The following is a 57,671-nucleotide window of genomic DNA, read 5'->3' as shown; positions in this document are numbered from 1 at the left end:
ATATACCGAACAACGCAAGGATGCCGACGGCACGACGCGCACGCTGCTGCGCGCCGGCCCGTTCGCCGACCGCGCGGCCGCCACGGAGGCGATCGCGAAGGTGCGCGGCGCGGGTCTGACGGCCGGTTCGAACGCGAACGCGGAATAAGCCGCCGATGTTCACGGCATTCGACTACGCTGTAATGGCGGTGATCGGTTTGTCCGCGCTGCGCGGTGCGTGGCGGGGATTCATCGGCGAAATTTTTGGCCTGATCGGCTGGATTGCGGCGTTTATCGTGGCGTGCCGCTACGTGGACCGCGTGGTGCCCTGGATTCCGGCGCATTTGCCGGGTCAGGCGCTCACCCAATGGCTGATCGCCTTCGCGCTGATCGTGATCGGCGTGGTGCTCGTGGCCGGCGTGGCGAACGCGCTGCTCGGCCGGTTGGTGCAGGTGAGCGGATTGTCCGGCGTGGACCGTTCGCTCGGGTTGTTGTTCGGCCTCGCGCGAGGCGTCGTGCTGGTGCTGATTCTCGTCGTCCTTGGCGGACTGACCGAGCTGCCCCAGCAGGACTTCTGGCGCAACGCGCTGCTGCGGCCTTATGCCGTGCAGGGCGTGCACGAACTGAAACCCATGTTGCCCGATACGCTCGCGGCCTACGTTCACGTCTGATCATCAGCTGATCGGTTGTGACAGGGCCCGGGATTGTCAGGCGGCGCTGCCTCGCGGCACTCCGGCCGGACTCGACCGGCCGCCGCGATCCGACTGTTCGCGAGCTGTTACCGATTTCGCTTTTTTGAAGGACCTGCCATGTGCGGCATCGTAGGCGTAGTTTCCCGCTCTCCCGTCAACCAGCTCCTCTATGACGCGCTGCTGCTCCTGCAGCATCGCGGTCAGGACGCGGCCGGCATTGCCACCGCGAACGGCAGCACGTTCCACCTCCATAAGGCCAACGGCATGGTGCGCGACGTGTTCCGCACGCGCAACATGCGTAGCCTGCCCGGCACCTGCGGCATCGGCCAGGTGCGTTACCCGACGGCCGGCTCGGCGTCGAGCGAAGAAGAGGCCCAGCCGTTCTACGTGAACGCGCCGTTCGGCCTGATCCTCGCCCACAACGGCAATCTCACCAACTGGCAACAGTTGAAGGAAGAGATGTTCCGCGTGGACCGCCGCCACGTGAACACGAACTCCGACACCGAAGTGATGCTCAACGTGCTCGCGCACGAAGTGCAGCTCGCGACCACCGGTCTGCAACTCGACCCGGCCGCGCTCTTCAAGGCGGTCTCGGGCGTGCATCGCCGCGTGCGCGGCTCGTACGCGATCGTTTCGCTGATCGCGGGCTACGGCCTGCTGGCGTTCCGCGACCCGTTCGGCATCCGTCCGCTGTGCATCGGCAAGATCGAAACGCCGGAAGGCACGGAATGGATGGTGGCGTCGGAGTCGGTGGCGCTCGAAGGCATCGGTTTCGAGTTCGTGCGCGACGTGGAGCCGGGCGAAGCGGTGTTCATCGATTTCGACGGCAACCTGCATTCGCAGCAATGCGCCGAGAAGCCGAAGCTCAACCCCTGCATCTTCGAACTCGTGTACCTCGCGCGTCCGGACTCGGTGCTCGACGGCGTGCCGGTCTACAACGCGCGTCTGCGCATGGGCGACTATCTCGCGGAGAAGATCCAGCGCGAACTGCCCGACGTGAAGATCGACGTCGTGATGCCGATTCCCGATTCGTCGCGCCCCGCCGCGATGCAGGTGGCGAACAAGCTCGGCGTGGAATACCGCGAAGGCTTCTTCAAGAACCGCTACGTGGGCCGCACCTTCATCATGCCGGGCCAGGCGATGCGCAAGAAGTCGGTGCGCCAGAAGCTCAACGCGATGGGCATCGAGTTCAAGGGCAAGAATGTCCTGATCATCGACGACTCGATCGTGCGCGGCACGACCTCGCAGGAAATCGTGCAGATGGCGCGCGATGCGGGCGCGACCAAGGTGATCTTCGCCTCGGCGGCGCCGCCGGTGAAATTCCCGAACGTCTACGGCATCGACATGCCCACGCGCGGCGAGCTGGTCGCGCATGGCCGCACGGACGAAGAAGTGGCGCGCATCATCGGCGCGGATTACCTCGTGTATCAGGACGTGGAATCGCTCAAGCAGGCCGTGCGCGACATCAATCCCGAGATCGAGGAATTCGAGGCATCGTGCTTCGACGGCGAGTACATCACCGGCGACATCACGAGCGCCTATCTCGACAAAATCGAAACGGCGCGCCTCGCGCCGCAGGCGCAATCCGACCGCGACGCCGCGAGCGACGCGCAGGACGGCGGCTCGCGCTCGCAATTGCATCTGCAACTGTCGGTCGAATGAGTTGCGCGACGGGAAACGCCTGTGCGTTTCCCGTGTTAGCATGTGGGCTTGCGTCGATTTGATCTCAGCTTGCGGACGCGGGGCAACCCAAAACAGCTAAAGCGAACGGTGCAGCATTGGCCGCCGCTCATTTGCTACAGCGCCCCCGAATTCCCGAAAAGCCCGCTTCTGCCGACGCAAAGCGGGCTTTTTTGCGTTTGCGCGCGCCGCGCGCAGACCTGAAACACGGTTCTGGCTACGGAAAACACGAACATGGACGACAACCTCAACTTCGACACGCTGGCAGTTCGCTCGGGCACGCTGCGCAGCGAGTTCAACGAACATTCGGAAGCGCTCTACCTCACGTCGAGCTTCTGTTTCGGCAGCGCCGCCGAGGCCGCCGAGCGCTTCAAGAACTCGGAAACGGGTTACACCTACGCGCGCTTCACGAACCCGACCGTCACCATGTTCCAGGACCGCCTGGCCGCACTCGAAGGCGGCGAGGCCTGCATGGCCACGGCTTCGGGCATGGCCGCGATCATGTCGGTGGTGATGTCCGCGCTGCAGCAGGGCGATCACATCGTCAGTTCGCAGAGCATTTTCGGCTCGACGCTCGGCATGTTCTCGCAGATCTTCAGCAAGTTCGGCATCACGACCACCTTCGTCGATCCGACCGATCTCGACGCGTGGAAGAACGCCGTGCGTCCCGAAACGAAGATGTTCTTCCTCGAAACGCCGTCGAATCCGCTGACCGAAGTCGCCGACATCACGGCCGTCAGCAAGATCGCGAAGGAAGCGGGCGCGCTGTTCGTCGTCGACAACTGTTTCTGCAGCCCCGCGCTGCAACAGCCGCTCAAACTCGGCGCCGACGTGGTGATGCACTCGGCCACCAAGTTCCTCGACGGTCAGGGTCGCGTGCTCGGCGGCGCGCTGGTGGGCTCGAAGCAGTTCATCATGGAGAAGGTGTTCCCGTTCGTGCGCAGCGCGGGCCCGACGCTTTCCGCGTTCAACGCGTGGGTGCTGCTCAAGGGCATGGAAACGCTCTCGCTGCGCGTGGAAAAGCAGTCGGCCAACGCGCTCGAAATCGCGCGCTGGCTGGAGGCGCATCCGTCGGTCAAGCGCGTCTACTATCCGGGCCTCGCCTCGCATCCGCAGCATGAACTGGCGATGCGCCAGCAGAAAGCGGGCGGCGCGATCGTCTCGTTCGAAGTGAAGGGCGACACGCCTGAGGAACAGCGCGCGAACGCATGGCGCGTGATCGACAACACCAGGGTGTGCTCGATCACCGGCAATCTCGGCGATACGCGCACGACCATCACGCATCCGGCGACCACCACGCACGGCCGCATCTCGCCGGAAGCGCGCGCGGCGGCGGGCATCACCGAAGGGCTGATCCGTCTGGCCGTGGGCCTCGAAGATCCGCAGGACGTGCGCGGCGATCTCGCGCGCGGCCTCGGGCAGTGAGCGCGTCATGAGCGTCATCCGCGCGTTGTTCGTGTATCCCGTGAAGTCGTGCGGCGCGATCGCGCTCGATCAAGCGCAGCTCGAAACGCAGGGCCTCGCGTGGGACCGTCACTGGATGGTCGTCGACGCGAACGGGCGCTTCGTTTCGCAGCGCGAATACGCGTCGATGGCGCGCATCGTGCCGGTGTTCGCGCAGGACGGCGTGCAGCTCTCGATGGACGGCGTGAGCGGCGGCCTGCACTTGCCGTTCGCGCCGCGCGGCGACGAGGCGCGTGTGCAGGCGACGGTCTGGGGCGACACCTTCGAGGCGCTCGACGAAGGCGACGAAGCCGCGCAATGGTTCACGCGCGCGCTCGGCGTGCCGGTGCGGCTCGTGCGTTTCGCGCACGACGTCACGCGTCTCGCGAGCAAGAAGTGGACGCTCGACCAGGACGCGCCCACGCAGTTCGCCGACGGCTTTCCGATTCTCGTGACGAGCGAGTCGTCGCTGGCGGAACTCAACGCGCGGCTCGCGGCCAAGGGCGCGCCCGCGCTGCCGATGAGCCGCTTTCGTCCGAACATCGTGGTCGACGGCGGCGAGGCGTTCGACGAGGACTTCATCGACACGCTGTCGATCGAAGACGAAGACGGCGGCGAAGCCGTGGTGCTGCGTTTCGTGAAGCCGTGCGCACGCTGCCCGATCACGACGATCGATCAGCTAAGCGGCGAGCGCGATGCGCAATGGCCCGCCGAGCCGCTCGACACCTTGCAGACCTTCCGCGCGGATGCGCGCGTGGACGGCGGTCTCACGTTCGGCCAGAACGCGACGGTGCTGGCGGGCGCGGGCAAACGTCTCGCGGTGGGCGCGCAGGCGCAGTGGGAATATCGCTTCGAGTGACGGGGTTGCCGTGGGTGAAGCGCGCGCGGCTCAATGCGGCAGCGCGCGCCACTGTCCGGGCGCGAGCCCGAAGCGCCGCGTGAACGCGTGCGTGAAGGCGCTCTGATCGCCGAAACCCACTTCGAGCGCGATGTCGGTCAGCGAATGGCGCGGATCGGCGAGCAGCGTGACGGCCGTATCCAGACGCAGCCGTTGCAGATAGCGATGCGGCGTCTCGCCAAATGCTTCGATAAACAACTGATGAAAGCGCCGCATGCCGAAGCCGCAATGCGCGGCGAGATCGGCGATACGCAGCGGCTGCGCGAGATGCGCGCGCAACCAGCGGTCGATGCGCGCGAAGTCGAGGCCTGCGGCGGCGTCGAATGCGCTATTGCCGGCGATGCCGGTTTGCGAGAGCACCGCGGCGCACAGGCGCGCCGACGCGTCCCAGTGAAAGCGCCGCGCGCGCAAGTCGTCGCCGGACGATGACGATCCGGAAACCGGTGGCGTATCCAGCGAGACCGACGACGACGCCGACAGATAACTCGCGCCCGCCAGCACCGCGCGCTGCGCGATCTGGCGCACCAGCGCCGCGAGCGCGGGATCGATGCGCACGGCGCGCGCCGTGTCGAACAGACGCTCGGGCACCGCGAGCGAGGCCGCGGGCAAATCGAGCACGAGCTGGCGGTTTTCGCCGATGCCCGCATAGTCGTGCCGCGCGCCGGCCGGAATCAGCCACGCGGAGCACGGGTCGATGCGCTCGCCCACGCCGCCCACCGTCATCTCCATCGAACCGTCGAGACCGAGCACGATCTGGTGAAAGTCGTGCAGATCGGTTTCCTCGATGGCCCCGTACCGGCGCAGCTCGACGCCGGGCGCGGTAACGGGCGAATGATGATGCGGATTCATGGTGGCGAAAACGGTGGGCGCGCGAAGCCGACGTGCTTAGACGTCGAGCAGTTCCACTTCGAACACGAGCGTGGCGTTCGGCGGAATCACGCCGCCCGCGCCGCGCACGCCGTAGCCGAGTTGCGGCGGGATCGTGAGCTTGCGCACGCCGCCGACCTTCATGCCCTGGACGCCTTCGTCCCAGCCCTTGATGACCATGCCGCCGCCCAGCACGAAGGCGAACGGGTCGTTGCGGTCCTTGCTCGAATCGAACTTCTGGCCGTCCGTCAGCCAGCCGGTGTAGTGCACGCTGACGGTCTGGCCGGCGGTGGCTTCTGCGCCGGTGCCTTCGGTCAGGTCCTCGTACTTGAGGCCGGATGCGGTGGTCACGATAGACATGAAAGACTCCTGAATCGGAAAGGGTAAAAACGGTATTGTAGGCGGTTTGCAGGTTGCGCAGAGGGGGCGGGCGATAGCGACGGGCAACGTCGCGAGCCGCGCCGCGAGTCGCGTTGCAAGCCGCACAGCGATCATGCCGCTTCGGGCATGGCGCATGCGCGGCTTCCGGCGCGCCGCTGCCTGCCTATAATGGGGCCTGGCCGTACCGGAAGGGGACGGCCCGCCCGCAGCGGGCGATAGAAGAGGAATCCGATGGCGTCGACTTCACAAACCCGTACTGAACGCACGGCACGTCTGTGCGCCGAAGCCGCGCGCTTCATGCGCGACCACGTGCTCTCGCGTGTGTCGCACGATTTGCGCAGCCCACTGAACGCAATTCATAGCTGGGCCTACGTGCTCGAACGCAAGATCGACACGGCCGACGCCGCCGCGCAGCGCGCGCTGTCAGGCATCCGCACGGGCGTCGAGCAGCAGGTGCATCTGCTCGAAACGCTCGTCGATACGACCCGCGCCGAAACGCGCAAGCTCGCGATCGAACGCGGGCCGTTCGCGCTCGATGCGCTCGTCGACGAAGCCGCCAACGACGCGCGCGCTGCGCTCGGCGACGCGCGCGGCGTGAGCTACACGGTGCACGGCGCGGCCGTCGATCCGGCGGCGGCGAGCGTCGAAGCCGACCGCGAGCGCCTCGCCCAGTCGCTCTGGCTGATGCTGGTGTTCGCGGCGGAAACCAGCGAGCCGGGCGCGCAGATCGCGCTGAATGTGAGCGCGACGGCCACCTCGGCGCAGTTCGAGGTCAAGTGGACGGCCAGCCCGCAGACGCTCCTCGACGGCGCGCTGCCGCACGTGCTCGAATCCTTCGCGCTCGCGCAGGCGGCCGAGCCGCAGGAGGCCGGGCGCGCCGCGTGGGTGCTCTCGCTGTGCCAGCGCGTGGCCGAGGCGCATGGCGGCCGTTTCGACGCGCAGCCGCTCGTGGCGGGCGAGGCTGCCACGCTCACGCTCAGCGTGTCGGCGACCGGCGGCTGAACGGCGGCTGAACGGCGCGCCGGAATCGAGCAGCCGACACCCGGGCCGCCTGTGCGGCCCGCTTCGCGTCATACGCAACGGCATGTGAGCTGACGCAATCCCACCCGGCGTCGCGCCGATCGAAACGCCCGACTTAGCCTTACAGGCCGCTTGCACCCCTTATACTGATCGCTTCGTTTTCCGGAGCCCTATCTCTTGATGCAGGTTATCGCCCTGATCGGCGCGCTGTTCCTCGTTGCCCTCAACGGTTTCTTCGTCGCGGCCGAATTCGGTCTGGTCAAGCTGCGCGCCACGCGCGTGCAGTCCCTCGCGACGCAACACGGCATGCGCGGACGGCTGCTCGCCAAGGTCCACGGCCAGCTCGACGCCTATCTGTCCGCGTGCCAGCTCGGCATCACGCTCGCCTCGCTCGGCCTCGGCTGGATCGGCGAGCCCGCATTCGCGCAGCTGCTGGAGCCGGTGTTCGACATCGTCGGCATCCGCTCGCCCGAACTGATTCACGGCATCTCGCTGGTGTTCGCCTTCACGGTGATCTCGTTTCTGCACATCGTGGTGGGCGAGCTGGCGCCGAAGTCGCTCGCCATCCGCCAGGCGGAAAAGATCTCGCTGTGGTGCGCGGCGCCGCTCTATGGCTTCTACTGGACGATGTATCCCGCGATCTGGGCGCTCAATTCGAGCGCGAGCGCCGTGCTGCGCCTCGCGGGCCTGTCGTCGGAACACGGCACCGAAGCGCACTATTCGACCGACGAACTCAAGCTGATCCTGCGCAGCCGCCGCACCGCCGCGCAAGCCGAAGCCGACGCGCACGCGAACGCGAACGGTCAAGCAAGCGGCCACGCGAACGGTCACGCCCAAGGCCGCGAAGCGGCCACGGGGCAAGCCCAGATGCGCTCGCCGCGCCGCTCGCAGGCGTCGCTCGCGCAGGCCGCGAACAACTGGAGCGCCGACGAGTGGAACGCGCTCGCGCATTCGCTCGACTTCTCGCGTCTCACGGTTTCCGACCTCATGCGTCCGACGCACGAAATGGTGGGCCTGCGCCGCGACGTGCCGCTCAAGGACAACATGCAGATCGTGGCGCGCCATCGCTTCAGCCGCTATCCGCTGTTCGAGGACGGCAGCGGCGAAGAAGTCGTCGGCCTGATTCACCTGAAGGATCTGCTGCTCGCGCGCGAGGCCGGCCACGCGCTCGACGACCTCGGCAAGTTCGTGCGCCCCGTGCAGTACGTGAAGCCCGAAACGCCCGCGCTCGCGCTGTTCCGCCGCTTTCGCAAGGGCGCGCCGCATTTCGCGCTGGTGGGCCGCAAGGGCCAGCGGCCGAACGGCTTTCTCACGCTCGACAATCTGCTGGGCGCGCTGGTGGGCCAGATTCACGACGAATTCCATCAGGCCGATACCGACTGGACCCGCATGGACGACGGCACGCTGATGGGCCGCGGCAGCCTGCCGGTGGTGTCGCTCGAACAGGCGCTCGGCATCGATATCGACGAAGGCCGCGCGGAATCAGTGGGCGGCCTCGTGATTCACGCGCTCAACGACTTGCCGACCGAAGGTCAGCGCGTGTCGTTCGATCGCTTCGACATCGTCGTGAAGAAAATGAAGGGACCGCGCATCGTGCTCGTGCGCGTGTATCCGAAGGATCTCGAAGACGAGGGCGGTTGAGCGCATCCTCAAGCGTCCTCGCGCGCGAGATTCGACAGCACGGCGACCGGCAACGCGGCGAGCGCGTCGCGCAGATACAGCAGCGGTTCCTGAGCATCGTGCGTGATCGTGTGACTCGCGTCGCTGAGCCAGTCGTGCAGCGCCGTGGCCGTGCAGGTTTTCGGCAACACCACGGCCGTGTCTTCCCAGCGTTCGGGCGCGACGCGCGGCGTGTCGTCGTCGAGCAGCGCCGCCGCGTGGCGCGTGCCGATCACGACGGCCCACGCATCGCCGTGGCGGCGCGCGAACGCAATCGCATGCGCAGCCTGCGCGCCGCGCACTTCCAGCGGCACATACTCCCCTTCCCGCAGCAATCCCGGCGCGCGAGCGCGCAGCGCGAGCACGCGCCGGATCGTCGCCTGCTTCACGTGCGCGTCGCGCCACTGCGCGAGCTTCGCGGCGGGCGTGTCGTGGTCGAGCGCCGCGGCGCGCCGCGCGTAATCGACGGGTCGCCGATTGTCGGGATCGACGAGACTGAAGTCCCAGAACTCGGTGCCCTGATACAGATCGGGCACGCCCGGCGACGTGAGCCGCAGCACCGTCTGCAAGAGCGTATTCACGGCCCCGGCCGGCGCGACGCGCGCGACGAACGCCGCGAGCGCATGCAGAAAACCTTCGCGACGCTGCGGCGCGAGAATATCGAATAAAAACGCCTGGCAATCCGATTCATAGGCTTCGTCGGGCACGAGCCAGTTGGTGCGCAGCTTCGCTTCGCGCAGCGCTTTCAGCTGCCATTGCGCGACGCGTTCGGCGAGCGCGCGCACGCCCGTTTCGTCGCCGGGATCGAGATCGGGCGGCCAGCAGCCGACCAGCGTCTGATACAGCATCGCTTCCGCCGTGGGGCCGGGCGACCATTGCGCGGGCGGCGCGGCGTCGTTGCGTCGCTGCGGCTGATTGAGCGTCGACCACGCGCGCAAGGTCGCGTTCCATTCCGGCGCGATCTCGCTGAGCACGGCGAGACGCGCGCGCACGTCCTCGCCGCGCTTGTGATCGTGCGTGGCCGTGGCGAGCAGCGCGTAGGGCACGCGGCGCTGACGTTGCTGATTGGCCGCGTGGAAGTCGGCGGCGCTCATCGCGAAGTCGTCGGGATCGGCGCCCACTTCGTTGCGCGAAAGCAGCCGTCCGTAGCGATACAGCGCGGTGTCCTCCGTGGCCTTGGCCGCGAGCGGCGCGCTCAGTTGCGAGAACAGCGCAAGCGCGGTGCGCTGGGCGATCAGCGCATGACTGAGCGGCGCGGGCGCGCTGCTTTGCGCGGCGTTTCTCGGCGAGTTGCGTGCGGCGTTTTTCGCGCCGGACGCATGCTGCTGCGCGTGGCTGTTGGCGCCGCCTGAACCGTTGGGCCGTGCGGGTTTGTTGCCGTTGCCATTCGCGCTATCGGGCGCGCGCGCACCGAGCCACGCGTCGACCTGATCGAGCGCGAGACGGCTCGCGCGCGGCAGCGCCTCGCGCGCCGCCTCCAGCGCCACGTTGAAATAGCGGTTGTCGGTCGCGCCGCGCAAACCGTTGACCGGATAGATGCGATACACCGGGAAATGCATCGCAAGCTGTGCGGCGACGCGATGCACGGTGGCATACGTGAAGTCGCGCGTGCCCGGCTGCTCGCGCGCGATGCGATGCAGCGCGCGTGCCGCGTGATCGAGTTCGGCGGCGAGATACGCGGTGAGGATTTCGCGGCGCGCGTCGAGCGCCACGCGCGCGAACGGCGCGCCGTCGCCCGAGATCGCGGCCCAGCTCTCGGCGAGCGGCGCGGCGCCCGCCGGATCGTGCAGCAGCGCGCCTACGTCGTTCATGAAGTCGTAACCGGTCGTGCCTTGCACGGGCCAGTCTTCGCGCAGCGCCTCGCCGCGCGCGAGAATTTTCTCGACGACGATATACGGCACCGTCGCGCGCAACGACGCGAGCCGCTGGCGTAGCCGCTCGCAATACTCGCGCGGATCGGCGAGCCCGTCGATATGGTCGATGCGCAGGCCGTCGATCACGCCGTCCGCATACAGACGGAACACGAGCTTGTGCACGGCTTCGAACACGTCGTGCCGCTCGACGCGCACGCCCGCGAGCGCGGTCACGTCGAAAAAGCGCCGCCAGTTCACTTCGTCGGTGGCGGTGCGCCACCACGCGAGGCGAAAGTGCTGGCGCTCCAGCAGCCGATGCAGCCTGTCGCGCGGGACCGGATCGGCGCTTGCATAGGATTCCAGAGCAAATTCGATCGGGTCGGTGCCTTCGCGTTCGACGAACGCGCGCAGCGCGTCGCGCGCGGCGCTCGCGCGGGTCTGGTCCTCGGGCTGCGTGGTCAAACCCTGGAACGCGCTCGCGAGCGTGGCGAGATCGGCGCGATCCGCCGATTGCAGGATCGCGGCGTAATCGGTCGGGCAGATCGGGCAGACGTGCGGGCCGTACTGCACGTAAAAGCGCGCGTGGGCCGCGTCGAATTTCAGTTCGATGCGGCCCGCCGCGAGTTCCTCGCCGTACTGCGCGCCGAGAAACGGCATCAGCACCTTGCCGCGCAGCGCGGGGTCGGGCGAGTGCCAGTCCACATCGAAATGCCGGGCGTAGGCGCTGTGCCGTCCCCATTCGAGGATGTCGAGCCACCACGCGTTGTGCGCGCCGCCCACGCCCATGTGGTTCGGCACGAAATCGACGATCAGGCCCATGCCGCGCGCGTGCGCCGCCTCCGCGAGACGACGCAGCGCCGCTTCGCCGCCAAGTTCCGCGCTGACCGCCTGATAGTCGACCGTGTCGTAGCCGTGCATCGAGCCGGGCTGCGCGGTCGTGACGGGCGACAGGTAGAGATGGCTCACGCCGAGCGCGGCGACATAGTCGAGTTGCGCGAGCGCGTCGTCGAAGGTGAAGCCGTGATGAAGCTGCAGGCGCAGCGTCGCGCGGGGAAGTGTCATGGCGTGGGCGGACCGGAGGGCGTGGCGCTGAGGGTGTCGGTTGAAGCGGTTTGCGATGCGTCTGGCGATGAATCCGCGGATTCATGCGCCGATTCATGCGCGGATACAGGCGCCGTCTCGCGCGCGTGCACGATGGTGCTCACGCGTTGCGCGACGGCGGCGTCGGCGTAAAGCGTATCGACGGGCAAGGGCAAACGCTGACGCCAGTTCGGATGCTCGTCGATCGAGCCCGGCAGATTCGGCTGATCGACGAGACCGAGCAGATCTTCGAGCGGACAGGTGACGAGCGGACTCGCGCTCGCCGCCACGTAGCCGAGCGCGCCGGCGACCGGCAGCGCGTCGAGCGGCGCATCGGACGGCGGCGCGGCGGCCTCGCGCGGCGCGAAACCGGTGTCCTGCAGCGCGTGCCAGAGTGCGTCGCGATCGGCGGCGCGCTGTGCGTGTTCGAGCGCGACGGGATCGCGCCCGTCCGCGCGCGGCAAGGTCTGGCCGATGCGGTTGCGCCAGTCGATATCGGCGCCGCGCCACCAGCCCGCGACGGTCGGCAGATCGTGCGTGGTGGTGGTCGCCACGCCGTGCGGATCGTAGCGCGCGGGCGCGAGAAAGCCGCCGCCGTCGCGCTCGAACCACAGCACGCGAATGCCGTAGAGCGCATGCGACGCGAGCCGTTCGCGCAACCCAGGCGGCACGGTGCCGAGATCCTCGCCGATCACGATCGCGCGATGCCGCCACGATTCGAGCGCGATCAGGCGCACGAGATCGTCGAACGGATAGCGCAGATACGCGCCGTGTTTCGCGCTCTCGCCTTCGGGCACGAGCCACAGGCGGCGCAAGCCGAGAATGTGGTCGATGCGCACGCCGCCCGCATGCGCGAACGCGGCGCGCAGCATGTCGATGAAGGCGCGAAAGCCGGTGTTGTGCATCGCGCGGGGCGAGAACGTCGTGAGTCCCCAGCTTTGTCCGGCCTGATTGAAGATGTCGGGCGGCGCGCCGACCGAGACGCGTTGCAGCATGTCCTGCGGCAGCGACCACGCATGCGAGCCCGCACCGTCGCAACCGACGGCGAGATCGGCGACGAGGCCGATCGACATCCCCGCTTCGCGCGCCTCGCGTTGCGCGCGCGCGAGCCCTTCGGCGGCGAGCCATTGCAGGAAGCGATGAAAGTCCACTTCGCGGCGATGCTCGGTCGCGAAGGTCGCGACCGCCGCGCTGCGCGGATCGCGCAGCGTCTCGGGCCAGTCGCGCCAGTGGCGCAGACCTTCGGGGCCGCTGAGCATCGCGGCTTGCAGCGCCTCGAAGCGCGCGTGATCGTCGAGCGCCTGGCCGCCGCGCGCGCAGAACGCGTCGAACGCGGCGGCGCGCGGCGAGCCGCTGTTGCGCTCGTCGGCGTCGAAACGGTCGAAGAGCGCGCGCAACATCTTGAGCTTGAGCGGCTGGGCGCGCGGCCAGTCGATCTGCGGCAGCGCTTCGAGTTCGCGCCACGCGTCCTCCGCGTGCGCGGCGACGATGGCGTCGTGCGCCGCCTGCGCGCCGAACACGGCCGCCGGATCGATATGCGCGACATTGAGCCAGAGCCGCGACGACGGCGCATACGGACTGAAATGCCCAGGCTCGGCGCTGAACATCGCGTGCGTGGGACTGACCGCGACCGCCTGCGCGCCGCGCTGCGCGCTCTGCGTCGCGAGCGTCGCGAGCGCGCTGAAGTCGCCGATGCCGCCATCGCCATGACGGCGCAGTCCATACAGTTGCGCGGCGACGCCCCACAGCGGCGGCACGCGCGCGCCCGCGCCGCGATGCGCGCGCCACGCGTCGCCGACACGCCAGCAATGCGGCGGCGCGACCGCAATCGTCAGGCGATGATCGTTGACCGTGAGCGTGTGATAGCCGGGCTCGGAGAGCGGCGCGAGCAGCGCGGGCTCGCCCTTGGGCATCGTGAAGCGGCCTTCGATATGCTCGCCGTTTTCCAGATCGATCCGATAGTGGCTGCCCGAACGCACCGCCGAGGGCGGCAACTCGATCGCGCTTTCGTACTCGGCGGTGATGAGCGGCGGCAGACGGCGCGTCGATTGCTCGGCGTTCAGCAGCGAGGTGCTGTGGCGCAACTGCGTGGCGTTCGCGCAGGGCAGGCCCGCGCATTCGAGCAAGGCGGCGAGCGTGCTGTCGGGCACGCGCTGCATGACGCCGTGGGCGTCGGACCATTCGACCTCGAAGCCCGCGCGGCGGGCGAGGGCTTCCAGCGTGTCGCTGCGGCGCGCGGTGCTCATGCGTGCGGCTCCTCGCGGCGGACTTCGCGTGCATCGTGATGCAGCGCGTAATCGGGCACGTCGCCGGTCAGCCAGGCCACGCACGCGCGCTCGGGCAGCACGCCGTTGTCGGTGAGATCGCGTGCGCGCGGCGGCGTTTCGAACACGACCATGCCTTCGGGCGCGCGTTCGAGGCGCACGCATTCGTGGCCGAGATTCAACGCGATCGTGTAGATCTCGCCGTCGTCGAGACGCCAGCGCGCGATCAGCGCCGCGCGGCGCGGCGTGTTGCCGTCGCCGCCGCCGTCATGGCGATCGTCGGCGAGCACGGTGGCGCCGAGCGCGCGCGCGTGACGCAGACGCGGCATCAGCAAACGCGCGCGCACCGCGAGCGCCGACTTGTAGAAGTGCATCCAGTCGAGCCGGTCGCCGTCGAGCGGCGCATTGGACGACTGCTCGGGCGACTGTACGGGCGGCGACGAGTTCTCGAACGTGCGCACGTCGTTCGGATCGGGGATCTGCTCGCGGCGCGTGGCGTCGGTGAAGGCGGCAAACGCCTTGAATTCACGCCGACGGCCTTCGCGCACCGCATCCGCGAGATCGCCTTCGAAGGCGGTGAAGAACTGGAACGGTTGCGTCGAGCCGTATTCCTCTTCCATGAACAGCAGCGGAATCTGTGGCGAGAGCAGCAGCAAGGCCGTGGCTGCGCGCAGCGCGTCGTCGTCGTTGGCGAGCGTGCGCAGACGGTCGCCGAACGCACGGTTGCCGATCTGATCGTGGTTCTGCAGGAACATCACGAACGAGGTGGGCGACAGATGCGCGCTCGGCTCGCCGCGCGGCCGGCCGTCGTGCACCGGTGAAGGCTCGCCCTGATAGGCGAAGCCCTCGCCGAGCACGCGCGCCAGCTGCGCGATCGGATGCTCGGCGAACGCGCGGTAATAGCCCTCCGATTCGCCGGTGAGCATCACGTGCAGCGTGTGATGCGCGTCGTCGTTCCATTGTGCGGTGAAATGCGATTCCAGCAGATTCGCTTCGTTGTGCTCGTTTTCGAGCACGAGATGGACGTGACGGCCGGGCTCCACGCGCGCGCGCACGTGGTCGGCGAGTTCGCGCAGCCAGTCGGGATTGTCGATGGCGTGCACGGCGTCGAGTCGCAGTCCGTCGAAGCGATATTCGTTGAGCCAGTAGAGCGCGTTGTCGCTGTAGAAGTCGCGCACTTCGGGACGCTCGAAGTCGAGCGCATCGCCCCACGGCGTGCGTTTTCCGGCCTTGAAAAAGGGCTTCGCGTACTGGCCGAGCCAGTTCCCGTCCGGGCCGAAGTGGTTGTAGACCACGTCGAGCAGCACCTGCAGGCCGTGACCGTGGGCGGCGTCGATCAGCGCCTTGAGTTCGTCGGGCGTGCCGTAGGCCGCGTGCGGCGCGTAGGGCAGCACGACGTCGTAGCCCCAGCCGCGTTCGCCGGGAAAGTCGTTCAGCGGCATCAGTTCGATGGCGGTGACGCCGAGTTCCGCGAGCGCGGGCAGGCGGTTCATCACGCCCGCGTAGCCGCCCAGCGCGCCCACATGCAGCTCGTAGAGCACGGTTTCTTCCCACGGACGGCCTTGCCAGTTCGCGTGGCGCCAGGCGAACGCGCGCGCATCAACGACCTGGCTCGGGCCGTGTACGCCTTGCGGCTGAAAGCGCGAAGCGGGGTCGGGCACGAGTTGTTGTCCGTCGATCCGGTAGCGGTACAAGGCGCCCGGCGCGCACGGCGCCTGCGCCTCGAACCAGCCGTTATGCGAGGGCGTCATGTCGAGCGGCGCGCTCGCGGCGGCGCTGCCGTCGGCCGTCTCGAAGACGATCTGCACCGCGCTGCACGACGGCGCCCAGAAGCGAAAGCGCGTGTGCGGTTTGCCCGGCGCGACGCCCGTCAACTGCGCGCCGAACGGCAGGCAATGCGAATAGTGGCGGATGGGCGAATCATGCGAAAGCGGGGACATGGCCGATTCCTGTAGCAGATTCCAGAGCTATCGAGCTGCGTTTTCCTGCGCGGCGTGCGGCTGGCGCGGGTCGGGCGGCGGCGTCCTCGCGGACGCGGCGCCGTCGTGCCCGCTCTCGTGCGCCGCGTGCGCGCCGTGCGCGGGCCGCGCGCACAACACCACCAGCGCGTGCGCGGCGACTTCGAAGCTGGCGTCGTAGAGCGCGTGCGGCGCGTCCTCGGGGTGCGCGGTGTCGAGCAGCGCGCTCCACGCGAGGCGCGGCGCGGGCGTGCTGAACGTCACCGCCTGCGAGGACGCGTTCAGCATCATCAACAATACTTCGATTTCGCCGTCGAGTCCCGGGCCCGCGCGCCGCACCGCGAACGCGCGCGCTTCGGGGTCCTGCCACGCCGCGGGCGTGAGCCGCTCGCCGTGTTCGTCGAACCAGTCGATGTCGTGCACGTCGGGCATCACCTCGCGGTCGCCGAACAGGAACCGTGCTTCGCGCAGCAAGGGATGATCCCGGCGCAGCGCGATCGCGCGCGCGCAGAACGCGGTCATCGCTTCGCCTTGCGGCGTCGCGGCGAGCGCCCAGTCGACCCACGACATTTCGTTGTCCTGGCAGTACGCGTTGTTGTTGCCTTGCTGCGTGCGGCAGGTTTCGTCGCCGGCCAGCATCATCGGCGTGCCGAGCGCGATGCAGAGCGTGGCGAACATCGAGCGCGCGACGCGTGCGCGCGTGTCGAGTATCGCCGGATCGTCGCTCGGGCCTTCGACGCCCCAGTTCGCGCTCCAGTTCTCGTTGTGGCCGTCGCGGTTCTCCTCGCCGTTCGCATCGTTATGTTTGCGCTCGTAGGACACGAGATCGGCGAGCGTGAAGCCATCGTGCGAGGTCACGAAATTCAGCGAGGCCCACGGGCGGCGCTTGCGCTTGTCGAACAGATCGGCAGAACCGGTGAGCCGCGCGGCGAGATCGGCGCGCTGCGCGGGCGCGCCGCGCCAGTAGCGGCGCACGCTGTCACGATAGCGGTCGTTCCATTCGCCGAATCCGGGCGGATGATTGCCGAGCTGATAGCCGCCCGGCCCCACGTCCCACGGCTCGGAAATCAGCTTGACCTGCGAGAGCACGGGGTCCTGGCGCAGCACGTCGAAGAAACCGCTGTCGGGATTGAAACCGTGCGGCTCGCGTCCGAGCGTGACGCCGAGATCGAAACGAAAGCCGTCGATGCGATACGACGTGGTCCAGTAGCGTAGCGAGTCGGCGACCATCTGCAGCACGCGCGGATGCGACAGATTGAGCGTGTTGCCGCAACCCGTGTCGTTGATCAGATGGCGTTCGTCACCGGGCACGCAGCGGTAATAGCTCGCGTTGTCGAGACCGCGCCAGGAGATCGTCGGGCCGACTTCGCCGCCTTCGCAGGTGTGGTTGTAGACCACGTCGAGCAACACTTCGATGCCGGCCGCGTGCAGCTGGCGGATCGCGATGCGCATTTCGTCGGTGTCGTGGCCCGCGAGATACGAGGGCTCGGGCGCGAAAAACGCCGCCGAGTTATAGCCCCAGTAATTGCGCAAGCCGCGCTCGACGAGAAAGCGCTCGGAAAGAAACGCGTGCACGGGCAGCAGCTCCACGGCGGTCACGCCCAGCTTGTGCAGATGCTCGATGAAATACGGCGAGCCGAGCGCGGCGAAGGTGCCGCGCTGATGGCTGCGCAAATCGCGGCGGAGCATCGAAATGCCGCGCACATGCGTTTCGTAGATGACGGTCTCGCTCCACGGCGTGTTGGGCCGCTGATCCTGCGACCAGTCGAAGGTGTCGTGCGTGACGACGGCCTTGGCCATCGCGGGCGCGGAGTCGCGCCGCTCGAGCGAGAGATCGGCGCGGTTCGAATGCACGCGATAGCCGTACAACGTGTCGGACCAGCGGATCTGGCCGACGAGACGGCGCGCGTACGGATCGAGCAGCAGCTTGTGCGGATTGAAGCGATGGCCTTCGTGCGGCTGATACGGGCCGTGCGCGCGAAAGCCGTACACGGTGCCCGGATGCGCGTCGGGCAGATAGCCGTGCCAGATTTCGTCGGTGCATTCGGGCAGCTTGTAGCGCATGCGTTCCTTGCGGCCGGTCGGGTCGAAAATGCACAGCTCGATGCGCCACGCGTGCGCCGAGAACACCGCGAAGTTGGTGCCCAGCCCGTCCCACGTCGCGCCGAGCGGGTAGGGCGCGCCGGGCAGCAGCCGGTCGGGCATGCCGTTAGCCATATCGATGCTCCTTCTGCTGATTCTTGTATTGCATCGGATTCCTGATGAATTTCGCGTGTGCCCCTGTCAACGTCGCAAGCGCAGGATCAGCGTGCCGAGCGGCGGCAGCACGAGCGCCGCCGATTGCGGCTGGCCGTGGCTCGGCACCGGTTCGGTCGAGACCAGCCCGCCGTTGCCGATGTTCGCGCCGCCGTAGACTTCCGCGTCGCTGTTGAGCGCTTCTTCCCACTGCCCCGGCTGCGGCATGCCGATGCGATAACCGTGGCGCGGCACCGGCGTGAAATTGCAGACGACGACGATCTCGTTGCCCGCGCCGTCGACGCGCCGCCACGCGAGCACGCTGTTCTCGCTGTCGTCGGAAACGAGCCATTCGAAACCGCCCGGCTCGGTGTCGAGCACGTGCAGCGCGGGTTCGTCGGCATAAAGACGATTGAGGTCGCGCACCAATGCTTGCACGCCGCGATGCAGCGGGTCGTCGAGCAGATTCCAGTGCGGCGTGCCGTCGTGATCGAACTCCGCCATCTGGCCGAACTCGCCGCCCATGAACAGCAGTTTCTTGCCCGGATGCGCCCACATGAAGCCGAAATACGCGCGCAGGTTGGCGAACTTCTGCCAGCGGTCGCCGGGCATCTTGCCGAGCAGCGAGCCCTTGCCGTGCACCACTTCGTCGTGCGAGAGCGGCAGCACGAAACGCTCGGACCACGCATAGACCATCGCAAACGTCATCTCGTGATGGTGATAGCGGCGATGCACGGGGTCTTCGTGCATGAAGTGCAGCGTGTCGTGCATCCAGCCCATGTTCCACTTGAACTGGAAGCCGAGGCCGCCGTCCTCGGGACGCGCGGTCACGCCCGGCCACGCGGTCGATTCTTCGGCGATGGTGATGACGCCGGGCCGCTGCGGCACGTACTGCGTTTCGTGATTGAGGCGCTTGAGGAAGGCGATCGATTCCAGATTCTCGCGGCCGCCGTACATGTTCGGCACCCACTCGCCCTGCGCGCGAGAATAGTCGCGATAGAGCATCGAAGCGACGGCGTCGACGCGCAGGCCGTCGACGTGATAGCGCATCAGCCACGCGAGCCCCGACGCGATCAGGAACGCGCTCACCTCGCGGCGGCCGAGGTTGTAGATCATCGTGTTCCAGTCGGGGTGATAGCCCTCGCGCGGATCGGCGTGTTCGTAGAGCGCGGTGCCGTCGAATTCGATCAGGCCGTGCGCGTCGTTCGGAAAGTGCGCGGGCACCCAGTCGAGAATCACGCCGAGCCCGGCTTCGTGCGCGCGGTCGACGAACGCCGCGAAGTCGAGCGGCGAGCCGAGACGCGCCGTGGGCGCGAACTGCGAAAGCGGCTGATAACCCCACGATCCGCCGAACGGATGCTCGGCCACCGGCAGCAATTCCAGATGCGTGAAGCCCATGCCCTGCGCGTAGGGAATCAGGCGGTCGGCGAGCGCGCGCCAGTCGGGCGCGGGCGCGTCGGCGCCCTGCGTGGGCAGCCAGGACGACGCATGCACTTCGTACACCGAGATCGGCGCGCGCGCGTTCTGGCGTTCGGCGCGCCCTTGCAGCCAGTCGTGATCGTGCCAGGCGAAATGATCGAGCGCGTCCACGGGCGCGACCACCGACGCCGTGGCGGGCGGCGCTTCGGTCTGGAACGCGCAGGGATCGGCCTTGAGCGGCAACACCTCGCCGCGCGCGCCGAGGATCTCGAACTTGTAGCGCGCGCCCGCGGCCACGCGCGGCACGAACAGTTCCCACACGCCCGCTTCGTGACGCAGCCGCATCGGATGGCGTCGTCCGTCCCACGCGTTGAAGTCGCCGACCACGGAGACGCGTTGCGCGTTCGGCGCCCACAGCGCGAAGCGCACGCCCGGCACGCCGTCGTAGACGAGCGGCCGCGCGCCGAGGCATTCGAGCACGGCATACGGGTCGCCGTCGGCGAGTCGATGCAGCGCTTCCTGCGGCAGTTGCGCGCCGAACGAATAGGGATCTTCGACTTCCTGCGCCACGCCATGCCAGTCGATATCGAGCCGATACGCCACGCCTTCCGCGATCGGTCCGGCGAACAAACCGGCGGGATGCACGCGCGTGAGTTCGCCGAGCGTATGCGCGCGGTCGCGCGCGAGCACGCGCACGCGCGAGGCGTTCGGCAGCCATGCGCGCACGTATGGCGCGCCGTCGACCCAATGCATCCCGAGCACGGCGAACGGATCGCGATGACGCGCGTGGATCAGCGCGTCGATGTCGTGATGATGCAGGCCGGCGTCCGGGGCGCGCTCAGGCATGTCCGCTTCCTCCCGTGTGGGTGTGAGTATGGGTTGGCGTCTGGCCGAGCAAACGGCTCGCGAGCGCGGCGAGGCCACGCACCGGCAGGCCCAGCCACGAAGGCCGGTTGGCCGCTTCGTAGCGGATCTCGTAGGCCGCCTTCTCGATCAGGAACAGGTCGAGCAGCGCCTGTTCGTGCGATGCGCCGACGAGCGTGAGCGGCGCGTTGGCGACCGCCGCGCGGTACTGGCTCAGGAAAGTTTCGGCGGCGTGGCCGCGGAAGCGCTCGAACAGCGCGCGCTTGCGCTCGGCGATCTGCTGCGGCGCGCTTTCGGTCGTCGATTGCGCGGCGGCGTTCGCGTACGACAGCGAGCGCAACAGGCCCGCGACGTCGCGCAGCGAACATTGCTTCGTGCGCCGGTATTCGAGCGAACGCGCGGGCTCGCCTTCGAAGTCGATCAGATACGCGTCGCCTTGCGCGAGCAGCACCTGGCCCAGATGGAAGTCGCCGTGAATGCGGATGCGCCACGCGGCGGCGTCGAGCGGCACGAGCGTGTCCACGTTGGCCAGCAGCGCGTCGCGGCGCTCGATCAGGCTGCGCGCGAGTTCCTTCGTGTCGGCGTCGAGCGTGTGGTCGTCGTCGCCGATATGCTGCGCCACGATGTCGAGCGCCGTCACGAGCATCTTGCGCGCGTCGCCGACCCACTGGCGCACGTCGTCAGGCGTCGCGGCCTCGGGCGCGAAGGCGGAATCGGCTTCGTCGTCGTCGGGCAGCGCGAGCACGGCGTGCAGTTCGCCCAGACGCTTGCCGATCGCACCGATCACGGCGGCGTAGTTCTGCATCACCTCGTCTTCGTGGGCCTGATCCTGCTCGCCGGTTTCGCCGTCGTCGGCGGCGAGCGCGAGTTCGTCGATCGTGCGGCGCAGATAATCGAGCGCCCATTCCCACGCGTCGCCCTGGTTGTCGATGAAGCCTTGCAGGATCGCGAGCGTATGCGGCACGCCTTGCGGATCGACGCGCACCACTTCGCCATAGAGCGGCGCGGTGTTCGCATAGCCGAGCTTCGTCAGATGGCGGCTCATTTCCGCTTCCGGATGCACGCCCGCCATCAGGCGGCGCACGAGCTTGAGCACCAGCGTTTCGGCGATGATCAGCGAACTGTTGCTCTGTTCGGCGGCAAGCCAGCGGATCTCGGGTTCATCGCCGAGATCGAGTTCCTCGATGCGATCGGTCGGCTCGAAACGGATCGTGCTGCCTTGCACGGTCGGCACCTGCGCGCGCTCGCGCAGCTTGCGCAGCACGCCGTAGGCGAACCACGGCAGCGCGAAGGCATCGGTCAGATAACCGATCGTGCGCCCGCGCCGCACGCGCGAGAGCGCGAGCTGGATGTGCAGCGGCGTGGTGGTGTCCGCGCCCCAGGTGATCGCGATCGGCAGGACGTAGCGCTCGGTCGCGCCGTCGGCGAGTTCGGCTTCGATCTCCGTGAACGCGAAGCCCGCACCCGTGATGGTCGTGAGCGCCGCGAGCCGCACCGAGCGCAGCGGCTTGTCTTTCGACGCGAACCAGCGACGCCGCGACAGCCACGACGGCAGCACTTCCGATTCGAGCAGGCGCACGTTTTCGGGCGTGGCGCCGGTCTGTCCTTCGCGGATCACCACGGTCACGAATTCGGGCAACTGCTCGGACGCCGGCTGGCTCCACGACGGACGCTGGCTGCCCGGACACAGCAGGAACCACAGGAAACCGTAGGGCGGAAAAGTCAGCAGATACGGCAACTGGCCGATCGGCGGAAACACCGAATCGGCCGTCATTTCCACAGGCGCGGTGCCGGCGAATTCGGACAGATCGAGTTCGACCGCTTGCGGCGCGCGCGAGAGATTGGCGACGCACAGAATGGACGGCTCGCCCGGCATCTCGCGCAGATACGCGAGGATCTTGCGATTCGCGGGCCGCAGAAAGCGGATCGTGCCGCGCCCGAACGCCTGCTTCGAGCGGCGCGTGGCGAGCATGCGGCGCGTCCAGTTGAGCAGCGAATGCGGATCGCGGCTTTGCGCTTCCACGTTGATCGCATCGTAGCCGTAGAGCGAGCCCATCAGCGGCGGCAGCACGAGCTGTTCGGGATCGGCGCGCGAAAAACCGCCGTTGCGATCCGACGACCACTGCATCGGCGTGCGCACGCCGTCGCGGTCGCCGAGGTGAATGTTGTCGCCCATGCCGAGTTCGTCGCCGTAATAGATCACGGGCGTGCCGGGCATCGAGAGCAGCAGCGAATTGATCAGTTCGATGCGGCGGCGGTCGCGTTCCATGAGCGGCGCGAGACGGCGACGAATGCCGAGATTCAGCCGCGCGCGACGGTCGCTCGCATAGGTGTTCCAGAGATAGTCGCGCTCGGAATCGGTGACCATTTCGAGCGTGAGTTCATCGTGATTGCGCAGGAAAATCGCCCACTGGCAACTGGGCAGCAGATCCGGCGTCTGCTTCATGATGTCGATGATCGGAAAGCGGTCCTCGCTCGCGATCGCCATGTACAGACGCGGCATCAGCGGAAAGTGGAACGCCATGTGGCATTCGTCTTCGTTGCCGAAATATTCCTGCACGTCCTCGGGCCATTGATTCGCTTCGGCGAGCAGCATCCGATTGGGATAATGCTCGTCGATGGTCGCGCGAATCTTCTTCAGAATCGCGTGCGTTTCGGGCAGGTTCTCGTTGTTGGTGCCTTCGCGTTCGACCAGATACGGCACGGCGTCGAGCCGCAATCCGTCGATCCCCATGTCGAGCCAGAAGCGCATCACCTGGAGCACTTCGCGCAGCACGGCGGGATTGTCGAAATTCAGGTCGGGCTGGTGCGAATAGAAACGGTGCCAGTAATACGCGCCCGCGACGGGATCGTGCGTCCAGTTCGACGGCTCCGTGTCGATGAAGATGATGCGCGTGCCCTGATAACGTTGATCGGTATCGGACCACACGTAGTAGTTGCGATGATTCGAGCCGGGCTTCGCGCGCTGCGCGCGCTGAAACCACGGATGCTGATCCGAGGTGTGATTGATGACCAGTTCGGTGATTACGCGCATGCCGCGCGCGTGCGCTTCCTGAATGAAGCGGCGCACGTCGGCGAGCTGGCCGTAGTCGGGATGCACGTTGCGATAGTCGGCGATGTCGTAGCCGTCGTCGCGGCGCGGCGACGGATAGAACGGCAGCAGCCAGATCGCGGTCACGCCGAGCGAGGCGATGTAATCGAGCTTGGAAAGCAGGCCCGCGAAATCGCCCACGCCGTCGTTGTTCGCATCGAAGAACGACTTCACGTGCACCTGATAGATCACCGCATCCTTGTACCAGTGCGGGTCGTCGGAGAGCGGCGAGGGCTTGCCGCGCTTTTGCGTGGCGTGCGCCCGATGGCCGTGCTCGTCGTCGTGCTGCGCGGTCGGGTCCGAGACCGGCGCGGCGTCCGGATTCGGCGGCGCCTCGTGCGAAGCGGGATCGCGTTTCATGTGGCTCCTCCGGGAGGGAAGTCCGCGTTGAATTCGGGGTGGCCTTCGACCGGTTCGTCGAGTGCGTCGGGCGGGGTGTCGCGCGGCAGACCGTCGATCGGCGCGATGCGCCAGATCGCGAACGGCCGCGCGTGCGGATCGAGCCGCACGTGCTGCCAGCGGCTTTGCCATTCGAAGCGCTCGCCGCTCATTTCGTCGACGACCGCGAGCCGCGCGTGATCGTCGATCTGCCAGGCCTGGAAGGTGTCCCAGGACAGTTCGATATCGGCGCCTTGCTCGTTCCACGGGTCGAGGTTGATCGCGACGACAATCACGTTGTCGCGCGCCGGCGTGGCCTTTTCGAAGCACAGCACGTTGTCGTTGTGCGCGCCGAGGAAGGTGATGCCCAGATGCGATTGCAGCGCGGGATTCGCGCGCCGGATGCGATTGAGCGACGCGATTTCCGCCACGATATTGCCGGGCCGGTTCCAGTCCCACGCACGCAGCTGATACTTTTCGGAATCCAGATATTCTTCGCTGTTGGGCAGCGGCCGCGCTTCGCACAATTCAAAGCCGCTATACACGCCCCACAATCCCGAGAGCAGCGCGGCGAGCGCGGCGCGGATCAGGTGGATCGAACGCGCGCCGCTTTGCAGATAGCGCGGGTTGATATCGGGCGTGTTGACGAAGAAGTTGGGCCGGTAGAAGTCGCGCACTTCGCTCTGCGTGAGTTCGGTCAGATAGTCGATGAACTCGCGCTTCGATTCGCGCCACGTGAAGTATGTGTACGACTGCGAAAAGCCGATCTTCGCGAGCCGGTACATGAGGCGCGGACGCGTGAAGGCTTCGGAGAGGAAGATCACGTCGGGATGGCGCGCGCGCACGTCGGCGATCATCCATTCCCAGAACGGCAGCGGTTTCGTATGCGGATTGTCCACGCGGAAAATGCGCACGCCCGCATCGACCCAGAACAGGATCACGTCGCGCAGCGCGAGCCATAGTTCGGGCTTGGCGTCGTGCGCGTAGAACTCGGGATTGACGATGTCCTGATACTTCTTCGGTGGATTTTCGGCGTAGCGCAGCGTGCCGTCGGGACGCCACGCGAACCAGCCCGGATGCGCCTTCAGCCACGGATGGTCGGGCGAGCATTGAATCGCGAAATCGAGTGCGATTTCGAGGCCGTGCGCGTGCGCCGCGTTGAGCATGCGGCAGAAGTCTTCCAGCGTGCCCAGTTCCGGATGCACGGCGGTGTGGCCGCCTTCGGCCGCGCCGATCGCGTACGGGCTGCCGACGTCGCCGGGCTGCGCGTTCAGCGCGTTGTTGCGGCCCTTGCGGTTCGCGAGCCCAATTGGATGGATCGGCGGGAAATACAGCACGTCGAAACCCATGTCGCGGATGCGCGGCATTTTCGCGATCACGTCGTCGAAGGTGCCGTGGCGCGTTTCGTCGTCGCTCATCGAACGCGGGAAGATCTCGTACCAGCTCGCGAAACGCGCAGCGGCGCGCTCGGCGTCCACGCGTTGCACCGTGGCGTCGCGCGAGAGGAACGGCCGGTGATTCGCGGCGCGCACGGCGGCGGCCGTGGCGGGCAAGGCCAGCAGCGCGCAGCGCGTGTCGGTGTCGGCGCTCACGAAGCGTTTGACGAGCGCGTCGAGCGCCGCACGGGTGTGCGCGTGCGCTTCGCTGTGATCGTCCGACGTGTCGGCGGTCGCGAGCACGAGCGCGAGCAGGCGGCTCGCTTCTTCGAGTTCGAGATCGACCGGCTGGTTGGCGTCGCGCTTCTTTTGCAGATGTACGGCGAGCGAGGCGAAGTCGTCGCGCCACGCGATCACGACGAATTCGTAACGTCCCACGCGTTCGAGCGGGAACGTGCCGCTCCAGAGGTCGGTGCCGGCGGGCGGCAGCGGTTTCATCGGCGATTCGTGCCAGGCGGTTTCGTCGGCGGCGCGCCAGAGGATCGCGGCGTCGATGCGGTCGTGGCCTTCCGCGAAAATCGCGGCGCGCACTTCGCATTGCTCGCCCACGATGCGTTTGGCGACGAAGCGTCCGTGATCGACGGACGGCCACACGCTTTCGATCGCGATGCGCGGCGCGGCGATCGCTTCGATCACGCTCTTGTGGCCGCTCGTCGGCGACTTCGCGAGGTCCTCGGGCGGCGCGAGCGCGACGAGCGGCGTCGCCAGCGCGCGGAACATCCAGCACGCGCCCGCGGGCAGCGTGAACGTCGGGGGAATCGCGCTCGCGTCGCGCGGCGAGCGTTCGCGCACGCCGCGCAGCGACTGCGCGTCGAGCGGCTCGAAGCGCGTGAAGCCGCCGGGCGCGCCCGCCAGCAGGTGCGCCATGTTCACGCGCACCGGCGCGGCGAGCGCGGGATTCACGAGCGTGAGGAGCGCTTCGCCTGCGTCGCGGAGATCGGCGTGATCGCCGCGCAGCAACGCGGCGACCGGCGCGCCGGGGCCGTTGAGCGCGCGCAGTTCGCCCTTGGTCTGAAGGATGAGGGTTTCGCGCTGTAAGGCGTTCGCGTGCGCGATGTCGGCCGAGAGATCGAACGGTCCGCGTGCTTTCATCTCCTGCCAGCTCAGCGCTGGTTCGCGTGCACCGTAATCGTGCGCGTGCGGACCGCCGTGGCCACTGGCTTCTTCCACGCCGTATTCGAAGCCCATCGGCACGAGCCAGCCGGTGCCCGTGGCCGCCGCCGTGCGCAACATGCGCCGGTAGGCGCGCTCGACCGCGCGCGCGTCGGTGGCGCCGTCGAGATCGTGGATGAAGCGCGTGCCGTACGGCGCTTCGGGAAACGCGATCGGCGAGCCCACGCGGCGCACCACCTCGTGCTCCTCGACCATCCAGCTCGACGAGAAGTCCCACCAGCGCAGCGAGGTGAACGCGGCGTCGAAGCCCGCGTGTTCGAGTTGCGCGATGGCGTCGCGCGCGAGGCCTGGCGTGGCGGCGAGCCAGCGCGTTTGCGGACGGCTCGCGCGCACGCCGTCGAAGATCGCGCGCAGCACGTTGGCGGGCACGCGATGCGGCGAGTCGATGCGAAAGCCGCCGAGGCCCGCATCGGCGAGCCGCGTGGCGAACTGCGTCCACCAGACCGCGAGCGGCGCGCCCGCGCGTTCGAAATCGGCATAGGCGACGTTCGCGTCGCGATGGCCGTGGCGCGGATCGAGCCGCGCGTCCTCGGGCTCGAACGGATGAAACCATTCCGGATGCCCGGCATAGAGCGCGCCGTCGGCGGCCGCGCGGTCGAGCGTCAGATCGGCGAGCAGCGTGAGGCCGCGTTCGCGCGCGGCGCTCGCGAGCCGGCGCACGGCGTCCAGCACCGGCTCCGGCGAACCGAACGCGGGATGCAGACGTTGATGATCGGCGACGATGCGGTCGTCGCCCGAGCGGCCTGGCGCGAACAGGGCGCCGATCAGGACATGATCGAAGCCCAGTGAGGCCGCATGCGCGAAATGCGCGGGCCACGCGTCGAGCGGCCCGGCAAGGACGGAATGGACGAAGTAGATCCGCGGCGCATAGGCGTGAGGAGGTTCCATCGGTCGTATTCCAGATACGTCGGACAGCGTGGATGCAGGGCCGAAATACCACCGGATGCGATCACGTTGCCCGTGGGCTGCCGGGGCGGGCCGCGCGGGGCCGGGCGATGGCGCGTGTCCTGTTCAATGTAGTGCAAGAGCAGGCCGGAACCAAAGCGTCGGCGACGCGCGGCGACTTGATGCGGGATTCAGCAAGGCATGTGCCTGTGACGCGCGATCGCCGCGCCGCCAAGCCGGCTGGCGGCGACGCCGGTTTCCTGCGCGGCGGCGCGCGCGCCGCGCGTGCATCGATTGCGCGCCAATGCGCACCGATTGCGCATGGATTGCGCAGGGATTGCAATCGATGCCGGTCTAGTTCCCCACCATGCTCGCCGCGATGTTCACGCACAGCCCGAGCACGGCGACGTTGAAGTAGAACGACAGAATCGATTGCGCGAGCACGCTGCGCCGCGCGCTGCGTCCGCGCAGGCCGACATCGGCGGTTTGCGAAGCGCAGGCGATCGTGAAGGAAAAATACAGGAAGTCCCAATAATCCGGCTGGAGTTTGGCGTCGGGGAACGCGAGCGCGGGCGATTCGCGATCGGAGCCGTAATACACGCGCGCGTAATGCAGCGTGAATAGGGTGGGAATCAGGAACCACGCGCCAATCAGCGTGAAGCCCGTGAGCAGCGAGTGCAGCACCTTCGAGGCCGTGTGCAGGTCCTTGGACGAGCCGAGTTCGAGCACGATCGCGACGATGCTGGCCACCGTCGCCGTACACAGCAGGATGAGCACCGTGCCCGCGTTCTGATCCTCGCGCTGCGCGTTGCGGCGCACGCTGGTTTCGTCGGTGCGCATCATGTGAATCCAGATCAGCACGAGGTAGGTCCAGATCGCCACGTCCCAGCCGACCAGCACGCGCGCCACCGGCTGGATCGACGCGGGCACGAGCGCGCCGATCAGCACGCCCAGCACGAGGCCGATCATCATGTGCGGGCGATTACGCAAAACTTGCGGATAGACCTTCATTGGCATCGATGCCCTGATGAATGTGCGGGGAATACGCGCGGTGTTGCCGCGATTCTAACCAGGCGCGCGTCGCGCTGTGATCTCGTGGATCGCGGCCAGGGTGCGCCGACGCGGGACGGGCTGGCAGACGGACGGCATCACGCCCGACCGTGCGCGAAGGCGGGCGAAAAAAAGCGCCAGGAAACGATAATTGGCGCGCATACATCGCGCGCGCCTGGCGCTATGATGAAAAGATGACGCCCACTCTCGCCACCGAAGTTCAGCATCACGCCAGCAACGAGGCCGGCCGCGACTTTGTCGTGGGCGACCTGCACGGCTGCGTGGATGCCTTGCGCTTCCTGCTGCGCGAAGTGAATTTCGACGCCACGACCGATCGCCTGTTTTCGGTCGGCGACCTGATCGATCGCGGCGAGCAGTGCGAAGAGGCGCTCACGCTGCTCGACAAGCCGTGGTTTTACGCCGTGCTCGGCAATCACGAAGACGCGTTGTGCGCGGTCGTCGAAGGGCGGCTGCCGCGCCATCAGTGGTACGGCATTGGCGGCGGCTGGGCGCAGCACGTGCCGGAACGCGTGCTGGCGCTGTACGCGAAGCGCCTGCGCCAGTTGCCGCTGGTGCGCACGGTCGGCGAGGGCGGCGCGCGTTTTAACGTGCTGCACGCGGAATTTTTCGGCGACGACACCGAACTCGACGCCGGCCAGTTCAACGAGCACGTGCGCGAGCGCATGCTCTGGGGCCGCGAACTCGCCTTCAACGCGGGCACGCCCGCGAGTCTCGCGCTTTCGCTGACTTACTGCGGCCATACGCCGATGCGCGAGCCGCGCCAGATCGGCTCGCAGATGTATATCGACACGGGCGCCTACATCGCCGAAGGACGGCTCACGATGGTCGAGGCGCTGTCGCTGCGCAACTGGTCGGTGTCGACCCAGGCGGCGCGCGAGCAGGGCGCGGCGGCGTTGGCGCTGCCCTGAATTCGCCTCGTCGATCCATCTTGCGGGCGCTCAGCCCGCGCCCAGACTCGAAGCCAGCAATTGCAGCGTCGCCGCCGAGCGCGGATCACGCACGCGCGAAAACAGCGACACGCGCGAAACCGGCAGCGGCGGCAGACCGAACTTCGCGCCCACGTCGACGAGCGTGCGCGGCGCCACGCGCCGGGCCAGCGCCGATACCGCCAGTCCTGCCTCCAGCGCCGCGCCGACGGCCGCCACGCCGCCGCCCACGAACACCTCGTTCCACGCGATATCGGCCGCATCGAGCGCCGCGATCGCGGCCGCGCGTACGGCGCAGGGACCGGCGAGCAGCGCGAGCGGCAGCGGCGTGCCGGGCGACCACGGACATTCCGGCGCGGCGAGCCAGACGAGCGGCTCCTCGAACAGCGTGCGGGCGTCGCCGCGCGGCGCTTCGTCGGCTTCCTGACGCACGATTACCGCGTCGAGCCGCCGCTCGTCGAATTGCGTCAGCAACTGCGCGCTCAGACCGAGATGCAGCGCGATCACGAGGCCGGGATCGTGCGCGCGCAACAGCGCAAGCTGGCGCGCGAGCTGCGCGTCGGCGACATGCTCGCTGAGGCCGAGCGTCAGCCGCCGCGCGTCGCCGCTGAGCGTGCCGAGCGCGCGCTCGTGCGCGCCCAGCAGATCGCGCGCGGGACCCAGGAACGCGTGACCGTCGGGCGCGAGCCGCACCACGCGCGGCGTGCGTTCGAGCAACTGGCGGCCCAGATGGCTTTCGAGCCGCTTGAGCTTGAGGCTCACGGCGGATTGCGTGGTGTCGAGCGCGTCGGCCGCGCGCGTGAAGCTGCGCAATTCGGCGACCAGAACGAAGGCGCGCACGGCGTCGAGATCGAGTGGTTTCATTTCAAACGTAAATGGATGAAATATGGAGTGATATCTTTTTATTATGATAGACGGCGACTAAGCTGATGTCATGTCGAACGTGACGGTGCGAGTGGTTCGCACCGTTGCCACCGACGCAGGTTCCCACTGACCTCGAAGGAGACTGACATGCCGTTCACCCGAATCGCCGTGCGCGCCGGCAAGCCCGCAACCTATCGCAAAGCCTTGATGCAGGGCGTGCATCTCGCGCTGATGGAAGTGTTCAAGGCGCCTGAGGACGACCAGTTCATGATCGTCACCGAGCACGATGCCGATAATTTCGTGTTCGGCCGCCACTACCTCGACATCGAACGCAGCGACGACATCGTGATGATCCAGATTGCCGTGAGCAATACGCGCGGGCAGGATCAGAAGAAAGCGCTGTTCGCGCAGATCGCGGAAAACCTCGCGCGCGATCCGGGCGTGCGGCGCGAAGATGTGTTCATCAATCTCGTCGATGTCGCGCGGGAGAACTGGTCGTTTGGGAACGGGGCGGCGCAGTATGCGACGTAGGCGTCGCACTACGCGCCAAAGAAAAACGCGCCGCAGTTTCCCGCGGCGCGTTCCTGGCTGGCCTCTCGACCGAGACAACCCCTCAAACCCTCAAAGCGCCCGACTCACCAGCAACGGATCGACCGTCCCAATCGACTCGGTTTCGCGGCTCGCATACGGCAGTTTGTGCAGCACGTAGCGCATGGCGTTCAGACGCGCGCGTTTCTTGCAATCGGAGCGCACGACGGTCCAGGGCGCGTCTGCCGTATCGGTTTGCGAGAACATCGCTTCCTTGGCTTGCGTGTACTCGTCCCATTTGTCGAGCGAGGCGAGATCGACGGGGCTGAGTTTCCACTGCTTGAGCGGATGCACGCGGCGCTCCTTGAAACGGCGGCGCTGCTCGGACTGACTTACCGAAAACCAGAACTTGATCAGGTGAATGCCGCTGCGGATCAACTGCCGCTCGAACTCCGGAACCTGCTGCATGAAGTCGGTGTATTCGGCGGGCGAGCAAAAGCCCATCACGCGCTCGACGCCGGCGCGGTTATACCAGGAGCGATCGAACAGCACGATTTCGCCCGCCGAAGGCAGATGCTGCACGTAGCGCTGAAAATACCACTGGCCCCGCTCGACCTCGGTGGGTTTTTCGAGCGCGACCACGCGCGCGCCGCGCGGATTCAGATGCTCCATGAAGCGCTTGATCGCGCCGCCCTTGCCGGCGGCGTCGCGGCCTTCGAACAGGATGACGACGCGCTGGCCGGTCTCGCGCACCCACGCCTGGAGCTTCAGCAACTCGACCTGCAGTCGGTACTTTTGCCGCTCGTAAGCGCGACGCGACATGAGATTGCGATACGGATACTCGCCGTCGCGCCAGCCGCTCGAGAGTTCCTCGTCGGGATGACGCGCGCGCGGCTTGCGCCACTCGGCCGGCTGGCCTTCGAGGATGAGGCTGCGCAATTGCACGGCTTCGTCGGGCGACAGACCTTTCATCAGGGCGGCGATGGAGTCGAGCAGCGGCGCGGGCATGTCGACGCCGACTTCTGCGGCGTCGGTTTCGGCGCCGTTTGCATGGTTGCGCGCATCGCCATTGGCCGATGGCGGCGCAACGCCGTTGGCCACGACGAGATCGTGCATCGCGCCGGCGATGACCTGGGTCGCGGCTTCCACGGCGTCGTCGACGGTGCGGCGTTCCGCGCCGAGCGGCGTGAGTGCCGGTTGGCGCGCGGCGGGGCCGTCGTCATTGCGCGCGCTGCGGTTGCGGGCGCCTGCGGAAGCGGGCGTCAGCGAAGAAACGTTGGGAACGATTTTGGGCATAAGTCAGGTTCTCTCGACGGAAACGGTGAGCCGGTATCGATCCGACTGCATTGAACAGGCGCAACAGGTGAGACTCGCGAGGCGCGACGCGTGCGGCTTGCGCGACGTGTGCGAACGAAGCGTTCGGGAGTCCGCAAGGCGGCGCTGGAAAGCGCTGGACAACGCTTGATAGCGACAAAGCGTTGGATACCGCGAAGGACGGATGCCCGGGGCGGCAGGCGGTCGGCCGTTCGGGCGGCCAGGCCAGGTTGCGCCCGATGGCGTGCGCGTGTTGTCGGCGCTGGCCGCCGGGACACGGCTGCCAGCAACTGGCAACTGGCAACCGGTAACCGGCAACCGCGCGACACGCTGCCGGAGGCCGCCGCTTACGCGTCTGCTGCCTTGCGCAAAATCAGATAGAGCGAATCTTTGAGTTGCAGCTTTTCTTTCTTCAGTTGCTCGATGGCCATGCCATTCGCGGGCACGATGCCGGCTTCCATATTCTTGATTTGCTGGTCCAGATCGTTGTGGCGATTGAAGAGGCGGGCGAAATGATCGTCCTGAATCTTGAGGTGGGAGATAAGCTCGCGGAATTCGGGAAACACTCAACACTCCTTATGGAACGGAGAACATCGACAGGTTATGTAAGCATTGTTTCACCGTCGCGTTTTTGCGATTTTGACCGTTATCAAGTCGTACAAATCGTGTGAGTCAATCGGGGGATGCCGTCGGGCGCAGAGCGTACGGCGCGCGTGTAATATCAGGACAGCAGCGCCGCCGCCGCAGGATGCCGCTCCAATGACTGGCGACCTTGCTGCATGCCGTCCCCTCTGCCGCCCCACCTGCCGCCCACCGACAACTCGGAGCGTCAATGACCCGCGTTCTGGAAATCGTGCTCGACGTCGTGCGCGCCGCCCCACCAGCCGCTCCGGCCGCTCATGCCGACCGGTCCGCCGGATCTACCGCATCTTGCGCCTCGTCCACTGCGCCTCGTTCCGCTGTTTCGCCTGATGCGTCCGCTTCGCGCGGCTCGGCTCCCGGCGCATTCGCCGCTATCGTCAGCGCCGCGTTGCCGCAGCTCTGCGCGCTTGATGCCACCGATGCCACCGATGCAGGTGCGTCGATGCGCCGCGTCATGTTCGATCGGGGCGGCGCGCTCGCGCGGGGCGGCTGGCGGCTCGCCGTCGAGACGCGCGGCGCGGTGCATGGCGTGGTGGTGTCGCGTCGCCGCACGTTCACGCCGGGCCTCTGCATCGTCGAGCCGATTTTCGACGCGCCGCTCGAAGCCGAAGATATCGAGAGCGCACTGTTCGACGCCGCGCCCGCGCCCTTTCGCGAAGCGCTGGCGGCGGCGGGCGTACCGGAGCCGGTGGCGGCGCTCGCGGGCGAACGCCATGCGTGGCGCTGGACGCGCGAAGGCGTGAGCACCGAGGTCGTGCTCGATGCCGATGTGCGCGACGCACTCGCGCCCTCGCGCGAGGCCGAGGAACGGAATGCATTGCGCGAACTGCACGAACTGCACGAATTGCGCGTGAGCGTCGCGTGGGACGAGGGCGCCGACGCCGCACCGCTCGTCGATGCGCTGTTCGCCTGCGCGCACGACATCGTCGACGTGCTGCCGGCCTTCGTGCGTGTGACCGATGCGCTCGAGCGCGCGGCGGCGGGCTGCGCGGCGGGAGACGTCGCCGCCGTTCACGCCGATCCCGTCGATCTGCGCGGTGCGGCGACCGCCGAGGCCGCGCTGCTCGCGATTGGCGCGAACATCAGCGCCCAATGGTTCGGCAACGACGCGGGTGTGCGCGATTCGCCGAACACGGAGTTCATTCATCAGATGCGTGTGTCGCAGCGGCGACTGCGCACGGCGATGCGGATTTTTTCGCGTTGGCGCGACGCGGTCTGGAACACGCACATCGCGCCCGAGCTGAAATGGCTGGGCGGCCTGCTCGGCGAGGCGCGCGATCGCGATGTGTTCGTCGAATCGACGCTGCCCGCGCTCGCGGACGCCGACACCGAACCCGCGCGCTGGAACGAGCTGCGCGACGCGGCCGAAGCGCAACGCGCCGCCGCGCGTGCGCGCGTGCGCGAGGCGCTGGCGTCGCCGCGTTACGCCCACGCGGCGCTCGCGTGGCTTCAGTGGCTGGCGGCGCTGGCGCGTCGGTCCGGTGCGTCGAACGAGGACGGACGTTCGCTGTATCGGCATGCGAGGAAGCGCGTGCGGCGTTATTACGAGCGGCTCGCGCAGACGCAGAAGCTCACCGCCATCGACGAAGCCAGCCGCCATCGCGTGCGTATCGCCGCGAAATATCTGCGCTACACGCTCGAATTCTTCACGTCGATCACCTCGCGCCGCACGCGCACGCAGACCGCGCGCACGCTGTCGCGGCTGCAAAGCGTGCTCGGCGACGGCAACGACGCGGCCGTCGCGCTGCGCTATCTCGAACGCATGGATGCCGAGCCGTATCAGCTTGGTTTCGCGCGCGGCTGGTGCGAGGCGGTCAAGCGTTACACGGCGAAGGAGGGCGAGCGGCTGCTGCGCGAGTTGCCGCCGCCGAAGGTGTCGCGCGGCGCGTGACGCCTGGCGTCTGCCGCGGTACCTATAATCGACGCTCTATCCGAACTCTTTCCAGGTTGGCGCGATGAGCGATTTTCCTTCCCCGCCCGTTCCCGACGCTGACGCGCGCGAGCTGGGCGTCGGCGGCTCGGTGTGGTTCCAGGCGGGCGCGCAGATGCTCGGCGGTGCGGCGCGCATTGCGCTGCTGGCGGCGATTCGCGAGACCGGCTCGATCACGGGCGCGGCCAAGGCCGTCGGCATGAGCTACAAGGGCGCGTGGGACACCATCGACGCCATGAACAACCTCGCCGGCGAGACGCTCGTCGAGCGCGCGGCCGGCGGCAAGGGCGGCGGCGGCACGACGCTCACGCCGCGTGCGCTGCGCCTCATCGACACGTATCGCGCGATCGAACGCGAGCATCGCCGTTTCCTCGAACGCGCGGCGCAGGCCGTGAGCGAGCTGGGCGGCGCGCTGGAAGGCGCGAGCGGCGACCTCGCCGTGCTCGGGCGCTTCGGTCTGCGCACCAGCGCGCGCAATCAGCTTTACGGTGCGATTACGGCGCTCGTGCGCGGCGCCGTCAACGACGAGGTGTCGATCGCGCTGCCGGGCGGCCAGACGCTCGCCGCCATCGTCACGCGCGAGAGCGCCGAGTCGCTTGGGCTGGCCGTGGGCGCGGACGTGGTGGCGCTCGTGAAGGCGTCGTCGGTGCTGCTGGTGGCCGGTGGCGCGGACGGCGAGGCGGCGCGGCTCTCCACGCGCAATCGCCTGAGCGGGACGGTGAGCGCGCTGCGGCGCGGCGAGGTGAATGCGGAGGTGACGCTGGCGTTGCCGGGCGGCGTGGTGATCGCGGCGATCGTCACGGAGGCGAGCGTGGACGCGCTCGGACTGGAAGTGGGCGTGGCCGCGACGGCCGCGTTCAAGGCGTCGAGCGTGCTGCTGGGCGTGGCCGGATAGCGTGGTTTGGCGGTGGCTTGAGCTGGCTTCGAGCCGGTTTCGAGCCGGTTTCGAGCGCGCCTTCGCGCGAGCGCCGCAGCCGCGTACGCCCGATGCGGACTCAGGCGACGCGTTGCAGCGTCGGCGTGAGCGTGTCGCGGGTTTGCGAGACCGGCGCGTTCGGCGTACCGGGCGCGAGCCTGTTGCGATTGGCTTTCCACTTGGCGCGCACGTACGGCTGATTGTGCCCCGATACCGTGAGCGCCAGATTCGTCACCCAACGGTGCGTGGGCACGCGCACGTCGTGCACGGCGAATGCGAGCACGGCCAGACTCAGCGTGACCACGGCGGCCGAAATGCGCGTGGACGGCGTCTTCCACCAATAGACCACGAAGGCAAGCGCGGTGAGCGCGCCGACGATGCAGCCCGTCACGGCTTCGGACGGCGAGTGCGCGACCAGCACCACGCGCGACGTCCCGACCGCGATGCCCACCGCGAGCCCGATCGCCACGCCCGTGGCGCGTAGCGCCGTGCGGCTGCCTTGCAGCATCAGGAAAAAGGCGACCGGATAGACCGCCGTGGAGAGCATGGCGTGTCCGCTCAGGCCCGTGAAGTCGTAGGAACGCACGCCCACGCCCCAGCCCAAAAACGCGATCTTCGTGACGGTGACGAGTCCGATTGACGCACCCAGCAGCAGCAGCCAGCTCGCCGCCATGCGCCATGAATAGCCGGTGAGCAGCCACAGCGCGATCCCGAGCGCGAGCGGCAACGTCAGGCCTGCGCCGCCGAGGTTGGTGATCGAGATCCAGAGGTGTGCGGGTAAGTCGGGCATGGCATGGCGCCGTGACGCGGGCGTTAGAGGGTATCCATTGTTTAACGCGCAAGCGGCCGGGTAGGCCGACATGGCGTTGCGTGATCTTCCAGTATAGCGGCGTCGCGAAATGAGCCGGTGCGGTGCACTGCACGAAAGTGCCCGATCGGTGCGGCCAGACAGCCGGATGAGCATTTCTGCAGGCAGCGCGGAATGGTGTTATTGTGCATCGCACAACGAATCGCCGTGGCAAATCGCCTCGGGTGTTCGACCCCCTTTCACGAGGCCGCTGATGACGAAGAATCTGACGAAGCTATGGGCGGGTGGCATGCAGCGTCTGCTCGCCATCCAGAAACGCGCCGCCCGCGAGGCGTTGCGAGAAGCCGGCGTGCATGCGCCGGATGTGCAGACCATGTGGCGCGACGCCCAGCATGCCGCGCATGCCGCAGGCGAAGCGGTGGCGCGCGCGGTGCACGTGGCGCAGTCGCCCGCGCCCGCGCGGCCGCCGGTGCGTGAATCGCGCGTCGGGCCGCGTGCTGCGGCGTGGGCGGCGGGCGAATGGCACCGCGACGAGTATCTCGCCAAAAGCATGACGCGGCCGCTCGCCTACGGCTTGTATCTCCCGCCAGGCCTCGACACGAAGGGCATGCCGCTCGTGGTCATGCTGCACGGCTGTAAACAGACGATGGATTCGTTCGCGGAAGGCACGCGCATGAATCTGCTGGCCGACAAGCACGGTTTCGCCGTGCTGTATCCAGAGCAATCGGCGCAGGCGCACCCGCATCAGTGCTGGCACTGGTATGACGCGCGTCAGCCCGCAGGCGGCGGCGAGGTGACGGCGATCATCTCGCTCGTCGATTCGCTCGCGCAGCGCCACGGTTTCGACCGTTCGCGCGTCTATCTGGCGGGTCTGTCCGCGGGCGCGGGGCTGGCATCGATGCTGGCGGTGCGTGCGCCGGGCCGCTTCGCGGCGGTGGCGCTGCATTCGGGGCCGGCGTTCGGCGAGGCGCGCTCGGGCGTCTCCGCGCTCGACGTGATGCGGCGCGGGCTGCACCACGATCCCGTCGAACTCGTTGAAGAGCAACTGGCAGGCCGTCCGTATCCGGGCATGCCCGCGCTGATTGTGCAGGGCGACGCCGACGCGGTAGTCGCGCCGGTCAATGCGGAGCAACTCGCGGTGCAATTTCTGCGTCTGAACAATCTGGCCGATGCGCATGGCGTGCGCCAGGGCGTCGTGTCGCACGAAAGCGAGGGCGACGGCTACACGCTCCACGACTACGCGCGCGACGGCGCGAGCGTGGTGCGGCTGTGCCGCGTGAACACACTCGATCACGCCTGGAGCGGCGGCGACGACAGCGTGCCGTTCCACTCGTCAGCAGGCCCGGACGCCAGCGCGATGATCTGGGACTTTTTCGAATCCAGGCGCCGCGATGCCGTAAGCGACGATTACTACGAAGACGGCGAACTGGCCCAAGACGCGGGCTGATCCGGGCAATTCGTTGAACAGATGCGACAATCCGTGTCACATTCAGGGTTTACCCTAGTCAGGGTTTTCCCTATAATGGCTCTATTCCTTCCGCGGGCATGTGCCCAATTATCGGAGCCAGACCATGTACCTGATCAGCCGCCTCTTCCTGTTCCTCACGAAATCCGCCGAAACTTCGCGCAAAGAGCGTGAAGAAGCCTATCTGTCTGAATCGGCCGACATCTATGACCTGGAATTCCGCATGCGCAAGCTCGATCGCGAGAAGACCGGCCGTCAACCGTCGTGGATGAACCACTACGGCTAAGCCAGTCGGCAGTGCGTTAGTAGTCTGAAAAGCAAACAGGGCGCACCATGGCGCCCCGCAGGTGTGACCAGCCGCATCGCGCGGCCAGCGTCAACGTCCCGAACCGGTCGAATTCGACGAATCGGGCAGATCGGCGGCCGGTTTTTCCTGTACGCCGTAGCAGCCGCGGTAGGTCGCGTAGAACGAGCAGTAAAGCATCGTCGTGACCAGAATGAGCGCCGGCATCAGGATGGCCAGCGCGAAGTCGCCGGCGCCCAGCGCGCGCAGCAGCGTCGACAGTCCCAGCGACACCCCGATCGACACGGCCGACCACAGCGCGCCGTACACCACGAACGCCCCCTTGTTGCGCCAGCAGCTCACGATGCTGAAGAAAATCGCCTTGACTGGCGGCACGTCGTGCCAGGCGGTCAGCACCGGCGCGAACCAGAACATCATCGACACCGGCACGTAGGCCGCCAGCGAGGCGAGCACGGCGAGCGGTATGTTGCTGTTCTCGATTGTTTCGGTGTCGAGGTTGCCGCCGAGCGTCATGAGGCGCAGCAGCGTCCCGCCGTCCACGAGCGCCGATGCCGCGAGCACCAGCGTCATCGCTACGACGTAAATCCCGCCCAGCACGAACAGATGCTTCGTGACCGTTTGCCCGTACGAGCGGAAGCCGTCGACGAGGATGGTCGGGAACACCGGTTTGCCCGCGATGGTGTCGCGGCACGCGGCCATGAAACCCACGGCGATGCCCGGCACGAAGATGAGCGGCAGCACGCCGCCGATCACCGGTACCGCGGAGATGAGCGTCATCGCGAGCAGATACGCGAAGAACAGCGTGAGAAAGGCGAGCGGATTGCGGCGGAACAGCCAGATGCCCTGGCGGAACCACACATAGCCCTGTTTCGCGGGGACTTCGATCAGTTGCATGAACGGTGAGCGTGTGCGTGAAGAGCGTCGGGCACGCCGGCGCGGCGCGCGCGCAGGATGCGCTCGAAATGGCCCGGATCGTGCGGCTTGAGCAGCTCGGCCGAGCGCGGCAGGTAAAAATCATACAGGCGCGAGACCCAGAAGCGGTACGCGCCCGCGCGCAGCATGTCGGCCCAGTGGCGGTTTTCCTCGGGCGTGAACGGCCGCACGGTCTGGTAGGCGCGCAGCAGTGCCTCGGCGCGCGCGATGTCGAGTTCGCCGGTCGCGAGGTCCACGCACCAGTCGTTCACGGTGACGGCGACGTCGAACACCCACTTGTCGCAGCCCGCGAAATAGAAGTCGAAGAAGCCGCCGAGGCGCACCGTGTGGCCCGTTTCCGGGCTGGCGTGCGCGAACAGGGCATTGTCGCGGAACAGGTCGCAATGGCAGGCGCCGCCGGGCAGCGCGGCGTAGTCGTCGCTGGCGAAGAACTGCTGCTGATGCGCCAGCTCGCTTTCGAGCAGTTCGCGCTGCGCGCCGTCGAGGAACGGTGCGACCGTCGGCACCGTTTCTTCCCACCACGGCAGGCTGCGCAGATTCGGCTGGTCGCCGCTGAAGTCGCGGCCCGCGAGGTGCAGGCGCGCCAGCATCTGGCCCACTTCGGTGCAATGCTCGACGCCGGGCGCGAGTTCGGGCGCGCCGTCGAGCTTCGTGACGATGGCCGCGGGTTTGCCGTGCAGCAGACCGAATAGCGCGCCGTCCTTGCGCGGCATCGGGTCGGGCACCGGCACGCGGTGCGAGGCCAGATGGCGCATCAGATCCAGATAGAACGGCAGTTGCTGCGCCGTGAGCTTTTCGAAGATCGTCAGGACGTATTCGCCGCGCGTCGTCGTCAGAAAGAAATTGCTGTTTTCAATGCCGGACTGGATGCCGCGAAAATCGACCACGTCGCCAAGATCGTAGTCGTGCAGCCAATGGGCAAGCTGGGTGTCGGTGACAGCGGTGAAGACGGCCATGCCTGAGGTCGTGAGGTGTTCGTAATCGGGGCCCGGTTCGCGGACGTGGCCGCTCGCGCCAGAGTAGCTTCAGGGGCGGCGTGCCGGGCGGGAGGCGGCGCGGACAGCGCACGCCGCCCGCGCGCGAAGGGACGTATCAGTAATGCAGGTTGATCGACGGCAGGCGCGTGCTGGCCTGGCCGTTCTGGCGGACTTGCGGCGAGGTGTCGGGGTTCGAGCTCATCGTGTAATGCGTGCCGAAGTTCGAATGCACGTTGATCTCGACGGGCTTGCCCTTGTCGCGGTATTCGGTGATTTCGGTGCCGGTCGGGCTCACTTCATGAAAGCTCGGCGTGCGCGGCACGTCATTGATGTCGACCTTCGAGCTGACGCGCGCAGCCGGACGGTTGATCTTCTCCAGATTAGGCAAGCCGGCCCGTTCGTTCTCGGACTGGGCAGGCTGGGCGGACTGGGCCTCGACGGCGGTCTGGGCGTCGTCGGCCGGCGCAGCCATGGCGAACCCGCTGAACGCGAGCGTCGCCGCGACGGCGGCTAGAAGGTGCGACTTCATTGTGATTCTCCTGTTGACCAGACCTGGCAGGTCAACGCCGTAATCTGGTCCCGGCACAGACCGGGATCCTCCAATTCTAGCAAATTCGCGCCTCGATTCGCGTGTCGGTCCGCGCCGGCGGGGCGGTCCGCGTCCCCGCGCGGCGGGGGCTCGCGCAGCGATGAAGAATCTCCCGTTTGCGCACAGGGCGATGTCAGATTGTCCTGCTTCCGTGCTAATGTCGTTGAAACGAACCAGGGCAAACGACAATGAAAAACGACATCAACGGGCGGGCCTTCATGACGCCACCACACGACTTTCCCGTCGAAGCCTTCGAAGACGCCGCCGACGCCGTGGCGCGCCTCGCGGCCATCTACGAAGCGAATACCTCGTTCCTGCGCGATGCCTTCGCGCGCTACCGCCGCGGAGAGGCATTCGAGCGGCGCGTGCGCGCATGCTATCCGTTCGTGTGCATTCGCACGGCCGTCAATACGCATATTGACTCGCGGCGCTCGTACGGTTTCGTGGCCGGCCCCGGCGAATTCGAAACCACCATCACGCGCCCGGACCTGTTCGGCAACTACTATCGCGAACAATTGCGATTGCTCGCGAAGAACCATCATGTGTCGATCGAAGTGGGCGTTTCGCAGCAGCCCATTCCCATTCACTTCGCGTTCGCCGAAGGCATCCACCTCGAAGGCGATCTCGACCGCGAGCGCCTGTTCGCGATGCGCGACGTATTCGACACGCCCGACCTCGCGGAACTCGATGACCGCATCGTGAACGGCACCTACGAACCGGCGCCCGGCGAGCCGTTTCCGCTGGCGCTCTTCACGGCGCCGCGCGTGGACTTCTCGCTGCATCGCCTGAAGCACTACACGGCCACGGCGCCCACGCACTTCCAGAACTACGTGCTTTATACGAACTATCAGTTCTATATCGACGAGTTCGTGAAGCTGGGCCGCGCCATGATGGCGCGCACCGACGACGCCGATCTGCGCAACTATCGCAGCGAATACACCTCCTTTGTCGAACCCGGCGACGTGGTTACGTACAACGCGAATCTCGGCGAACAGGATGTCGAGGGCACTACGCCCGCGCGTCTGCCGCAGATGCCCGCGTATCACCTCAAGCGCGCGGACGGCAGCGGCATCACGATGGTGAACATCGGCGTGGGGCCGTCGAATGCGAAGACGATCACCGATCACATCGCGGTGCTGCGTCCGCACGCCTGGATCATGCTGGGCCACTGCGCGGGGCTTCGCAATACGCAGCGTCTCGGCGACTACGTGCTCGCGCACGGCTATGTGCGTGAGGATCACGTGCTCGATGCCGACCTGCCGCTCTGGGTGCCGATTCCCGCGCTCGCCGAAGTGCAGGTGGCGCTCGAACGCGCGGTTGCTCAGGTCACGCAGCTCGACGGCGTGGAACTCAAGCGCGTGATGCGCACGGGCACGGTGGCGAGTGTGGACAACCGCAACTGGGAACTGCGCGATCATCGCGAACCGGTACAGCGCCTGTCGCAAAGCCGTGCAATCGCGCTCGATATGGAAAGCGCAACGATTGCTGCGAACGGCTTCCGTTTCCGCGTGCCGTACGGCACCTTGCTGTGCGTGTCGGACAAGCCGCTGCACGGCGAACTGAAGCTGCCCGGCATGGCCGATTCGTTCTATCGCGCGCAGGTCGATCAGCATTTGCAGATTGGCGTGCTGGCGATGGAGATCCTGCGCACGAACGGCTTGCACAAGCTCCATAGTCGCAAGCTGCGCAGCTTCGCGGAAGTGGCGTTCCAGTAACGACGCGATTCGGCGGCGGGTGTCTGTGCGCGATGCGCGAATGCGTATCGCGCCACCCGCCGTTCACGCCGGCGCGGCATACATGACGTTTGCGGGCAGCCGCGCATAGCGACCGCCATCGATGCGGATAGCGAGGTCGCGCGCCTTCACGTTCATGCCGATACGCGTGAAGGGATCCACGGGAACCGCTGTAGGTTGTCGATAGGACACGCGCCGCAGCGCCAACTCGGCGGCGTCCGCCTGAGCGAAGAGCGCGTTCATCCGGTCGACCGAGCATAGCCAGCGGTGCAGCGCATACGATCCGATGATGCCAACGACGATCGCCGCGGCCGGAATGCCGAACAGGACTTCTACGGGCCATTCATTCATTTTCTGTACCGCTCCAGGGTAATTTTGGACAAGGTGAGTAGCGTGGCCAGTGCGTAAGTTGCGCAACTCAGCTTGTGAGGGGTGCCCCATGTTTCTCCCGCACCGGGGCTGCCTTCGGGATGCAGGCTCAGCAGCCACATCGCAAAGATGCCGCACGATAAAACTAGCGCAAAGAAGGCAATGCCGTGATCGAGTATCCAGATCAAAGTATTCGCGCGGTTTCGACGTCGGGCGACGCAATTTCGACGCGCCCAGCGGCGGCGCGCGGCAAATCGCGCGAACGAAGGCGCGGGCGGTAAGGGCTGCAATTGAGGGCGCGTGAACGCGAGATTCATGCACGGCAGCACCATGGCGAGCGCAGCGGCCATCATCGCCGGCGTGAAGAATTCCAGCGCGTGACACGCTTCGCGGCCGCGCAGCGCGCAGATCTCGTCGCGTAACTTGTATTCGATGAGGATGAGCGCGAGCGGCGCGATCACCACGATCGCGGTCACGAACAAATTCCAGCCGTATGTCCATGTGCGCGGCTCGAACGTCTGCGTCATCGTGCAGTCGGAATGCGGTTCCACCAATTCGTCACCTGCCGTCGCCTGTTGTCCTGCTCATCAATCTAGTCAGGCCGTGGCGCCGTGGCAGCGCGTGATGCATACGCGCAACACGCCGAGGCGGCGTGCTGTGCGTTCGTTCAAATCGCGTGCGGAAAAGGCGGGGAAAGCGGTGTAGCAAGCCGTTCGGCCAGTGGCGAATGCGCACGGCCGCCGTCCGCGTGCCGATGAGGCCACGCAAGTCTGCCGAACGGTCAACGCGCAAAAAAAGAGCCGCTCGTCAGCGGCCCGCGAATCGTGCCTGTGAAACGCACGAGTGAGACAAGTTTCACTCTAGGCGACGAATTGCTGCACTGCAAAATCAGCGCGCATAATCTTCAGAAGAAATCGTGACAAGCATTGCGCGGCGGGTGTTGGTCGTCGCGTTGCAATGCGGTGTCCGTCGATTCAAATCGCATTCCGAATCAATCCAGGGCCGCAGCATTGTGCCGCGTCACTGCCCGAATCCGGTCAGTCCGATCAGGCTGCCCGCCGCGAGCAGCCAGAGCGGATGGATCTTCGTGCGGAACGCCAGCGCGGCGCAAACGCCGGTGATCGCCCACGCGATCCACGTCGGGTCGGAGGCTTTGGCGATCAGTACGGCGCTCGCCGCGACGAGGCCCGCCGTGACCGGCACGAGTCCGCGCTGCGCGATGCGGCGCCACGGCCGGTCCTTGAAGCGGTCCCACGCGTGCAGCGCCGCGATCGTCACCAGCGACGACGGGCCGAACTTCGCGATCGAGGTCACCAGCATGCCCGCCCAGCCGGCCACGTGCCAGCCGACGAGCGTCACGATCATCATGTTCGGGCCCGGCGCGGCCTGCGCGAGTGCGAACAGCGCGCTGAATTCGCTGGCGGGCATCCAGTGATGCACCTCGACGACCTGGCGCTGCATTTCCGGCAGGATGGTGTTGCCGCCGCCGAAGGCGAGCAGCGAGAGCTGGCTGAAGATCGCGGCGAGCGCAACGAGTGTCGAGTTCATCGCGCACCACCTTCGCGACGCGCGGCGCGCGCGGCCAGTGCGACGCCGAGCGGCGTCAGCACGAGCATGGTCGGCAGTAGCGGCACGCGCAGCGCGGCGATGGCCACGAAGCCGAGTAGCGCGACGACCGCCGCCGACTTGTCGTGGCGCAGCGGCAGCACGATTTTCAGCGCCATCGACACGAGCAGCCCGGCCGCCGCCGCCGCGAGACCGACGAACAGATGGCGCACGTGCGGATCGTTTTGCGTGCGCTCGTAGAGCACGCCGAGCCCGACCACGACGATCGACGGTCCCGCGATCAGCCCGAGCAGTCCCGCGAGCGCGCCGCGCCAGCCGTGAAAGCGCATACCGATCGCCACCGAGAGGTTGATGACGTTGCCACCCGGCAGGAACTGGCACAAGCCGAGCAGATCGGTAAACTCCGCGCCGCTGAGCCAGCGTCTCTGCTCGACGATGGCGCGTCGCGCCAGCGGAAGCGCGCCGCCAAACGAAGTGAAGCCGAGACCAAGGAAGCCGAGGAAGATTTCGCGCACGCTCGGTTGGTGGAGCGCGTTCTGCGGCGCGGGCTCGTTGTGGTGGGGCGGATCGGCGGGATGTTTATGCATGCGGGAACCTCTGTGGCAAGCAGCGAGGGTAGCGCCGAATCGCTGTGCCACAAAACGATTTTTTAGCGCGTCTCTTGTGATCTAGAATCACAAGCATGTCCCGATCGCTTCCTCCCTTTCCGGCGCTGCGTGCGTTCGAAGCCGCCGCGCGGCATAACAGTTTCACGGCCGCCGCGGGCGAACTCCATGTGACTCACGGTGCCATCAGCCGCCAGGTTGCCGCACTCGAGGCGTGGGTGGGCGTGCAGGTGTTTCATCGGCACGGCAAGCGCGTCGCGCTCAACGAGCACGGTCGGCGCTATCTCGCGTCCGTTCAGGCCGCCTTCGACGACATCGCGCGCGCCACCGAGCAGTTGCGCGACACGGGCGCCGTGCGGGTGCTGCGCGTGAGTGCGCTGCCTACCTTCGCCATGAAATGGCTGCTGCCGCGTCTTTCGCAGTTTCAGCGGCTCGCGCCGAATGTCGAACTGCGTCTGTCGACGTCGAACGCGCCGGTCGAGACGCTCGCGGCGTTCGACGTCGCCGTGCGGCGCGGCCCGGCGCATTGGCGCGACTGTGCGAGCGGCCACTTTCTCGACGAAATGGAGTTGCCGGTCTGCAGTCCCACGCTGCTCAAGCGTGCGCCGATCCAGCACGCCGACGATCTCGCGCGCCACGTTTTGCTGCATTCGGATACGCGTCCGGATGCGTGGCGCGCGTGGCTCGCGGCGGCGGACGTGAAGGCGCGCTGCCGCAAGAAGCAGTCGTTCGATCACTTCTATCTGGCCTTGCAGGCGGCGGTCGATGGTCTGGGCGTCGCGCTCGGACCGCTGCCGCTGCTCGACGACGAACTGGCGTCGGGCCGGCTCGTCGCGCCGCTCGCGGGACCGCTGCTGGATGCGCGCGGCTATTGGTGGGTGGCGCGTCGCGAAGTGGCGGACGTGCCCGAAGTCGCGCAGTTCTGCGCGTGGCTGGAGGAGCAGGCGCGCGCGCAACCGGCGCAGATGGCGCAGGCCGTGACGGCGTGATGCGCATGTGCGCAAGCATGCGCAACATCGGCGCTTGCAAGCCTGAAGAAAGCCGCCGAAAGCCGCAGAAATAAAAACGGCGCGATGCCTTGCAGCGATCGCGCCTCGATAGCGATAAAGCGTTACGCCGCGCCACGCGGACCTCGGGAGGCCCGCGCGCCGTTGCGTCAAGCACGCTCCATCAAGCCATTACAGATAGAACATGCGGTCTTCGTCGGAGTCGCCGCGTGCGGGATGTTCCTTCTCCGCCTCCTCGCCGCTGTCCTCGTAGAACTTCAGCACCGCTTCGAGCACCTGGTCGGGGTCGTCGATCACCTGCATCAGATCCATGTCTTCCGGATTGATGAGGCCCATCGGCACGAGCGCCGAACGGAACCACGCGAGCAGGCCCGCCCAGAATTCCGCGCCCACCAGAATGATGGGGACGTGACGCGACTTGCGGGTCTGGATGAGCGTGAGCACTTCGGCCAGTTCGTCGAGCGTGCCGAAGCCGCCGGGCATGACGATGACCGCGTCCGAGTTCTTCACGAACGTGACTTTGCGCGTGAAGAAATGACGGAAGCGCAGCGAGATGTCCTGCCACTGATTGCCCGACTGCTCGTGCGGCAACTCGATGTTCAGACCCACCGACGGCGACTTGCCCGCGTGCGCGCCCTGGTTGGCCGCTTCCATGATGCCGGGACCGCCGCCGGAGATCACGGCGAAGCCCGCGTCGGACACTTTTCGCGCGATCGTGCTGGCCAGCTGGTAGTACTTCGAGTCGGGTTTCAGGCGCGCGGAGCCGTAGATGCTGACCGCTGGCCGGATCTCGGACAGGTATTCGGTCGCCTCGATAAACTCTGCCATAATCGTGAACATCTGCCACGATGCGCGCGCCTTCTTGGCCGTTGCGCGCTCTTGATCTGCGAGTGAACGCAGACTCGGAATCACTTTTCTCTTGTCCATAATGCCTGAAGAACTACGCGTGGAAACGAAGCTACAAACTGAGCTGGAAGGTAAGACCTTATTACTGGTCGACGGTTCTAGCTATCTCTATCGGGCCTTCCATGCAATGCCGGATCTGCGCGGTCCCGACGGCGAACCCACAGGCGCGCTTTACGGCATCATCAACATGCTGCGTCGAATGCGCAAGGACGTTACGGCAGAGTATAGCGCGTGCGTGTTCGATGCCAAGGGCAAGACGTTTCGCGACGACTGGTATCCGGAGTACAAGGCCAATCGTCCTTCCATGCCGGAACCGCTCGCAGCACAAATCGAGCCTATCCATACGGCGGTGCGCGCGCTCGGCTGGCCGCTGCTGATGGTCGACGGCGTGGAAGCCGACGACGTCATCGGCACGCTCGCGGCGCAGGCCGAAAAGCTCGGCATGAAGGTGATCGTTTCCACCGGCGACAAAGACCTCGCGCAGCTCGTGACCGAGCGCGTTACGCTCATCAACACGATGACGAACGAAACGCTCGACCGCGAAGGCGTGATCGCGAAGTTCGGCGTGCCGCCCGAGCGCATCATCGACTATCTCTCGCTGATCGGCGACACGGTCGACAACGTGCCCGGCGTGAACAAGTGCGGCCCGAAAACGGCCGTGAAGTGGCTCACGCAATACGATTCGCTCGACGGCGTGATTGCCCACGCGGACGAAATCAAGGGCGCCGTGGGCGGTTATCTGCGCGATGCGCTCGACTTCCTGCCGATGGCGAAAAAACTCGTCACCGTGGAGACGGCGTGCGATCTCGCTCCGCATCTGGAATCGATCGAAACGTCGCTCGCCACGCGCCCCGAAGCGCGCGAGGAACTGCGCGATATCTTCGCGCGTCACGGCTTCAAGACGTGGCTGCGCGAAGTGACCGAAGCGAGCCAGCAGAGCGAAACGGTGCCTGCCGCCACGCAAGGCGATGCGCCCGCGAAAGACGCGAACGTGCAGCCCGCCTTGTTCGTCGACGCGCCGCGTCACTACGAAACCCTTCAGACGTGGGAGCAGTTCGACGCCTGGCTCAAGAAGATCGAAGCCGCCGAACTCACCGCGTTCGATACCGAAACCACCGCGCTCGATCCGATGGTTGCGAAACTCGTCGGCATGTCGTTTTCGACGGAGCCTGGCGTGGCCGCGTATCTGCCGCTCGCGCATCGTGGCCCCGACGCGCCCGAGCAATTGCCGATCGACGAGGTGCTCGCGCGCTTGAAGCCGTGGCTCGAAAGCGCCCAGCACAAGAAAGTCGGCCAGCACATGAAGTACGACGAGCAGGTGCTCGCGAACTACGGCATCGAACTCGGCGGCGTCGAGCACGACACGCTGCTCGAATCGTACGTGCTCGAATCGCATCGCACGCACGACATGGACAGCCTCGCGCTGCGCCATCTCGGCATCAAGACGATCAAGTACGAAGAGGTGGCGGGCAAGGGCGCGCAGCAGATCGGTTTCGACGAAGTGGCGCTGGAAACGGCCGCCGAATACGCCGCCGAAGATGCCGACGTCACGCTGCAACTGCATCGCGCGCTCTATCCGCAGATTGCGCCGGAGAAGGGCCTCGATTACGTGTATCGCAGCATCGAGCTGCCCACGTCGCGCGTGCTGCGCAAGATGGAGCGCAACGGCGTGCTGATCGACACCGAGCGGCTGGAAAAGCAGAGCGCGCAGATCGCCGTGCGTCTCGTCGAACTCGAGCAGGAAGCGTATGCGCTCGCGGGCGGCGAGTTCAATCTCGGTTCGCCCAAGCAGATCGGCCAGATCTTCTTCGAGAAGCTGCAATTGCCGATCGTGAAGAAAACGCCGAGCGGCGCGCCGTCCACCGACGAAGAAGTGCTGCAAAAGCTCGCCGAAGATTATCCGCTGCCGAAGCTGCTGCTCGAACATCGCGGCCTCGCCAAGCTGAAGTCCACCTATACGGACAAGCTGCCGCGCATGGTCAACGCGCAGACGGGCCGCGTGCACACGAACTACGCGCAGGCCGTCGCGGTCACGGGCCGTCTCGCGTCGAACGATCCGAATCTGCAAAACATTCCCGTGCGCACCGGCGAAGGCCGTCGCATTCGCGAGGCGTTTATCGCGTCGCCGGGTTGCAAGATCGTGTCGGCGGATTATTCGCAGATCGAGCTGCGCATCATGGCGCATATTTCGGGCGACGAATCGCTGCTCGCGGCCTTCGCGCGCGGCGACGACATTCACCGCGCGACCGCCGCCGAAGTGTTCGGCGTGACGCCGCTCGAAGTGAGCAACGATCAGCGCCGTATCGCCAAGGTCATCAATTTCGGCCTGATTTACGGCATGAGCGCATTCGGGCTCGCGTCGAATCTCGGCATCACGCGCGACGCCGCGAAGCTCTATATCGACCGGTATTTCGCGCGCTATCCGGGCGTCGCGCGTTATATGGACGAGACGCGCATGGACGCGAAATCGCGCGGCTACGTGGAGACGGTGTTCGGCCGCCGACTGTGGCTGCCCGAGATCAACGGCGGGAATGGTCCGCGCCGCCAGGCCGCCGAGCGCGCCGCCATCAACGCGCCGATGCAGGGCACGGCCGCCGACCTCATCAAGCTCTCGATGATCGCCGTGCAGAAGTGGCTCGACGAGCGCAAGATCGGCACGAAGATGATCATGCAGGTGCACGATGAACTGGTGCTCGAAGTGCCCGAGGCGGAGCTCGCCGAAGTGCGCAAGTGCCTGCCGGAACTGATGTGCTCGGTGGCGAAGCTGAAGGTGCCGCTCGTCGCCGAAGTGGGCGTGGGCGCGAACTGGGAAGAAGCGCACTGAGGGCGCACTGAACGCGCACTGAGCTTACGTATGACGCGTGCGCAGTAGTCGAACCGTAACTAAGCCGTAACCGCGCGCGCGGCCACGCGCAAGTGGGCGGAGCACATGTGATGCATGTGTGCCGCCCGTCTTGCCGCCGCGCGCTCCGTCATCCGACAATGAACCGACGGCCGATGGCCGTGCCGCTGTATGCATCGTGTCCAACTCGATGCGGACAAGCGGCGCGCATCGGACGTTCTATCGCCAATCGACATGCACGGAGAAACTATGCATCGCTTTATCGTAGTGGGCGGAGGTGCAGGCGGGCTCGAACTGGCGACGCGGCTGGGCGACCGTTACGGCGAAACGCGCGCGAAACGCGGCCGCCCGACCGCCTCGGTCACGCTGGTCGACCGCAATCCCACGCACATCTGGAAACCGCTGCTGCACGAAGTGGCCGCGGGCAGCATGGACCCCTTCACGCAGGAACTCGAGTACGCGGCGCAGGCGCGCTGGCATGGCTTCGAGTTTCAGCAGGGCGAACTCGTCGGCATCGACCGCGCGGCCCGGCGCATCACGCTCGGTGTCGTCAACGACGAAGACGGCGCCGAACTGCTGCCCGAACGCGTGCTCGACTACGACACGCTCGTGCTCGCCATCGGCAGCACGACGCATTTCTTCGGCGTGCCGGGCGCGGCGGAGAATTCCATCGCGCTCGACACCGTCGGGCAAGCCGAGCGCTTTCGCAAGAAGCTCATCGCCGCGTGCATGCGCGCGGAACATCAGGCGCCCGAACCCGTCACGCGGGATCACGAAGGCAAGGAAGAGCCGCGCGTGCAGGTGGCCATCGTCGGCGCGGGCGCGACCGGCGTCGAACTGTCGGCGGAATTGCGCAACACGGCGCAGGTGCTTTCGGCGTACGGTCTGCACAAGCTCGATCCGAGCCACGACGTGGGGATCGTGCTGATCGAATCGGGGCCGCGCATTCTGCCCGCGCTGCCCGAGCGCGTGTCGTCGGCGACGACCGAATTGCTGGAGAAACTCGGCGTGCGCATTCTGAGCGGCGAGCGCGTGACCGAGGTCGCGCCGGGCGTCGTGCGCACGGCGAGCGGCAAGGCCGTGCGCGCCGATCTCACGGTGTGGGCCGCGGGCATCAAGGCGCCGCAGATTCTCTCGGAACTCGACGGCCTGACCGTCAACCGGCTGGGCCAACTGATCGTGCGCCGCACGCTGCAAACCGAACTCGACGACAACGTCTTCGCGCTCGGCGACTGCGCCGCCTGCGAGTGGCCCGGCAACGAACGCGGCGTGCCGCCGCGCGCTCAGGCGGCGCATCAGGAAGCGTCGTTCCTGTTCCGCTCGATGGGCATGCGGCTCGAAGGTCGGCCGCTGCCCGAATTCACCTATCGCGACTTCGGCTCGCTGGTGTCGCTCGGTCACTTCAGCGCGGTCGGCAATCTGATGGGCGGCCTGATCGGCGGCAGCATGCTGATCGAAGGCCTGTTCGCGCGCTTCATGTACATGTCGCTGTACCGGCTGCATATCGCCGCGCTGCACGGCTACGCGCGCATGGTGCTTGACACCGTCGCGCACTGGCTGCGGCGCACGACGCTGCCGCGCGTGAAACTGCATTGATCCTGTGATGCGCCTGCGGGCGCATTCTTTTTTGATGGCGTTGTTCTTATCGCGAGGAGCGTTGCATGCTCAAGCCCGAAGTCGATAGTCTCGTCCCGCATGTGCCGTTCGATCGGCGCACTTTTCTCAAGGCCGCGCTCGGCAGCGGATTCGCCGCCGCGGTGCTGCCGGTGTCCGCGCAAACCATCCACACCGATAGCGAAGGTCTCGACGCGGGCGAAGTCGCGTTCCAGTCGAACGGCACGCTCATTCCGGCGTATCGCGCGCAGCCGCGCGGCAAGACGCATCTGCCGGTGATCATCGTGATTCACGAGATTTTCGGCGTGCACGAACATATCGCCGATGTGTGCCGCCGCTTCGCGAAGCTCGGCTATCTGGCGATCGCGCCGGACTTCTTCGTGCGCGAGGGCGACGCCTCGGTGTATCCGACGATCCAGCAGATCAACGAAAACATCGTGAGCAAGGTGCCCGATGCGCAGGTGCTCGGCGATATCGACGCGGCCATCGCCTGGGCGGGCCAGCATGGCGGCGACGTGAAGCGCGTGGGCGTCAACGGCTTTTGCTGGGGCGGGCGTTACGCGTGGCTCTATGCGGAACACAATCCGCGCATCAAGACGGCAGTGGCGTGGTACGGGCGCGTGGTGGGCGATCACACCGCGAATACGCCGCAGAATCCGCTCGATCTCGCCGGCACGCTGCAGGTGCCGGTGCTCGGGCTGTACGGCCGGCAGGACACCAGCATTCCGCAGGACACGCTGGAGCAGATGAAGGCGGCGATCGCGCAGGGACCGCAGGGCGCGCGCGGCTCGCAGTTCGTCGTCTACGACGACGCGGGCCATGCGTTCTTCGCCGATTACCGGCCGAGCTATCGCAAGGCCGATGCCGAAGATGGCTGGAAGCGCGCGATCGCGTGGTTCAAGGAACACGGCGTCGGTTGAGGCCGACGCCTTTCGTCGCACAACGTTCGCGCGGCGATCCGAGGATGACAGCGGATCAGGGATTCGCCCCCGTTGCCACCGGGCGCGACGGATCGGCGACCCATTCGCTCCACGAGCCGCCGTAGAGCGCCGCGCCATGCATGCCGGCGATTTCCATCGCCAGCGCGTTGTGGCAGGCGGTCACGCCCGAGCCGCATTGCAGCACCACATGCTCGGGCGTCACGCCCGGCAGCAGCGCCGAGAATTCCTCGCGCAGCGTATGGGCCGATTTGAAGCGGCCGTCGGCGCTCAGGTTGTCCTTGAAGAAGCGGTTCTTCGCGCCGGGAATATGGCCGCCGACTGGATCGATGGTTTCGTTCTCGCCGCGATAGCGGTCGCTGGCGCGCGCATCGACCACGGTCAGTTCGCGTGCCGTGAGATTGCGCACGACAGCCGCGGCGTCGATGGTCACCTGCAGCGGCGCGCCTGCCTTGAAGGTGCCCGGCGTGGCTGCCGGCACGTCCTTCGCGAGCGGCAGGCCCGCCGCTTCCCAGGCTTGCAGGCCGCCGTCGAGCACCGCGACCGAGTCGTGGCCGAGCCAGCGCAGCAGCCACCAGAGCCGCGCCGCGTACGAGCCGCCTTGCGCGTCGTAGGCCACGACCTGCTGACCCGCGTTCAAACCCCAGCTCGCCAGCGTGGCGACGAGCGAGGCGCGGTCCGGCAGCGGATGGCGGCCGTTTGTGCCGGTTTTGGCGCCGGACAGATCGCGATCGAGATGCAGATAGCGCGCGCCCGGCAGATGGCCGGCGGCGTAGGCCGTTTCACCCGCGCCGGGATCGAGCAGATCGAAACGGCAGTCGAAGACGAGCACGCTGCCCGGCGCGGCGCTCATGCGCTCGTGCAGGTTGGCGGCGGAGATCAGCGTGGTGTAGTGAGTGTGGGGCATGACGGCTCCTGGTATCGTGCGCGGCCGCCGGATGTGCGTGTGCACAGCGTGGGCCCGATGCCGTCAGTCTAAACAAAAAGACGGGCCGAAGCCCGTCTTTCCGTGATGCCGTCGATGGCATGAAGTGTGCGCCGGCGTGGCCGCGCGCGACCTCGAAGCCGCGCTCAGATGTCGCCCAGTTCGCGGCGCAGGAACTCGTGAAAGTGCTGCATGCCGTCTTCCATCGGGCTCTGGTACGGGCCGACTTCCGAGACGCCGCGTTCCATGAGTGCGCGGCGGCCGGCGTCCATGCGCTCGGCGATCTCGTCGTCTTCGATGGCCGTTTCCATATAGGCGGCGCGCTCGGCCTCGACGAACTCACGCTCGAACAGCGTGATTTCCTCGGGATAATAGAACTCGACGATATTGGTGGTCTTCTGCGTGCCGTTCGGAATCAGCCACGAACAGACGAGCACGTGCGGATACCACTCGATCATCAGATTCGGGTAGTAGACCATCCAGATGGCGCCGAACTCGGGCGGCTCGCCGTTGCGAAAGCGCAGGACCTCGTCGTGCCATTTGCGGTACGTGGGGCTGCCCGGCTTGCCGAGCTGGCTGTGCACGCCCACGGTCTGCACGCTGTACCACTCGCCGAACTCCCACTTCAGGTCGTCGCAGGAGACGAACTGGCCGAGACCCGGATGGAACGGGACGACGTGGTAGTCCTCGAGATAGACCTCGATGAAGGTCTTCCAGTTGTAGTTGCACTCGTGCACCTCGACGTGATCGAACATGTAGTCCGTGAAGTCGAGATGTTTCGCGGGGCCGAGGCGCGCGAGATCGCGCGCGACGTCACGGCCGGCCGACTCGAAGAGCAGGCCGTTCCACTTTTGCAGCGGCGTGTTGTTCAGGTTGAGGCAGGGCTTGTCCGCGAAGTGCGGCGCGCCGAGCAGTTCACCCTTGAGGTCGTACGTCCAGCGATGCAGCGGACATACAATGTTGTCTGCGGTGCCGCGACCGTTTAGCATGATGGCCTGGCGATGGCGGCAAACGTTTGAGAGCAGTTCGATCTCGTTGCTCTTGTTGCGCACCAGCACGCGGCCCTCTTTTTCGCCGGGCAGCGCAAAATAATTCCCCGCTTCGGGCACCATCAATTCGTGGCCGACGTAGCGAGGACCTTTCTGGAAAAGCGTTTCGATTTCGCGCTTGAGAAGCGCTTCGTCAAAGTAAGCCGTGACTGGCAGCTGGCTTTGAATGGACTTCAGCTGCAATGCATTGCTCAGATTGGACATTCCCACTCCCGATGAAGACGTGAAAGCAGTGAACAACCCAACCATCGAAGATTCGATTTAGGGAGCCGGCTAGTATAACTGGTTTACCCCGGGGTGGGGTGGCTAAGTGACTGATTTTTGCCCGGTTTGCGGCGAAATTGCGGCGGGAAGGCGACGAAAAAGCGACAATATCGCGGCGACCGCGACCTTCCGGCACCGATTCCTGTAAGCCCGCGTGATGTGGTCGTGACGGTACAGAAGCCGGCGAGCGGGGCGCATGGGGGGCTTTTGCCGTAGAATGTCCGCCTTGTTTCATTTTGGCGACCACTGATGGCGAAAACGGCATCGAAAGACCGCGCTGGCGCGGCTCAGGAAGCTGGCGTACCGGACGGAGCCGAGGCTCTGCCGGACAGCTACGAGGCCGCGCTCGCCGAACTCGACGCGCTCGTGGCGCGCATGGAAGGCGGCAGCCTGAGCCTCGAGGAATCGCTGGCCGCGTATCGTCGCGGTGCCGTGCTGGTGAAGTTCTGCCAGCAGCAGCTCGAAAAGGTTGAACAACAGGTGCGCGTGCTGGACGGCGAAACGCTGCGGCCCGTGCCCCTCAATACGACAGGCTCCGCAATGGGCGGAGACGACGATCTATGACATTTGACCAATGGACCCGGCTGGTGCTCGACCGGGTCGAAAGCGCGCTCGATCACTATTTGCCGGCAGCGGACGTCCAGCCCGCGCCGCTGCACGACGCGATGCGCTATGCCGTGCTCGGCGGCGGCAAGCGGGTGCGCCCGCTGCTGTGCCACGCGGCCGGCGAACTGACCGGCGCGACGCCCGAGGCGCTCGACGCGGCGGCCTGCGCGCTGGAGATGATCCACGTCTACTCGCTCGTGCATGACGACATGCCCTGCATGGACGACGACGACATGCGCCGCGGCAAGCCCACGGTACACGTCAAATATGACGAACCGACGGCGCTGCTGGTCGGCGACGCGCTGCAATCGCAAGCTTTCATCACGCTGACGTCGGATGTAGTCGACGCGCCGCGTCAGGCGTCGCTCGTGCGCGAACTGGCGCTCGCCAGCGGCTCGATCGGCATGGCCGGCGGTCAGGCGATCGACCTTGCGAGCGTGGGCCATTCGCTCACGCGCGAGCAGCTCGAAACGATGCACCGCCTGAAGACGGGCGCGCTGCTGCGCGCCTCGGTCCGCATGGGCGCGGTGGCGGGCGAAACGCCGTCCGCCGACACCCTCGCCGCACTGGACAAGTACGCGGCGGCCGTGGGCCTCGCCTTCCAGGTGGTGGACGACATTCTCGACGTGACCGCAGACTCGGCCACGCTGGGCAAGACCGCGGGCAAGGACGCGAAGGACGGCAAGCCGACCTACGTGTCGATCATCGGTCTGGATGCTTCCCGCGCCCTCGCGCAGCAGTTGCGCGCCGACGCGCACGCGGCGCTCGAACCGTTCGGCGCGCGCGCCCAGCGCCTCGCCGAACTCGCTGACCTGGTGGTGAACCGGGTTAGCTGATTGCGCCAACCCGCCCGCGCGCATGAACGGGAAGTAATGCGCGACAGAAGTGCGGGAGCGCCCGATTTCCTACAATGGAACGACGATGTACGACTTGCTGAAAACCATTGACGACCCGGCGGATTTGCGCCGCCTTGATCGCCGCCAGTTGCAACCGCTTGCCGACGAACTGCGTGCTTTCGTTCTCGACAGCGTCTCGCAAACGGGCGGCCACCTGTCGTCCAACCTTGGTACGGTCGAACTGACGATCGCGCTTCATTACGTGTTCGACACGCCGCGCGACCGCATCGTCTGGGACGTGGGCCATCAGACCTACCCGCACAAGATTCTCACGGGTCGCCGCGACCAGATGCCGACGCTGCGTCAGTTCGGCGGTATCTCGGGCTTCCCGAAACGCGACGAATCCGAGTACGACACGTTCGGCACCGCGCACTCGAGCACGTCGATCTCGGCGGCGCTCGGCATGGCCATCGCGAGCAAGCTCAAGGGCGATAACGCCATGGGCATCGCCGTGATCGGCGACGGCGCGATGACGGCCGGCATGGCCTTCGAGGCGATGAACAACGCCGGCGTCGAAGACGACGTGCCGCTGCTCGTCATCCTCAACGACAACGACATGTCGATTTCGCCGCCGGTGGGCGCGCTCAATCGCCATCTCGCGCGCCTGATGTCGGGCCGCTTCTACGCCGCCGCTCGCGCGGGCGTGGAGCGCGTACTGCGTCACGCGCCGCCGGTGCTCGATCTCGCCCGCAAGCTCGAAGAGCACGCGAAGGGCATGATCGTGCCGGCCACGCTGTTCGAGGAATTCGGCTTCAACTACATCGGCCCGATCGACGGTCACGACCTCGACTCGCTGATCCCCACGCTGCAGAACATCAAGGAACTGCGCGGCCCGCAATTCCTGCACGTGGTGACGAAGAAAGGCCAGGGCTACAAGCTCGCCGAAGCCGACCCGGTCCTGTACCACGGTCCCGGCAAGTTCAACCCGGCCGAAGGCATCAAGCCGTCCACCACGCCCGCCAAGAAGACCTACACGCAGGTGTTCGGCGAGTGGCTGTGCGACGCGGCCGAGCTCGATAACCGCGTCGTCGGCATCACGCCGGCCATGCGCGAAGGGTCGGGCATGGTCGAGTTCGAGAAGCGTTTCCCGGATCGCTACTTCGACGTCGGCATCGCCGAGCAGCACGCGGTGACGTTCGCGGGCGGTCTCGCGGCAGAAGGCCTCAAGCCGGTGGTCGCGATCTACTCGACCTTCCTGCAACGCGGCTACGACCAGCTGATCCACGACGTGGCGCTGCAGAACCTGCCGGTGATCTTCGCGATCGACCGCGCGGGCCTCGTCGGCGCGGACGGTGCAACGCACGCGGGCGCTTACGACCTCGCGTTCATGCGCTGCATCCCGAACATGATGATCATGGCGGCGTCGGACGAAAACGAATGCCGTCAGATGCTGTACACGGCGCTCCAGCAGGACTGCCCGACGGCCGTGCGCTATCCGCGCGGCGCGGGCACGGGCGTCGCGACCGTCAAGCAGATGGCCGCGCTGCCGGTGGGCAAGGGCGAAGTGCGCCGCGAAAGCGCCGCGCCGGCAGGCAAGCGCGTGGCGATCCTCGCGTTCGGCACGATGGTTGCGCCGTCGCTGGCCGCCGCCGAAGAGCTGGACGCCACCGTCGCGAACATGCGCTTCGTGAAGCCGGTCGACGCGGAGCTCGTCAAGCAGCTCGCCGAGACGCACGATTACCTCGTGACCGTCGAGGAAGGCTGCATCATGGGCGGCGCGGGTTCGGCCGTCGTGGAATCCCTGCTTGAAAGTGGGGTTATCAAGCCCGTACTACAATTGGGCCTCCCCGACCGTTTCATCGATCACGGCGACCCGGCCAAGCTGCTGG

At 66.7% G+C, this 57,671-nt stretch carries 45 protein-coding genes (2 of these 45 running past the window's edge); 21 read left to right on the top strand and 24 right to left on the bottom strand.

Annotation, left to right across the window (positions count from 1 at the left end):
- The 5 genes from BMY06_RS08710 to BMY06_RS08690 all read left to right on the top strand — a co-directional run.
- A protein-coding gene (locus tag BMY06_RS08710) for an SPOR domain-containing protein (protein ID WP_074982621.1) crosses the window boundary here: on the top strand, window positions 1–148 show its end. The gene continues 764 nt to the left of window position 1, outside the view; the window shows 148 of its 912 coding nt (coding positions 765–912); its start codon lies off the left edge, out of view; the stop codon is at window positions 146–148.
- A gap of 7 nt (window positions 149–155) precedes the next feature.
- Window positions 156–650 (top strand): CvpA family protein, encoded by a 495-nt coding sequence (locus BMY06_RS08705; RefSeq protein WP_065059998.1) that lies wholly within the window; start codon window positions 156–158, stop codon window positions 648–650.
- A 138-nt stretch (window positions 651–788) separates the two neighbouring features.
- On the top strand, window positions 789–2,333 hold the full coding sequence (purF, locus tag BMY06_RS08700; RefSeq protein ID WP_065059997.1) for an amidophosphoribosyltransferase: 1,545 nt from the start codon (window positions 789–791) through the stop codon (window positions 2,331–2,333).
- A 252-nt stretch (window positions 2,334–2,585) separates the two neighbouring features.
- Window positions 2,586–3,776, top strand: a complete 1,191-nt coding sequence (locus BMY06_RS08695; RefSeq protein ID WP_065059996.1) for an O-succinylhomoserine sulfhydrylase — start codon at window positions 2,586–2,588, stop codon at window positions 3,774–3,776.
- A gap of 7 nt (window positions 3,777–3,783) precedes the next feature.
- Window positions 3,784–4,653, top strand: coding sequence for an MOSC domain-containing protein (locus BMY06_RS08690; RefSeq protein ID WP_074982620.1), 870 nt, complete (start codon window positions 3,784–3,786; stop codon window positions 4,651–4,653).
- Between the two features lie 30 nt (window positions 4,654–4,683).
- Here the strand turns inward: BMY06_RS08690 and BMY06_RS08685 are convergent, their stop codons facing one another.
- Both BMY06_RS08685 and BMY06_RS08680 read right to left on the bottom strand, forming a co-directional pair.
- Window positions 4,684–5,541 (bottom strand): helix-turn-helix domain-containing protein, encoded by an 858-nt coding sequence (locus BMY06_RS08685; protein WP_065059994.1) that lies wholly within the window; start codon window positions 5,539–5,541, stop codon window positions 4,684–4,686.
- A 36-nt stretch (window positions 5,542–5,577) separates the two neighbouring features.
- On the bottom strand, window positions 5,578–5,919 hold the full coding sequence (locus tag BMY06_RS08680) for an FKBP-type peptidyl-prolyl cis-trans isomerase (protein WP_065059993.1): 342 nt from the start codon (window positions 5,917–5,919) through the stop codon (window positions 5,578–5,580).
- Window positions 5,920–6,171: 252 nt separating this feature from the next.
- Between BMY06_RS08680 and BMY06_RS08675 the strand changes: the two genes are divergently transcribed.
- Both BMY06_RS08675 and BMY06_RS08670 read left to right on the top strand, forming a co-directional pair.
- On the top strand, window positions 6,172–6,942 hold the full coding sequence (locus tag BMY06_RS08675; RefSeq protein WP_074982619.1) for a sensor histidine kinase: 771 nt from the start codon (window positions 6,172–6,174) through the stop codon (window positions 6,940–6,942).
- Between the two features lie 195 nt (window positions 6,943–7,137).
- Window positions 7,138–8,601 (top strand): hemolysin family protein, encoded by a 1,464-nt coding sequence (locus BMY06_RS08670; protein WP_065059991.1) that lies wholly within the window; start codon window positions 7,138–7,140, stop codon window positions 8,599–8,601.
- 8 nt (window positions 8,602–8,609) lie between these two features.
- Here BMY06_RS08670 and treY read toward each other — a convergent pair whose 3' ends face one another.
- The 8 genes from treY to BMY06_RS08630 form a co-directional block, all read right to left on the bottom strand.
- On the bottom strand, window positions 8,610–11,534 hold the full coding sequence (treY, locus tag BMY06_RS08665; RefSeq protein WP_074982618.1) for a malto-oligosyltrehalose synthase: 2,925 nt from the start codon (window positions 11,532–11,534) through the stop codon (window positions 8,610–8,612).
- Window positions 11,531–13,798: a 4-alpha-glucanotransferase gene (gene malQ, locus BMY06_RS08660; protein ID WP_074982616.1), complete on the bottom strand. Its 2,268-nt coding sequence runs from the start codon at window positions 13,796–13,798 to the stop codon at window positions 11,531–11,533. Before malQ ends, treY begins: the two co-directional genes overlap by 4 nt.
- Window positions 13,795–15,756, bottom strand: coding sequence for a malto-oligosyltrehalose trehalohydrolase (gene treZ, locus BMY06_RS08655; protein WP_074982614.1), 1,962 nt, complete (start codon window positions 15,754–15,756; stop codon window positions 13,795–13,797). The genes malQ and treZ overlap by 4 nt, the downstream gene beginning before the upstream one ends.
- Window positions 15,757–15,783: 27 nt before the next feature.
- Window positions 15,784–17,991 carry a glycogen debranching protein GlgX gene (glgX, locus tag BMY06_RS08650; RefSeq protein WP_074982612.1) on the bottom strand — a complete coding sequence of 736 codons (2,208 nt, stop codon included), beginning with the start codon at window positions 17,989–17,991 and terminating at the stop codon, window positions 15,784–15,786.
- 66 nt (window positions 17,992–18,057) lie between these two features.
- Window positions 18,058–20,274: a 1,4-alpha-glucan branching protein GlgB gene (glgB, locus tag BMY06_RS08645; RefSeq protein WP_074982611.1), complete on the bottom strand. Its 2,217-nt coding sequence runs from the start codon at window positions 20,272–20,274 to the stop codon at window positions 18,058–18,060.
- Window positions 20,267–23,743 (bottom strand): maltose alpha-D-glucosyltransferase, encoded by a 3,477-nt coding sequence (treS, locus tag BMY06_RS08640; RefSeq protein WP_080180222.1) that lies wholly within the window; start codon window positions 23,741–23,743, stop codon window positions 20,267–20,269. The genes glgB and treS overlap by 8 nt, the downstream gene beginning before the upstream one ends.
- Window positions 23,740–27,258 (bottom strand): alpha-1,4-glucan--maltose-1-phosphate maltosyltransferase, encoded by a 3,519-nt coding sequence (locus BMY06_RS08635; protein ID WP_074982609.1) that lies wholly within the window; start codon window positions 27,256–27,258, stop codon window positions 23,740–23,742. The genes treS and BMY06_RS08635 overlap by 4 nt, the downstream gene beginning before the upstream one ends.
- Window positions 27,259–27,609: 351 nt before the next feature.
- Window positions 27,610–28,272 (bottom strand): DUF1345 domain-containing protein, encoded by a 663-nt coding sequence (locus BMY06_RS08630; protein ID WP_074982607.1) that lies wholly within the window; start codon window positions 28,270–28,272, stop codon window positions 27,610–27,612.
- Between the two features lie 227 nt (window positions 28,273–28,499).
- On the opposite strand from BMY06_RS08630, the gene BMY06_RS08625 reads away from it, so the two are divergent.
- The gene (locus BMY06_RS08625; RefSeq protein WP_065059984.1) at window positions 28,500–29,234 is read left to right on the top strand and encodes a metallophosphoesterase; all 735 of its coding nucleotides are present in this window, start codon (window positions 28,500–28,502) and stop codon (window positions 29,232–29,234) included.
- 30 nt (window positions 29,235–29,264) lie between these two features.
- Here BMY06_RS08625 and BMY06_RS08620 read toward each other — a convergent pair whose 3' ends face one another.
- A complete protein-coding gene (locus BMY06_RS08620) occupies window positions 29,265–30,116 on the bottom strand; it encodes a LysR family transcriptional regulator (protein ID WP_074982606.1) in 852 nt (283 codons plus the stop codon).
- 147 nt (window positions 30,117–30,263) lie between these two features.
- Between BMY06_RS08620 and BMY06_RS08615 the strand changes: the two genes are divergently transcribed.
- On the top strand, window positions 30,264–30,647 hold the full coding sequence (locus tag BMY06_RS08615) for a tautomerase family protein (RefSeq protein WP_074982604.1): 384 nt from the start codon (window positions 30,264–30,266) through the stop codon (window positions 30,645–30,647).
- A gap of 90 nt (window positions 30,648–30,737) precedes the next feature.
- Here the strand turns inward: BMY06_RS08615 and ppk2 are convergent, their stop codons facing one another.
- Both ppk2 and BMY06_RS08605 read right to left on the bottom strand, forming a co-directional pair.
- The gene (gene ppk2, locus BMY06_RS08610; RefSeq protein ID WP_074982602.1) at window positions 30,738–31,940 is read right to left on the bottom strand and encodes a polyphosphate kinase 2; all 1,203 of its coding nucleotides are present in this window, start codon (window positions 31,938–31,940) and stop codon (window positions 30,738–30,740) included.
- A gap of 365 nt (window positions 31,941–32,305) precedes the next feature.
- Window positions 32,306–32,524 carry an HP1242/YdcH family protein gene (locus tag BMY06_RS08605; protein ID WP_065059980.1) on the bottom strand — a complete coding sequence of 73 codons (219 nt, stop codon included), beginning with the start codon at window positions 32,522–32,524 and terminating at the stop codon, window positions 32,306–32,308.
- 530 nt (window positions 32,525–33,054) lie between these two features.
- Between BMY06_RS08605 and BMY06_RS08600 the strand changes: the two genes are divergently transcribed.
- Together BMY06_RS08600 and BMY06_RS08595 are read left to right on the top strand one after the other, a co-directional pair.
- On the top strand, window positions 33,055–34,491 hold the full coding sequence (locus BMY06_RS08600) for a CHAD domain-containing protein (RefSeq protein ID WP_161495536.1): 1,437 nt from the start codon (window positions 33,055–33,057) through the stop codon (window positions 34,489–34,491).
- A 64-nt stretch (window positions 34,492–34,555) separates the two neighbouring features.
- Complete coding sequence (locus BMY06_RS08595) at window positions 34,556–35,425, top strand: TOBE domain-containing protein (protein WP_065059978.1); 870 nt, start codon at window positions 34,556–34,558, stop codon at window positions 35,423–35,425.
- 100 nt (window positions 35,426–35,525) lie between these two features.
- On the opposite strand, the gene BMY06_RS08590 is transcribed toward BMY06_RS08595, so the two are convergent.
- On the bottom strand, window positions 35,526–36,236 hold the full coding sequence (locus BMY06_RS08590) for a phosphatase PAP2 family protein (RefSeq protein WP_065059977.1): 711 nt from the start codon (window positions 36,234–36,236) through the stop codon (window positions 35,526–35,528).
- Window positions 36,237–36,507: 271 nt separating this feature from the next.
- Between BMY06_RS08590 and BMY06_RS08585 the strand changes: the two genes are divergently transcribed.
- Window positions 36,508–37,701 carry an extracellular catalytic domain type 1 short-chain-length polyhydroxyalkanoate depolymerase gene (locus tag BMY06_RS08585; protein WP_074982598.1) on the top strand — a complete coding sequence of 398 codons (1,194 nt, stop codon included), beginning with the start codon at window positions 36,508–36,510 and terminating at the stop codon, window positions 37,699–37,701.
- Window positions 37,702–37,825: 124 nt separating this feature from the next.
- Window positions 37,826–38,005: a DUF3563 family protein gene (locus BMY06_RS08580; protein ID WP_065059975.1), complete on the top strand. Its 180-nt coding sequence runs from the start codon at window positions 37,826–37,828 to the stop codon at window positions 38,003–38,005.
- Between the two features lie 90 nt (window positions 38,006–38,095).
- Here the strand turns inward: BMY06_RS08580 and BMY06_RS08575 are convergent, their stop codons facing one another.
- The 3 genes from BMY06_RS08575 to BMY06_RS08565 all read right to left on the bottom strand — a co-directional run bounded on the left by BMY06_RS08575 (window position 38,096) and on the right by BMY06_RS08565 (window position 40,462).
- A complete protein-coding gene (locus BMY06_RS08575; RefSeq protein ID WP_065059974.1) occupies window positions 38,096–38,917 on the bottom strand; it encodes a BPSS1780 family membrane protein in 822 nt (273 codons plus the stop codon).
- Complete coding sequence (locus tag BMY06_RS08570) at window positions 38,908–39,912, bottom strand: homoserine kinase (protein WP_074982596.1); 1,005 nt, start codon at window positions 39,910–39,912, stop codon at window positions 38,908–38,910. The genes BMY06_RS08575 and BMY06_RS08570 overlap by 10 nt, the downstream gene beginning before the upstream one ends.
- Before the next feature lie 136 nt (window positions 39,913–40,048).
- Window positions 40,049–40,462, bottom strand: coding sequence for a hypothetical protein (locus BMY06_RS08565; protein ID WP_065059972.1), 414 nt, complete (start codon window positions 40,460–40,462; stop codon window positions 40,049–40,051).
- A 248-nt stretch (window positions 40,463–40,710) separates the two neighbouring features.
- On the opposite strand from BMY06_RS08565, the gene BMY06_RS08560 reads away from it, so the two are divergent.
- On the top strand, window positions 40,711–42,237 hold the full coding sequence (locus BMY06_RS08560) for an AMP nucleosidase (RefSeq protein WP_065059971.1): 1,527 nt from the start codon (window positions 40,711–40,713) through the stop codon (window positions 42,235–42,237).
- 63 nt (window positions 42,238–42,300) lie between these two features.
- On the opposite strand, the gene BMY06_RS08555 is transcribed toward BMY06_RS08560, so the two are convergent.
- The 4 genes from BMY06_RS08555 to BMY06_RS08540 form a co-directional block, all read right to left on the bottom strand.
- Window positions 42,301–42,606 (bottom strand): hypothetical protein, encoded by a 306-nt coding sequence (locus BMY06_RS08555; RefSeq protein WP_065059970.1) that lies wholly within the window; start codon window positions 42,604–42,606, stop codon window positions 42,301–42,303.
- Window positions 42,603–43,151: a hypothetical protein gene (locus BMY06_RS08550; RefSeq protein ID WP_124263082.1), complete on the bottom strand. Its 549-nt coding sequence runs from the start codon at window positions 43,149–43,151 to the stop codon at window positions 42,603–42,605. The genes BMY06_RS08555 and BMY06_RS08550 overlap by 4 nt, the downstream gene beginning before the upstream one ends.
- 493 nt (window positions 43,152–43,644) lie before the next feature.
- Window positions 43,645–44,172: a chromate transporter gene (locus BMY06_RS08545; RefSeq protein ID WP_074982592.1), complete on the bottom strand. Its 528-nt coding sequence runs from the start codon at window positions 44,170–44,172 to the stop codon at window positions 43,645–43,647.
- The gene (locus BMY06_RS08540; protein WP_074982590.1) at window positions 44,169–44,777 is read right to left on the bottom strand and encodes a chromate transporter; all 609 of its coding nucleotides are present in this window, start codon (window positions 44,775–44,777) and stop codon (window positions 44,169–44,171) included. The genes BMY06_RS08545 and BMY06_RS08540 overlap by 4 nt, the downstream gene beginning before the upstream one ends.
- A gap of 95 nt (window positions 44,778–44,872) precedes the next feature.
- Here BMY06_RS08540 and BMY06_RS08535 point away from each other — a divergent pair, with 95 nt between their 5' ends.
- A complete protein-coding gene (locus tag BMY06_RS08535) occupies window positions 44,873–45,784 on the top strand; it encodes a transcriptional regulator GcvA (RefSeq protein ID WP_065059966.1) in 912 nt (303 codons plus the stop codon).
- Between the two features lie 189 nt (window positions 45,785–45,973).
- On the opposite strand, the gene BMY06_RS08530 is transcribed toward BMY06_RS08535, so the two are convergent.
- A complete protein-coding gene (locus BMY06_RS08530; protein ID WP_065059965.1) occupies window positions 45,974–46,729 on the bottom strand; it encodes an LOG family protein in 756 nt (251 codons plus the stop codon).
- Window position 46,730: 1 nt separating this feature from the next.
- Here BMY06_RS08530 and polA point away from each other — a divergent pair, with 1 nt between their 5' ends.
- From polA to BMY06_RS08515, 3 genes are all read left to right on the top strand, one after another.
- Window positions 46,731–49,532, top strand: a complete 2,802-nt coding sequence (gene polA / locus BMY06_RS08525) for a DNA polymerase I (protein ID WP_065059964.1) — start codon at window positions 46,731–46,733, stop codon at window positions 49,530–49,532.
- 267 nt (window positions 49,533–49,799) lie between these two features.
- Window positions 49,800–51,146 carry an NAD(P)/FAD-dependent oxidoreductase gene (locus BMY06_RS08520; RefSeq protein ID WP_065059963.1) on the top strand — a complete coding sequence of 449 codons (1,347 nt, stop codon included), beginning with the start codon at window positions 49,800–49,802 and terminating at the stop codon, window positions 51,144–51,146.
- Between the two features lie 65 nt (window positions 51,147–51,211).
- Window positions 51,212–52,084, top strand: a complete 873-nt coding sequence (locus BMY06_RS08515; RefSeq protein WP_065059962.1) for a dienelactone hydrolase family protein — start codon at window positions 51,212–51,214, stop codon at window positions 52,082–52,084.
- Window positions 52,085–52,139: 55 nt separating this feature from the next.
- Here BMY06_RS08515 and BMY06_RS08510 read toward each other — a convergent pair whose 3' ends face one another.
- Together BMY06_RS08510 and BMY06_RS08505 are read right to left on the bottom strand one after the other, a co-directional pair.
- On the bottom strand, window positions 52,140–53,009 hold the full coding sequence (locus BMY06_RS08510) for a sulfurtransferase (protein WP_074982588.1): 870 nt from the start codon (window positions 53,007–53,009) through the stop codon (window positions 52,140–52,142).
- Window positions 53,010–53,173: 164 nt separating this feature from the next.
- Window positions 53,174–54,280: an aromatic ring-hydroxylating oxygenase subunit alpha gene (locus tag BMY06_RS08505; protein WP_065059960.1), complete on the bottom strand. Its 1,107-nt coding sequence runs from the start codon at window positions 54,278–54,280 to the stop codon at window positions 53,174–53,176.
- A 309-nt stretch (window positions 54,281–54,589) separates the two neighbouring features.
- Between BMY06_RS08505 and BMY06_RS08500 the strand changes: the two genes are divergently transcribed.
- From BMY06_RS08500 to dxs, 3 genes are all read left to right on the top strand, one after another.
- A complete protein-coding gene (locus BMY06_RS08500) occupies window positions 54,590–54,904 on the top strand; it encodes an exodeoxyribonuclease VII small subunit (protein WP_065059959.1) in 315 nt (104 codons plus the stop codon).
- On the top strand, window positions 54,901–55,782 hold the full coding sequence (locus BMY06_RS08495; RefSeq protein ID WP_065059958.1) for a polyprenyl synthetase family protein: 882 nt from the start codon (window positions 54,901–54,903) through the stop codon (window positions 55,780–55,782). Before BMY06_RS08500 ends, BMY06_RS08495 begins: the two co-directional genes overlap by 4 nt.
- Before the next feature lie 85 nt (window positions 55,783–55,867).
- Window positions 55,868–57,671, top strand: partial view of a 1-deoxy-D-xylulose-5-phosphate synthase gene (gene dxs, locus BMY06_RS08490; RefSeq protein ID WP_065059957.1) — the 5' portion only. It continues 104 nt past the right edge of the window; 1,804 of the gene's 1,908 nt are visible here — the first part of the coding sequence; its start codon is at window positions 55,868–55,870; the stop codon falls past the right edge of the window.

This window comes from Paraburkholderia tropica (assembly GCF_900109265.1).
Lineage (GTDB): Bacteria > Pseudomonadota > Gammaproteobacteria > Burkholderiales > Burkholderiaceae > Paraburkholderia > Paraburkholderia tropica.
The sequence above is the reverse complement of the archived record's forward strand: the minus strand, read 5'-3'. Positions and strand labels throughout refer to the sequence as shown.

Bases quoted from the DNA above. Each gene is read 5' to 3' on its own strand.
- BMY06_RS08705 (WP_065059998.1), top strand. From the start codon at position 156: ATGTTCACGGCATTCGACTACGCTGTAATGGCGGTGATCGGTTTGTCC.
- purF (WP_065059997.1), top strand. From the start codon at position 789: ATGTGCGGCATCGTAGGCGTAGTTTCCCGCTCTCCCGTCAACCAGCTC.
- BMY06_RS08695 (WP_065059996.1), top strand. From the start codon at position 2,586: ATGGACGACAACCTCAACTTCGACACGCTGGCAGTTCGCTCGGGCACG.
- BMY06_RS08690 (WP_074982620.1), top strand. From the start codon at position 3,784: ATGAGCGTCATCCGCGCGTTGTTCGTGTATCCCGTGAAGTCGTGCGGC.
- BMY06_RS08685 (WP_065059994.1), bottom strand. From the start codon at position 5,541: ATGAATCCGCATCATCATTCGCCCGTTACCGCGCCCGGCGTCGAGCTG.
- BMY06_RS08680 (WP_065059993.1), bottom strand. From the start codon at position 5,919: ATGTCTATCGTGACCACCGCATCCGGCCTCAAGTACGAGGACCTGACC.
- BMY06_RS08675 (WP_074982619.1), top strand. From the start codon at position 6,172: ATGGCGTCGACTTCACAAACCCGTACTGAACGCACGGCACGTCTGTGC.
- treY (WP_074982618.1), bottom strand. From the start codon at position 11,534: ATGACACTTCCCCGCGCGACGCTGCGCCTGCAGCTTCATCACGGCTTC.
- malQ (WP_074982616.1), bottom strand. From the start codon at position 13,798: ATGAGCACCGCGCGCCGCAGCGACACGCTGGAAGCCCTCGCCCGCCGC.
- treZ (WP_074982614.1), bottom strand. From the start codon at position 15,756: ATGTCCCCGCTTTCGCATGATTCGCCCATCCGCCACTATTCGCATTGC.
- glgX (WP_074982612.1), bottom strand. From the start codon at position 17,991: ATGGCTAACGGCATGCCCGACCGGCTGCTGCCCGGCGCGCCCTACCCG.
- glgB (WP_074982611.1), bottom strand. From the start codon at position 20,274: ATGCCTGAGCGCGCCCCGGACGCCGGCCTGCATCATCACGACATCGAC.
- treS (WP_080180222.1), bottom strand. From the start codon at position 23,743: ATGAAACGCGATCCCGCTTCGCACGAGGCGCCGCCGAATCCGGACGCC.
- BMY06_RS08635 (WP_074982609.1), bottom strand. From the start codon at position 27,258: ATGGAACCTCCTCACGCCTATGCGCCGCGGATCTACTTCGTCCATTCC.
- BMY06_RS08630 (WP_074982607.1), bottom strand. From the start codon at position 28,272: ATGCCAATGAAGGTCTATCCGCAAGTTTTGCGTAATCGCCCGCACATG.
- BMY06_RS08625 (WP_065059984.1), top strand. From the start codon at position 28,500: ATGACGCCCACTCTCGCCACCGAAGTTCAGCATCACGCCAGCAACGAG.
- BMY06_RS08620 (WP_074982606.1), bottom strand. From the start codon at position 30,116: ATGAAACCACTCGATCTCGACGCCGTGCGCGCCTTCGTTCTGGTCGCC.
- BMY06_RS08615 (WP_074982604.1), top strand. From the start codon at position 30,264: ATGCCGTTCACCCGAATCGCCGTGCGCGCCGGCAAGCCCGCAACCTAT.
- ppk2 (WP_074982602.1), bottom strand. From the start codon at position 31,940: ATGCCCAAAATCGTTCCCAACGTTTCTTCGCTGACGCCCGCTTCCGCA.
- BMY06_RS08600 (WP_161495536.1), top strand. From the start codon at position 33,055: ATGTTCGATCGGGGCGGCGCGCTCGCGCGGGGCGGCTGGCGGCTCGCC.
- BMY06_RS08595 (WP_065059978.1), top strand. From the start codon at position 34,556: ATGAGCGATTTTCCTTCCCCGCCCGTTCCCGACGCTGACGCGCGCGAG.
- BMY06_RS08590 (WP_065059977.1), bottom strand. From the start codon at position 36,236: ATGCCCGACTTACCCGCACACCTCTGGATCTCGATCACCAACCTCGGC.
- BMY06_RS08585 (WP_074982598.1), top strand. From the start codon at position 36,508: ATGACGAAGAATCTGACGAAGCTATGGGCGGGTGGCATGCAGCGTCTG.
- BMY06_RS08580 (WP_065059975.1), top strand. From the start codon at position 37,826: ATGTACCTGATCAGCCGCCTCTTCCTGTTCCTCACGAAATCCGCCGAA.
- BMY06_RS08575 (WP_065059974.1), bottom strand. From the start codon at position 38,917: ATGCAACTGATCGAAGTCCCCGCGAAACAGGGCTATGTGTGGTTCCGC.
- BMY06_RS08570 (WP_074982596.1), bottom strand. From the start codon at position 39,912: ATGGCCGTCTTCACCGCTGTCACCGACACCCAGCTTGCCCATTGGCTG.
- BMY06_RS08565 (WP_065059972.1), bottom strand. From the start codon at position 40,462: ATGAAGTCGCACCTTCTAGCCGCCGTCGCGGCGACGCTCGCGTTCAGC.
- BMY06_RS08560 (WP_065059971.1), top strand. From the start codon at position 40,711: ATGAAAAACGACATCAACGGGCGGGCCTTCATGACGCCACCACACGAC.
- BMY06_RS08555 (WP_065059970.1), bottom strand. From the start codon at position 42,606: ATGAATGAATGGCCCGTAGAAGTCCTGTTCGGCATTCCGGCCGCGGCG.
- BMY06_RS08550 (WP_124263082.1), bottom strand. From the start codon at position 43,151: ATGACGCAGACGTTCGAGCCGCGCACATGGACATACGGCTGGAATTTG.
- BMY06_RS08545 (WP_074982592.1), bottom strand. From the start codon at position 44,172: ATGAACTCGACACTCGTTGCGCTCGCCGCGATCTTCAGCCAGCTCTCG.
- BMY06_RS08540 (WP_074982590.1), bottom strand. From the start codon at position 44,777: ATGCATAAACATCCCGCCGATCCGCCCCACCACAACGAGCCCGCGCCG.
- BMY06_RS08535 (WP_065059966.1), top strand. From the start codon at position 44,873: ATGTCCCGATCGCTTCCTCCCTTTCCGGCGCTGCGTGCGTTCGAAGCC.
- BMY06_RS08530 (WP_065059965.1), bottom strand. From the start codon at position 46,729: ATGGACAAGAGAAAAGTGATTCCGAGTCTGCGTTCACTCGCAGATCAA.
- polA (WP_065059964.1), top strand. From the start codon at position 46,731: ATGCCTGAAGAACTACGCGTGGAAACGAAGCTACAAACTGAGCTGGAA.
- BMY06_RS08520 (WP_065059963.1), top strand. From the start codon at position 49,800: ATGCATCGCTTTATCGTAGTGGGCGGAGGTGCAGGCGGGCTCGAACTG.
- BMY06_RS08515 (WP_065059962.1), top strand. From the start codon at position 51,212: ATGCTCAAGCCCGAAGTCGATAGTCTCGTCCCGCATGTGCCGTTCGAT.
- BMY06_RS08510 (WP_074982588.1), bottom strand. From the start codon at position 53,009: ATGCCCCACACTCACTACACCACGCTGATCTCCGCCGCCAACCTGCAC.
- BMY06_RS08505 (WP_065059960.1), bottom strand. From the start codon at position 54,280: ATGTCCAATCTGAGCAATGCATTGCAGCTGAAGTCCATTCAAAGCCAG.
- BMY06_RS08500 (WP_065059959.1), top strand. From the start codon at position 54,590: ATGGCGAAAACGGCATCGAAAGACCGCGCTGGCGCGGCTCAGGAAGCT.
- BMY06_RS08495 (WP_065059958.1), top strand. From the start codon at position 54,901: ATGACATTTGACCAATGGACCCGGCTGGTGCTCGACCGGGTCGAAAGC.